The organism is Rathayibacter sp. PhB152 (genome assembly GCF_003751395.1).
GTDB classification, from domain to species: Bacteria; Actinomycetota; Actinomycetes; order Actinomycetales; family Microbacteriaceae; genus Rathayibacter; species Rathayibacter festucae.
The window spans coordinates 735,267-788,496 of record NZ_RJUT01000001.1; the positions used below are offsets into that span (position 1 = coordinate 735,267).

Genomic DNA, 53,230 nt, shown 5'->3' on the forward strand with positions numbered 1-53,230 from the left:
CGGCGGACGGCGACCGTCTCGTCGGTGAGGTAGCCGAAGCGGCGCCCGGCCAGGCTGATCAGCGTCGACTTGCCCGCGCCGGGGCGGCCGGTGAACGCGACGACCCGCCCGTCGGGGAGGGCCAGGGCGGACGCGTGGATGCTGAGCAGCCGCCCGCGGCAGGCGTCGACGGCGGCGACGGTCAGCGCCGCGCCGAGGTGCTCCGCGAGCGCCTCCTCGGTCGGCTGGGCGATGACGCCCGCGACGCCCTCGGGCTCGGTCAGGGAGACCCGGTGCGCGGAGCCCGGGCGTTCCGCGACGTCGGTCACGTCACTCCACGACTCCTGGAACCTCGCGATCAGGGCCTCGGGAACGGTGTCGTCGAAGCTCAGGCGCACGCCGAGACCGAAGGGCGCGATCGTCAGGTCCCGGATCATGCGGGGGTCCGATCCGCGCCGTGGTCGGCCTGCCGGAGGAGCCGCCAGGCCTCCGGAGCGGTGCGGACACCGCGGCGGAAGCGGCGCCACCAGCCCGCCACGGCGTCGCGGCGGCGCGGTCCGATGCTCGGGTCGGCGGCGCGCAGGGCGGAGCCGGAGGGGAAGAGGGCGCGGCGCAGGAGTGCCGGCCGGCGCGCGGCGGGGGCGGCGCGCAGGGCCTCCACCCAGCCGGCCGCGGCGTGCCGCGAGAGCGCGCCGAGCCGCCAGGCGCGCAGCTGATCCGCCGGGACCTCGCCCGCCCGGGCCGGGACGCCGAGCGCGTGCAGGAACGGCGCGGCGGTCGGCACGGCGCCGAGCGACTCCGCCGCGTCGCGGAGCGGGGCGTGCAGGGCGGGGCGCGCGGCGACCGCGTCGACGAGGAGCTCGTAGTCGGAGGGCCCGGTCCGCCGCGGATCGGTGATCTGCCAGGCGTCGCGGAGCGAGTGCAGCGCCAGGATCAGGGCCATGTCGGCCACGCCGACCGTCGCCACCGGACGGCCCGCGATCTCGACCGTGCGCCGGCGGCTCCAGAGGCTCTCGAACGCCTCCGCCGCGGGTGCCAGGAACCCGGGCCAGCGCCAGTGCACGTCGATGTCGACCGGCCAGTCCGGGTGCCGGTAGCTGCGGGAGTGCTTCTGGGCGAGCGTCGGCGCGTCGGGCCAGGGGCGCTCGGTCCAGCCGTCGCCCGCGAGCAGCGCGACCAGCCGGGGCGCGTCCTCCGGCGGCACGAGCACGTCCACGTCGCCCGAGGCGCGGGGCGGTCGGAGCCCGTCCGCGTCGGCGATCGGGCCCTTGAGCGCCAGCGCGCGCAGCCCGGCCGTCTCGGCCCGCCGGTGCACGAACGCCGTCAGCAGCGGGACCGCCTCCTCGGCGAAGAGAACGGTCACGAGCTCCATCCGGCCAGTATCCCAGTCGCCCTCCTCGCGCGCCCGGTCGTCCTACCGTGGGGAGCAGTCGGGCCCGGAGTGGTCGCGGATCGAGCGGGGAGTGGCGGATGACGGAGGCTCGCGGGCGCGCCGACGGGGGGCTGTGGAGCGAGGGGGTGGTCCTCGCCACCAACAACGGCGACATCGGCGGCGGCGAGGTGATGCTGCTGAGCATCGCCGCGGCCCTCGAGGAGCTGGGCGTCGCGGTGACCGTCGTCGGGCCGTCGGAGCCGGGCCGCCTCGTCGCCGCGGCCCGCGCGGCCGGCCACCCGGTCGTCGAGCTCGAGGCCTCGGGCCGGCGCGCGTGGATGCGCGCTCTGCGGCGCTGGGACGCGTCGTCCCGCCGGGGCGTGCTCTGGTGCAACGGGCTGGTGCCGGCGGCGGCGACGGCCGGGCGTCCGCGACGGCTCGTGCACCTGCACCAGCGCCCGTCCGGCCTGCAGCGCGCGCTCGTGCCGCTCGCCCGGGCGGGGGCGCTGGCGACGCTGGTGCCGTCCCGCTACCTGGCGGACCTCGTCCGCGGCGCCACCGTGCTGCCGAACTGGTGCGCGCCCGTCCTGCCGACGGCGCGGCACGAGCGCGGGGACGGCCCGGTCGTGCTCGGCTTCCTCGGTCGACCCTCCGTCGCCAAGGGCGTCCGGGTGCTCGCGGCGGCGCTCGCGCGGCTCGACGCGGCCGAGCCCGGGGCGTACCGGCTGCTCCTGGCCGGCGAGCCGCGCTTCGTCTCGGAGCGGGAGCGCCGCGAGGTCGAGTCGGCTCTCGTCCCCGTCGCCGCGCTGGTGGAGAGGCCGGGCTGGCTGGCCCCGGCGGACTTCTTCGCCCGGGTCGATCTCGTCGTGGTGCCCTCGATCGAGCCGGAGTCCTTCGGACTGGTCGCGGCGGAGGCGATGTCCGCGCGGACACCGGTGCTGGTGAGCGACGCCGGAGCTCTTCCCGAGGTCGTCGGTCCGTCGATCAGCGCCATCTCTCCGGCGGATGACGCCGATGCTCTGGCCGCCGCTATCGCCATTGCCGTCGCCGCCTCGACGAGAGGAGAGGGAGAGGGCGAGACGGGGGAGAAGTGGCGGAGATGGAGAGATCACTTCTCGCCCGCCGCGGGAGCGGATCGAATGGCACTGCTTCTGGGATCTCTCGAGGAGAAGGAGTCGGAACGATGAGTCCTGGGATATCCGCTGAAGACGCATTCACGGAGGATCGGGATATCCGGCCGCTCCGGATCCTCGGGCTCTTCCTCAAGCATTCGACGATCCTCGCCCGACCCGGCGAGCCCTTTCTGCGCGGACGTCTCCCCTATCGCGCGGATCTCCTCCGGGACGAGAGCACCCGGCTCCTCGCGAGAGGCCACGCGGTGCATCCCGCTCACGTGAAGCTCCGCGACGTGCTGGAGCACCGCACCGGCCTGGCGCTCGACACCCAGCTGCGCTCGCTGCGGGCCGTCGCCTCGGCCGACGTGGTGCTCGCCGTGCTGGAGCCGGAGGCCGAGTTCCCCGCGCTGCTGCGCCGCGCCGGGATCCCGCCGTACGCGCGGACGCCGCTCGTCGCGCTCTCCTGCTGGTGGGCGGAGGAGCTGCTGACCGGCGCTCCCGAGCGCCGCCGCCGGGTGCTCCGGGCGCTCGAGGGCGTCGACCGGATCCTCGTGCTCAGCGCGAACCAGCGCGAGGTCTTCGCCCGGCACGGGGTGGACGAGCGGAAGGTGGTCCCCGTCGGCTTCGGGGTCGACGCCGACTACTACACGCCCGGTCCGGGGCGGCCGAAGCGCTTCGAGGTGCTCGCCGCCGGGGTCGACCGCGGGCGCGACTTCGGCACGCTCGTCGCCGCGGCCGCGCTGCTGCCGCACCGGCGCTTCGACGTGTTCACCACGCCGCAGCGGCTCGCGGGCGGGTCGCTACCGGCGAACGTCGTGCTGCACGCCCCGGTGCCCGTCGCTGAGCACCGCGAGAACCTGCGCGACGCCGAGCTCGTGGTCGTGCCCACCCACGAGCTGGCGTACCCGACCGGGCAGAGCGTGCTGCTCGAGGCCGCCGGCTGCGGAACCGCCGCAGCGGTCACGAGGAGCGCCGCGATGGCGGGCTACCTCGAGGACGGCGTCACGGCGTTCGGCCTGCCGATGCACGATCCGGCGGGGGTCGCGGCGGCCGTCGAGGCGGCGCTCGGCGATCCCGCCGGCCGCGCCGCGGTCGCGCGGGCGGGGCGCGCCCGGGTGCTCGCCGACGCGAACGCCGTGCGGATGTGGGCCGACGTCCGGGAGGTGCTCCGCGAGGTGGCGGGGCGCTAGCTGCGGGGGCGCTCGGTCAGCGGGAGCTCGGTCCCGGGGAGCGCCGTCCCGGGGAATCCGGCTCCGGGGAGCGCGTCCGCGGCCGCCTCGGGCCGCCGCTCGGCCAGCAGCGCCAGCCCGGCGCCGACGACGACGAACGACATCGGCGCGAAGAACACCTCGCCGAGCTGCGTCGCGCAGAGCAGCACCACGACGGTCGCCGCGCCGACCGCGTGCCGCGCGAACGTCTCGGGGCGCCGCGGCAGCAGCCCGAACCCCGCCACCGCGTAGATCGCGAGGACCCCGACGAGCAGCACGACGCCGCCCTCGGCGAGCAGCGCGAGGTAGGAGTTGTGGAAGAACCAGGCGATGCCGTCGACGTCGGCCGTCGCCGTCCCGAGGCCGCCGCCGCTCCACGGCGCGAGCGCGACGCGGTCGAAGGAGGCCTGCAGGATCCTCTCGCGGAGCGCGTCGGAACCGGCCCGCTCGACGCCGTAGACCCCCGCGGTGGACAGGTTCGCCTCGGCCCAGACGAAGAGCGCCGCGATGCCGACGCCGGTGAGCGCCCGGAAGGCGAGGCCCAGCCGCGGGGTCACCACGAGCCAGAGGATCCCGCAGGCGTAGGCGGCCATAGAGGTGCGCGAGTCGGTGGCGACGACGGCGAGGCCCGCGGCGGCGAGCACCGCGCTCCGGAGCCACCGGCGCTGGAGGGTCGCCGCGAGGAGCAGGGCGGCGACACCGTAGTAGAGCCCGGCGACGTTCTTGTCCTGCAGATAGCCGGTGAGGGCGCCCTGGTAGGCGTCCGGGGCGACGCCGGCGGCGAAGAGCGCGGCGTTCAGGGTCAGGGCCACGCCGATGCCCTTGATCGCGGAGGCGACGTCGATCCGGCCGCTGGCGAGGAAGGCGGCCATCAGCATCAGCAGGCCGATGTTGCCCGCTCTCCGCTCGAGATCGAGTCCGTTCACCGCCGAGATCGCGACGGCGAAGCCGAGGAGGCCGAGGCAGAGGAAGGGATACCAGGCGACGGCCCGGAGAGAGCGGGGAGGGCGGCGGAAGAGGCTGATCAGAAGAAGTCCGATAACCGCGGTCTGGGCGGCCGGAAAGGATCCCGGAAGGAAAGGAACGGCGAGTCGACAGATGATCAGGCCCATCAGTGCCGCGTCGATGATCCGCGCCGAGTGTGCTATCGGGAACACCGCTGCGAGATCCGGGCGCTGCCGGACCCGGAGGCCGATTCCGCCCCCGGAGAGGTCCGCACTGTCCACGTCGTGGGTCATGCCGGAATCCTCGCAGAACATCTCCTCGGGCGGAGGAATTCCTTTGCGCGGGAGAGGGCGCATCAGGCTAGCCTGACGCGAAAAGGCCAGCATCGTCGAGTAGCCCTGCTCGGAGAGAACCGCTGCTCTGATCGGAAGAAAGGCGCACAGTGACTGTCGTCGATTTCATCGCCTTCATCCGGCGGAACTGGAAGATCCTCGTCGTCGCCGTTCTCGTCGGCGTGAGCGCGATGGCCGCCTTCTCCGCGGTGACGCCGAAGGTCTACGACTCCAGCTCGGCCGGCTTCGTCATCGCGGCCACCGACGGCAGCTCGGCCGATGCGATCAGCGGAGCGCAGACCGCGGTCACGCGAGCGAACGCCTACCTGCCGCTCATCTCCAGCAGCGCGGTCTACGAGCGGATCGAGTCCGATCCCGAGGCGAACCCCGGTGGCGAGCCGCTGAACGGCCGGCTGACCGCGGCCGTCGCCCCGGGCAGCACCCTGATCGAGGTGACCGCCTCGGCGGCGACTCCCGAGAACGCCGCGGCGCTCGCCAACGGCGCCCTGGCCGCGCTCGCCGACGTGATCGCCGACATCGAGACGCAGTCGACCGCCGACCGCACCCCGCAGATCACGGTGGTGCCGCTCGAGAACGCGGAGCCGGCCGCCGCGCCGACGAGCCCGGACTGGCTGCGCAACCTGCTGCTCGGCGCCGCGGGCGGTCTCGTGCTGGGCTTCGTCCTCGCGATCCTCCGCCGCGCCCTCGACATCCGGGTGCGGACCGTCGACGACCTCACGCAGCTCTTCGGCGTCGGCGTGCTCGGGCGCATCCCGAAGATGGGCAAGGGCCGGGGCGGGCGCCGCGGCGACGCCCGGGCGGTCGACGGGATCACCGCCGAGGCCTTCCGCGCGCTCCGCACCGGGCTGCGCTTCTCCAGCGTCGACGACGAGACCCGCAGCGTCGTGATCACCAGTGCGAACCAGGCCGAGGGCAAGTCGACGATCGCGTCCGGCCTCGCCCGGGTGATGGCCGACTCCGGGCAGCGCACCCTGCTGATCGACGCCGACCTGCGCCGTCCGACCGTCGCGAAGCTGCTCGGGATCGACGGCGCCGTCGGCCTCAGCGAGGTGCTCAGCCACCAGATCCCGGTCGAGGACGCGATCCGCCCGACCGCCACCGAGGGCCTGTTCGCTCTGCCCGCGGGGCACATCCCGCCGAACCCGTCCGAGATGCTCGGCTCCTCGGCGATGCGCGCGCTGATCGAGCGGCTCGCGGAGGACTACTTCGTCATCATCGACGCGCCGCCGATCCTGCCGGTCACCGACGCGTCGATCGTCGCGACCGTCGTGGACGGCGTCGTCTTCGTCGTCGCCTCCAACCGCACCCGCCGCCCCGAGGTCACCGCCGCCCGGCGGATCGTCCAGCAGGTGCGCGGCCGCGTGCTCGGGACCGTGCTGAACATGGTCTCGGCGCAGGACGGCGACGCGGGCTACTCGTACTACTACGACCGCAAGAACCCGTACTACGCGGAGCCGGACGGCGGACGCTCGCGGGGCCGGTCCACCGGCCGCCGGGCCGCCGCGGAGGAGCCCGCCCGCTCCCTCCCGGCGGTCCGGCCCGCGGAGCCGGCGCGCGCGGTGGAGCCCGAGCGCACGCGCGCCGCCGAGCGCACGCGCGCCGTGGAGCCCGAGCGCGCCGCCGAGCCCGAGCGCACGCGCGCCGCCGAGCCCGAGCGCGCCGTGGAGCCCGCGCGCTCCCTGGAGCACGTCGTGCGTGCCGCGCCGAAGGCGGAGGTCCCGTCGTCGTTCCGGCGGCCGGCTCGATGAGCTCCCGGCTGCTCTTCCTCTGCCACGCGAACGTGGCCCGCTCGCCGTCGGCCGAGCGACTCGCGGCCGAGCTGCTCGCCGGCTCCGACAGCTGGCAGGTCTCGAGTGCCGGGACGCACGCCCCGGTCGGCCGCGGCCTCGACCCCGACCTGGGCGACGCGCTCCGCGCCCGCGGCCTCTCCGTCGCCTCGCACCGAGCGCGCCAGGCCGACGGCCGCCTGCTGCAGGACGCCGATCTGGTGCTGGCCTTCGAGTCGCAGCAGCGCGAGTGGGTCGCCCAGCACTTCGCCTCGGCGGCGCGGCGCACCGCGACGATCCGCCGTGCGGCCCGGCTGGCGCAGGCGGCCCCCGGAGCGGATCTGCGCGAGCTGATCGCGCGCGACACCGCTCCGTACGGCGCCGAGGACGACTTCGCCGATCCGCACGGGCGCGGCGCCGCCGTCGCGGCGAGCGCGGTGGACGAGATCGACGCGCTCCTGCGCACCATCCTGCCGGCCCTGGGCGCGCTGCCCGCGGACTGGGATCCGCCGCGCCCGGCGGTGCTGCCGACCCGCCGCTCCCTGCGCCGCGCGCGCGAGAGCCGGGCGGTCGCGTCGTGAGCGAGCGGGAGCGGCCGGGGCCCGGCGTCAGCGTCGTCGTGCCGCACTACGGCGATCCGGCTCCCGCCCTCGCCCTGCTCGGGCAGCTGCGCCGCCAGGTCGGCGCCCCGGAGCACGAGATCGTCGTCGTCGACGACGCCTCGCCGGTGCCGTTCCCCGCGGGCGAGGGCTTCGCGCTCGTCCGCCGCGCGCGCAACGGCGGCTTCGGCGCCGCCGTGAACAGCGGAGCGGCCGAGGCGGCGCACCCGCTGCTGCTGGTGCTGAACAGCGATCTCGAGATCGGCGAGACCTTCCTCCGCGACCTCGTCGCCGCGGGCACCCCCTGGCTGCCGGCGGTCGTCGCCCCGGCGCTCCGCGACGGCGCCGGGCAGCCGCAGTGGGTCGGCCGGCGCTTCCCGCGGCTCCGCCACTACGTGGTGGAGTGGCTCACCCCGCTGGCGCGCTGGCGGCCGCAGCTGCGCGCGGCGGTCGGTCTCGACACCCGCTGCGTCGAGGGCGCCGTGCTGCCGGTCGACTGGGTGGTCGGCGCGGCGATGCTGCTCCCGACGGCCGAGTTCCGGGCGATCGGCGGCTTCGACGAGTCGTTCCACATGAACTGCGAGGAGGTCGACCTGCAGCGGCGGCTGCGGGCGCGCGGTGTGCCGTCGGTGTACACCGGGGACGTCGTCGCGGTGCACACCGGCGGCGGCTCCTCCGATCCCGCCCGCCGGCTGGTCTGGCTGGTCGCCGCCCGGCTGCGCTACGCGCGGAAGTGGCGCTCGCACCCCGGTCTGCTGGCGGCGTCGCTGCGCGCGGCGTCGGTGGTCAACCTCGCCGCCAACGCCCTGCGCGTTCTCGCGGGGCGCGGCGTCCGGCCCTTCGCCGTCCTCCGCGGCGAGCTGCGCCTGATCGCCGCGGCCGAGAGGGCGGCGGCATGAGCCGGCCCGTGCTGGTCGTCAGCCCCGTGTTCCATGACTACTGGCGCGCGATCGAGGCCGCGCTCGTCGAGCTCGGCGAGGACGTCGTCGTGCACCGCTACGACGACACGGCGGGCGTGGTCCGGCTGCGCGACGCGGTGGCGCACCGCTTCCCGCGGTCCCGGCTGCGCCGGTGGTCGCGGCGCTCCGAGACCGAGCGGGCGATCCGGGCGCTGCGGGAGACGTCGCCGCGCGCGGTGCTCGTGGTGAAGGGCGACTCGCTCGGCGACGAGTGGTGGGCCGCGCTGGCCGGCGGCGGCGCACCCGTCGTGCTCTGGCTCTACGACGAGCTGGTCAACATGACCTTCGACCTCGAGCGGCTCCGCGCGCTCGCCTCCGCCCGGGTCTCGATCGCCAGCTACTCGCCGCGCGACGTCGCGACGCTCCGCGCGGCCGGGATCGAGGCGACGCACGTCCCGGACGCCTTCGACTCGCTCCTGGCCTGGACGCCGCGCCCGTCCGCGGCGGTGACCTTCATCGGGGCGCGCTACCCCGAGCGCGAGCGGGTGCTGCGCGAGCTCGCCGCCGGCGGCGTCGACATCGAGGTCTTCGGCCGGCAGTGGTCGCGTCACCCGGGCGACGTCGTGCGCACCGGACGGCTGCGCGGAGCGGGTCTGCGCGCGCACGGCGACGTCTCGCGCGCGGCCTACTACGGCGCGATGGCCGGCTCGATCGCCACGCTCGCGATCCACGGGACCGGGCACGGCGGGCTGTCGATGCGGGCGTTCGAGGCGCCGGGCGTCGGCGCGCTCGCCCTGCTCGACCGGCCCGACATCGCCGACCACTACGAGGTGGACCGCGAGGTGCTGGTCTTCGACGGCCGCGAGCAGCTCGTCGAGCACGTCCGGCACGCGCAGGCCGACCCGGTCTGGGCGCACCGCGTGCGCGACGCGGCGGCCGCTCGGACCCGGGCGGAGCACACCTTCGTGCACCGGATGCGGGCGGTGAGGGCGCTGTGGGGCTGAGGCACGCGACCGATCTCGAGGGCTGGCGCCGCTGGCAGCGCGGCCGCGACCCGCTGCGCGCGGCGCGGTCCCGCCTGCGCCCGTCGGCCCCGGCGCCGCTGGTGCTGCACCTGCGCGGCGCGGAGCCGTCGATCCTGCTCGCGGTCGAGGCGGCGACGGCCAGCGCGGTCGCGGCGACCGCCTCCTCGCTCGCGCACCTGGACGGGCTGCCCGTCGCCGTCCTGGCGCCGGGGGACGTGACCGCTCTGCTCCCCGGCGAGTGGACCGTCCGGCCCGTGCCCGACGGCTCGCCCGCGCCGGCCGAGCTGCGGGGGCTGCGCGCCGTCGTCGCGACCGGCCACTACCTCCGCTCCGGCGCGACCGCGCACCGCTGGGCCGGGCCGCTCGGCGCCCGCGTCCTCGTGGTGCAGCACGGACTCCTGACGCCCTTCGCCCCGCCGCTGCCTTCGGAGTCGACGCTGCTCGCCTTCTCGGCCGCGGACGCCGACTTCTGGCGCTCGGGGCGGACCGACGTCACGACCGCGGTCGTCGGCAGCCAGCTGCTCTGGTCGGCGGCGCAGCGCCCGCGCGCGGCCCTGAGCGAGGAGCGCCCGCTCTTCCTCGGCCAGCTGCACGGCGCCGAGCTCCCGCGCCGGATCGCCGCCGCCACCGCCGGCCGGTTCTGCCGCGACACCGGCGCCGACTACCGCCCGCATCCGGCCGAGGTCGACCGCCGCTCGCGCTGGCAGCACGCGGCCTGGCGCCGCAGCGGCATCCGCGTGCTCGCCGGCGGCGACCTGGCCGCGCAGCACCGGCCGATCGCGTCGGTGTTCTCGACCGGCGTGCTCGAGGCCGCGGCAGCGGGCACGCCCGCCTGGGTGACCTGCGTCGATCCGCCGGCCTGGGTGCGCGAGTTCTGGGGCCGCTACGGACTGTCCGTCTGGGGCGAGGGGCCGCCGACTCCGGCGCCGCTCGCGCCGGCGCTCGAACCCGCGGCCGCGGTCGCCGCCGCGGCGCTCGCGATCACCGAGGGAGGAGTGCGATGAGCATCCTGTGCGTCATCCCCGTGCGCGGCGGCTCGAAGGGCCTGCCGCGCAAGAACGCGCGCCTCGTCGCGGGGAAGCCGCTCGTGGTCTGGAGCATCGAGCAGGCGCTCGCCGCCGGTCTCGACGTGCTGGTCTCCACCGACGACGCCGAGCTGGCCGCGATCGCCGCGGACGCCGGGGCGGACGTGCCCTTCCTCCGCCCCGCCGAGCTCGCCCGCGACGAGACGGCGACCGAGCCGGTCGTGCTGCACGCGATCGCGCACCGCGTCGCCCTCGGGCACCGGCCGGACGCGGTGCTGCTGCTCCAGGCGACCTCGCCGATCCGCCTCCCCGGCACGATCGACCGCGCCGTCGAGCAGTTCGCGAGCACCGGAGTCGACTCGCTCGTCGGCGTCGTCGCGCAGACCCCGTTCCTCTGGCGCTCGCGGGGCGAGGAGAGCGCGCTCGCGCACTACGACGTCGCCGCGCGGCCGCGCCGGCAGGAGCTGACCGCGCCCGAGTTCTTCTACCGCGAGACCGGCTCGCTCTACCTCACCCGGACCGAGGTCTACGAGCAGGAGCGGAACCGCATCGGCGGCCGGGTCGGGCTGTTCGTGATGGACGAGGTCGAGGGCGGCGACATCGACGGCGAGCACGACCTCGTCGTCGCCGAGCACCTGCTCGCCGATCTGAGACGGCAGGGGCGCGCATGATCGTCGACCGCCACCTGGCGCCCTACATCGTCTTCGCCGAGGACCCGGTGCTGACCGCGCTGGCCAAGATCAACGCGAACAAGCAGCGCATCGTCTTCTGCGTCGACGGCCACGGCGTCCTGCGCGGCTCGCTGTCGGACGGCGACTTCCGCCGCTGGATCATCGCGAACCCGACCGCGTCGCTCGACGTCGCGGTCCTCGCTGTGGCGAACACGGCGGTGCTGACCGCGCCCGTGGACGACCCGGCCCAGGCCGCCGCCGCTCTGCTCGGGGCGGACGGGATCAGCCACGTGCCGCTCGTGGACGAGCGCGGCCACCTCGTCGCGATCGCGATCGAGGGCGGCGCGGCGCTGCAGATCGGCCGCCACCCGGTCGGCGAGGGGCATCCGGCCTTCGTGATCGCCGAGGTCGGCAACAACCACAACGGCTCGGTCGACCTCGCCAAGCGCCTCGTCGACCTCGCGCTCGAGGCCGGCGCCGACGCGGTCAAGTTCCAGCTGCGCGACCTCGACTCGCTCTACCGCCAGGGCGGCGGCGCCACGGCGGGGGAGGACCTGGGCGCGCAGTACACGATCGACCTGCTGCGCCGGTTCGCGCTGCCGGCCGAGGCGCTCTTCGAGGTGTTCGACCACGCGGGCGACGCCGGGATCGACGTCCTCTGCACCCCGTGGGACTCGCCGAGCGTGCAGGCCCTCGTCGACTACGGCGTCCCCGGGCTCAAGATCGCCTCGGCCGACCTCACCAACCACGACCTGCTCGCCGACGCCGGCGCTCGCGGCCTGCCGCTGCTGCTGAGCACCGGGATGTCGCGCGAGAGCGAGATCCTCGAGTCGGTGGCGCTGCTGCGCTCGCTGGGCACCTCCTACGCGCTGCTGCACACCCAGTCGACCTATCCCGCTCCCTACCGCGACCTCAACCTCGCCTATCTCGAGCGGCTCGCCGAGATCAGCGGCGGCGTCACCGGCTACTCCGGGCACGAGCGCGGCTGGCACGTGCCGGTCGCCGCCGTCGCCCGGGGCGCGCGGATCATCGAGAAGCACTTCACCGTGGACCGGGCGATGGAGGGCAACGACCACTCGGTGTCGCTGCTGCCGGACGAGTTCGGCCGGATGGTCGCCGAGATCCGCGACATCGAGTCGGCGCTGGGCTCGGCCGAGCCGCGCGGAGTCTCGACCGGGGAGTCGATGAACCGGGTCTCGCTCGCGAAGTCGCTCGTCGCCGCGCGGGAGCTGCGCAGCGGCGAGGTGGTGCGCGCGGCGGACGTGGCGGTGCGCAGCCCCGGGCGCGGCCTGCAGCCCAACGAGCTCCCGCGGCTGCTCGGCCGCACGCTGCACCGCGACGTCGCCGCGGGCGGCTTCTTCTTCGACGGCGATCTGCGCGCGAGCACCCCGGCCGGCCGGCCGTTCCGGTTCCGGCGGCCCTGGGGGCTGCCGGTCCGCTACCACGACCACGCCGAGCTGCTCGGAGCGTCGAACCCCGGCTTCCTCGAGTTCCACTTCTCCTACCGCGACCTCGAGATCGACGTCGACGACGTCTTCACCGCGCGTCAGGAGCGGGGCTTCACCACCCACCTGCCGGACCTCTTCTCCGGCGACTTCCTGGTCGATCTCGCCTCCTTCGACCGCGACGTCTGGGAGCGCTCGATCGCCGAGGTGCAGCGGACGATCGGGGTGACCCGGTCGCTCTCGCGCTGGTTCCGGCAGGACGAGGACCCGATGATGGTCGTCACGATGGGCGGTTTCACCCGCCACGCCCACGTGGACCCCTCCCGCCGCCCGGCGATGTACGCGCGTGTCGCCGAGGCGCTCGACCGGATCGACGCGGGCGGCGTGCGCCTGCTGGCGCAGACCCTGCCGCCCTACCCCTGGCTGATGGGCGGCCAGCAGTTCCACAACCTCTTCGTCGATCCGGAGGACACCGCCGCGTTCGCCCGCGAGACCGGCACGGCCCTCTGCCTGGACGCCTCGCACACCAAGCTCGCCACCACCTTCCTCGGCACGTCGTTCTCGGCGGCGGTCGAGCTGCTCGCGCCGCTCAGCGCGCACCTGCACCTCGTCGACGCCACCGGGATCGACGGCGAGGGCGTGCAGATCGGCGAGGGCGAGATCGACTGGCCGGTGTTCGCCGCGGCGCTCGACGCGCTGGCGCCGGGGGTGCCGTTCATCCCCGAGATCTGGCAGGGCCACGTCGACAGCGGCGAGGGCTTCTGGACGGCCCTCGAGCGGCTGGAGGAGTGGCTGTGAGCGCGGTCGGGAGCGGGGGCGACGCCGTGCGCGGGGCGGCCCCGATCGCCCTCTGGCTGGTGCCCGTGGCCGACGACGGCGGAGTCGCCCGGCACGTCGTCGACGTCGCGCGGCAGGGGATCCCCGGCCACCGCGTCGTCGTGCTCTGCCCCGAGGGCGCCCTAGCGCGTCGGCTGCGCGCCCAGGGCTCGGCGGTGACGACCGGCCGCTTCGGCACGGCCGCCGGCCTCGCCGCCTCCGTCCGCGCGCTCGCCGCCACGGCCGGGGCCCTGCGACCCGCGATCGTCCACTCGCACCTCGCCCACGCCGATCTCGTCAGCGCCGCGACTCCGCTGCCCCGCGGCGTCCGCCGGCTGACCACGGAGCACGGCATCGCCGGCCCCGACGCCGTCTACCACCGCTCGGGTGCGCAGGCCCGGACGATGGCGCTCGCCCACCGCGCCCGGCTACGCCGCTTCGACGGGGCGATCGCCGTCTCGCAGGCCACCCGGCACGCGATGAGGGAGAAGTGGCACGCGGTGCTGCCCGTCGCCGTCGTGCTGAACGGCGTGGACGCTCCCGCAGCGCACGCCGCCGGCGCCGCCGCCCGCCGCCCCCGCCCCGCCGGCGCGCTCCGCGTCGTCTCGCTCTCCCGCCTCGCGCCGGAGAAGCGGATCGACGCCCTGCTCGAGGCCTTCGCCGTCCTGCACGGCCGGGTGCCCGGCGCGACGCTGACCGTCGCGGGGGAGGGACCGCTCGACGGCGCCCTCCGCGCCCGGGCGAGCGCCCTCGGCCTCGGCGACGCGGTCGCCTTCCCCGGCTTCGTCGACTCCGCCCGGATGCTCGCCGAGGCGGACGTCGTGGCCCAGCTCTCGGTCTGGGAGAACTGCTCGTACACCCTCCTCGACGCGGTCGCCCGCGGCCTGGGCGTCGTCGCCACCGCGGTCGGCGGCAACCCGGAGATCCTCGACCGCCGCTCCCTCGTCGACGCGGACGATCCCGCGGCCGTGGCGGGGGCGCTCGAGCGGCAGGCGGAGGAGCCGGCCGCCGCTGCCGTGCCGCGCTCCGTCGCGCGGATGTGCGCCGACATCGCCGGGGTCTACGCCGACGTCCAGGCCCGGAGCGCGGCATGAGGGGCTCGATCCGGCAGGGACTCGGCACCCTGCTCGCCCTCGCCGGTGCAGCGTCGCCCGGCTGGCTCGTCGTCGCGGTGGCCGGCTCGATCGTGCTGGCCGTCCTCGACACCCTCGGGGTCGCCGCGATGGTGCCGCTGATGGCGCTGCTCACCGGCGCGGACACCGGTGCCGGCTCGGTGACGAGCACGATCGCGGGCCTGGTCGGCACCTCGGACGTCGCGACCCTCGTCCCGCTCGTCGCCGGCTTCGTCGCCGCCGTCTTCGTGCTGAAGAGCATCGGCACGATCGTCTTCCGCTGGTGGCTGCTCGGCCGCACCACCCGGATCGCGGCCGACGCGTCGACCGAGCTGCTGCGGCGCTACGTGCTCGCCCCCTTCGCCGTGCACCGCACGCGGCGGCTGTCGGAGGTGTACCGCAACATCAACGACTCGACCGCGCAGGCGTCGGGGGTGCTGCTCGGCGTGCTCGGCGTCGCCTCCGACCTGCTGGTGCTCGTCGCGCTGGTCGCGGTCCTCGTCGTCGCCTCGCCCGGGGCGACGCTGTTCGCGGCCGTCTTCTTCGCGCTGCTGCTCGGCGGCACGCAGCGACTGCTCCGCCGCCGGCAGGGGCGGATCGGCGAGGAGACCGCCGAGGCCTCGCTGCAGACCTGGCAGTTCCTCCTCCCGTCGCTCGACGGCTTCCGCGAGGCGCGGCTGTCCTCCAGCGCCTCGAGCCTCGTCGCCGGCTTCCAGGCCGCGAAGCGCCGCGGCGCCCAGGCGTCCCGGATGCTCTCGCTGGTCTCGGAGCTGCCGAAGTACCTCCTCGAGATCGGCTTCGTCGTCGCGATCATCGGCGTCTCCGGCATCCTCGTGGCGACCGGCTCGTCCGCCGAGGCGCTCTCGGTGCTGGGCGTGTTCGCCGCCGCGTCGCTCCGCGCCCTGCCCACCCTCAACCGGATCTCCGCCACCTTCGCGATCGTCCGCAGCGGCCAGGCGAGCCTGCGCATCGTCGACGACGCGGCCCGCGAGCTCGACGCGCACGGCTCGCACGACGAGACGCCCGGCCCCGGCGGCCGCTTCGCCGGCGACATCGAGCTCGAGCGGGTCGTCTACCGCTACCCCGACGCCTCCCGCGACGTGCTCCGCGGCGTGACCCTGCGCCTGGCGGAGAACGCCACCACGGCCTTCGTCGGCTCGAGCGGCGCGGGCAAGAGCACGCTCCTGGACCTCGTGCTCGGCCTGCTCGAGCCGACCGAGGGCCGCGTGCTCTGCGGCGGCCGGCCGATCCAGGAGGATCTCGCGGGCTGGTACGCGGGGCTCGGCGTCGTGCCCCAGGACGTCTTCCTGCTCGACGACTCCTTCGCGGCGAACATCGCCTTCGGGGTGCCCCGGGACGGCGTCGATCCCGAGCGGATCCGCGAGGTGGTCCGCATCGCCCAGCTCGAGGACTTCGTCGAGCAGCTGCCGCTCGGCCTCGACACCCGCGTCGGCGAGCGCGGGGTCCGGCTCTCGGGCGGGCAGCGGCAGCGGATCGGGCTGGCCCGCGCCCTCTACCGCCGGCCGTCGGTCCTCGTCCTCGACGAGGCGACCTCGGCGCTGGACAACCGGACCGAGCACGAGATCTCGACGGCCATCGCCGGCCTGCACGGCAGCATGACGGTGCTGATCGTCGCGCACCGCCTCTCGACCGTGCGCGGCGCCGACCGGCTGCTCTTCCTCGAGGACGGGCGGATCGAGGGCGAGGGCACCTTCGAGGAGGTGCGCGCCGCGCATCCCGGCTTCGCGCAGCTCGTGGCGCTGGGCGAGCTCTCGTGAGGCCGCGGCTGGGCGATCTGCGAGCGGCGGTCCTCGAGCCGCTCCGCCGGCGGGGCGCGACGGTGCTGATCCCGCAGGAGGCCTTCGGCGTCGGCAACCTCCTCTACTTCTGGCTGCAGGCCGCCGCACGCCGCGAGCGCGGCGAGCCGACGGTGGTGCGCAGCACGGCGCGGTCGGCGGAGTGGGCGGAGCTGCTCCCGCGCGTCGGCGAGCTGGTCGTCGCTCCCGCGGACGTCTCCTTCCTCCAGCCGCGCGAGGCCGGCGGCACGCACCAGCGCTTCGGAGTCGACTTCGGGGCCGACCAGCTGGACGCCTTCCTCGACTCGCACCTGCTCGCCGGCCCGTTCGCGGAGCTCGTCGCGGCGGCGCGGCCGTCGGCCGACCTGACGATCAACATCCGGCGGGGCGACTACTACAGCGTCCCGGAGTTCCGCGGCCGCTATTCCTTCGACGTCGTCGAGTACGTGCGCGCGGCCCTGGCGCGGGCGCGGGAATCGGCCGAGGTGCGCAGCGTGCTCCTCGTCTCGGACGACCTCGACTGGTGCCGGCTCAAGCTCGGGCCGCTCCTGACCGGAGTCGACGTGCGCTGCCCCGAGCCCGGCACCTCCGTGCCGCACCAGCTCGCCCTGCTGGCGGCCTCGCGCCGCCTCGTGCTGACGAACTCGACGTTCTCCTACTGGGGCGGGTACCTCGGCCGGCACCGCCACGGCGACGCCGAGGTGATCGCGCCCTGGTTCCACAGCCGGGCCTGGAACGGCGGAGCGGCGACCCAGCTCGACCCGCGCTGGAGCGTGATCCGCGACCTCCCCGGCGGCTGGGACGCCTGACCCCCCTCCCTCCCTCCGCGAGATGCCACTTGTGCACGCTTTCGTCGGCGTGTCGCGTGCACAAGTGGCATCTCGCGGGAGGGAGTCAGCCGACGTGACCCTCGTCGTCGACCGGGGCGCGCGCCGTCAGCCGCTTCAGCCGCATCGCGGGGCGCTCGATCAGCAGCCAGCTGGCCCAGGCGAACGGCAGCGTCGCCGCGATCGAGAGCAGCACGTACGCCACGAGGGGCACGTCCGCGTCGACCAGCGCGAGCGCGAGCAGCTGCTGCACCGGGAACGCGTAGATGTACATCCCGTACGAGACGTCGTGGGTCGCCCCGAGGCGCCGCAGGGGGAGGCGCGCGCCGAGGGCCAGCATCAGGTAGGCGAGCGGCAGCCCCGCCAGCACCCGGTACAGCCCCGACGCCACCACCAGCGCGAAGAGGGCGACCGCGAGGAGTGCGAGGGGCAGGGTGAGCGGGATGCGGTCGCGGAAGAGGTGCACGATCGCGCCGGCCAGGAAGTACGCGACGAGCGTGACCGTCTGGTTGAGGGCCGCGGGGAAGGGCACGAGATCGGTGGCCAGCACGCCGGCGACCAGGGTCAGCCCCGCGAAGCCGACGACCACCAGCGGCGCGACCCACCGCCGCGGCACCACCGAGATCAGCACCCCGATCACGAGGTAGCTGACGAACTCGAAGAAGAGGCTCCACAGTGAGCCGTTCCAGGCCCCCGGGTACGGCACCGAGCCGAGCATCCCGTCGATCCCGTACTCGCGGATGTAGAGCGCGAGGTTCCCGAGCACGAACCGCGCACCGCCCGCCGCGCTCCACGGACCGGCGCCGAGCAGCAGCGACGCGAGCGGCGCGATCGCGAACCCGACGACGAGCAGCGAGACGAGGAAGGCGGGGTAGATGCGCAGGAACCGCCGCCAGAGGTAGTCGCCGAGCGAGCGCGAGCGGAGCCGGCTCGCGGTGATCAGGTAGCCGGAGGTGACGAAGAAGCCGCCCACCGCCCAGTCGCCCAGATCCGAGTGGCCCGGCCCGGAGCCGCCGCTGCCGCCGGCGCCCGGCGCGTCACCGTAGCCGCCCAGCGGGAACGAGTGCGACACGATCACGAGGACCGCGAGCCCCAGCCGCAGTGCGTTGATGCTGTTGCTGCGCGGATCGAGCGCGGCCCCGATGCTCACCCGCCGGGTGCTCACCGCGGCCGGGGGCGCCTGCTCCTGCCGCGTCATGCGCACAGCCTGGCGCCCGCCGCCCGCCCCGTCGACCGTCCCCCCGCACCCTGTCGCGAACGGGCGGACCCCCCTCCGCGAGATGCCACTTGTGCGCGCGACACGCCGTGAGAAGCGTGCACAAGTGGCATCTCGCGGGGGAGGAGGCGGGGGAGGGGGTCAGAGCAGGGCGTCCGTCAGGTGGTCCGGGGTGCCGAAGCGGTGGGCGGTGATCGAGACGGCCTGCTCGCGGAGGAACGGGAGCAGCTCCAGGCGGCCGGACTCGGTGGCCTCGTTCGCGTAGACGGCGAGGTCGGGGCGTCCGCCGGTGACGGCGGTCACGGAGGAGGCGTCGGCGCCCAGCAGGCGCACCCGGCCGGCGCCGTGCTCGCGGACCCGCGCCGCGAAGGCGGCCTCGTCCTCGACGGCGACAGCGGAGGCTCCCGACGCGATGGCGGAGACGAGCTGCGGCGGCAGCTCCGTCGCGCTCGAGACCGCCACCCGGGTGCCCGCGGTCGCCGCGGCGACGACGACCTGCGCGAGCGAGCCGACCGGCTCGCCGTCCGCGAGGCGGATCAGCACCGGGGCGTCGTACGGCAGGTGCCGGAACACGTTGCGCTCGGCGGCCAGCCCGGTGATGTCGCGGGCGGCACCCGCGGCCAGAGCCTGCGCCGCACTGCGGGCCGTCCGCTCGACGGCGTCCGCCTCCGCGGCGGGCAGCTCGGCGCGGGCGGCGGCCACGAGCCTGCCGACGCGCGGGTCCTCGACCGCGGCGGTGGCCGTGGACGGCGCGGTGGTCCACGACCCCAGCCCGAGCAGGTAGTCCGGCCCGCCGGCCTTGGTGCCCGGTCCGACCGCCGACTTCTTCCAGCCGCCGAACGGCTGGCGCTCGACGATCGCGCCGGTGATGCCGCGGTTGACGTAGAGGTTGCCGGCCTGGATCCCCTCCAGCCAGGTGCCGATCTCGGCCGGGTCGAGCGCGTGCAGCCCCGAGGTGAGGCCGTAGTCCACCTCGTTGACGAGCGCGATCGCGTCCTCGAGCGTCGCCGCGGTCATGATTCCGAGGATCGGGCCGAAGTACTCGGTGCGGTGGTACTCGGAGCCGCGGCGCACGCCGTCGCGGACGCCCGGGCTCCACAGCATCCCGCTGTCGTCCAGCGCGCGCGGCTGCAGCAGCCAGCGCTCGCCCTCGCCGAGCGTCGTCAGCCCGCGCAGCAGCTTGCCCGCGGCGGGCTCGATCACCGGCCCCATCCGGGTCGCCGGGTCGGTCGGCAGGCCGACGGTGAGCGAGTCGACCGCGTCGAGCAGCTGCGCGCGGAAGCGCTGGGAGCGCGCGACCGAGCCGACCAGCACGACGAGCGACGCGGCCGAGCACTTCTGGCCGGCGTGGCCGAAGGCGCTCGCGACGACGTCCTTCACGGCGAGATCGAGGTCGGCGGAGGGCGTGACGATGATCGCGTTCTTGCCACTGGTCTCGGCGAGCAGCGGAAGGTCGTGCCGGAAGGAGCGGAACAGCTCGGCGGTCTCGTACGCGCCGGTGAGGATCACCCGGTCGACGGAGGCGTGCGCGACGAGGTCCGCGCCGAGCTCCTCCTCGGGCAGGCGGAGCAGCAGCAGCGCCTCGCGGGGCACACCCGCGGCCCAGAGCGCCTCGGCCAGCACGGCGCCGCAGCGCGCGGTCGGCCCGGCGGGCTTCAGCACCGCGGCCGAGCCGGCGGCCAGCGCGGCGAGCGCACCGCCCGCGGGGATCGCGACCGGGAAGTTCCACGGCGGAGCGACGAGCGTCAGCTGCGCGGGGTGGAAGACCGCGCCGTCGACCGAGTCCAGCTCGCGGGCCCGCTCGGCGTAGTAGTGCGCGAAGTCGATCGCCTCGGAGACCTCGGGGTCGCCCTGGTCGATCGTCTTGCCGGCCTCGGCGGCCATCACCTCGAGCAGCTCGCCGCGGCGCGCCTCGAGCTCGTCACCGGCGCGGTGCAGGATGCGCGCCCGCTCGTCGGCGGGCAGGGCGCCCCACGCGGAGCCGGCGGCGCGGGTCGCGGCGAGGGCCGCCTCCAGCTCCTCGCGGGTGGCGATGGTCGCGGCCTCGATCGCGTCGACACCGGCACGGGAGGCGGGCACGCGGGCGAGGATCTCCTCGGCCCAGGCGCGGTTCGCGGCGACGGACGGGTCGGTGTCCGGAGTGCTGCGGAAGTCGCCGAAGCCGGGGCGGCCCGACGCGGCGAAGCGGTCGGCGACCCGGTGCGCGGGCGGCACCGCGCCGTCGAGCGCGGCGACCGAGGCACGGAAGCGGGCCTCCTCGCGGGCGAACAGCGCGGGCTGCGCCTCGAGCTCGAACACGGCCGACATGAAGTTGTCGCTCGACGCGCCCTCCTCGAGCCGGCGGATCAGGTAGGCGATCGCGACGTCGAACTCGGCGGGCGAGACGACCGGCGTGTAGAGCAGCAGCGAGCCGACCGTGCGGCGCACCGCCTCCGCCTGGCCCTGCGCCATCCCGAGCAGCATCTCGTACTCGATCCCCTCGCGGACACCGCGCTCGCCGGCCAGCAGCCAGGAGTACGCGACGTCGAAGAGGTTGTGGCCGGCGACGCCGACCCGCACGTTCCGGATCCGGTCCGGGTGCAGCGCGTAGTCGATCACGCGCTTGTAGTGGGTGTCCGAGTCCTGCTTCGTCGACCAGGTCGCCAGCGGCCAGCCGTGCACCGACGCCTCGACCTGCTCCATCGGCAGGTTCGCGCCCTTGACCAGGCGCACCTTGATGCCTGCGCCGCCGCGGGACCGGCGCGCGGCGCTCCACTCCTGCAGCCGGATCATCGCGGAGAGCGCGTCGGGCAGGTAGGCCTGCAGCACGATGCCCGCCTCGAGGCCGAGGAACTCGGGCCGGTCGAGCAGGCGGGTGAAGACCGCGATGGTGAGGTCGAGGTCCTTGTACTCCTCCATGTCGAGGTTCACGAACTTCTGCGGCGTCGCGGCGGCCGCGCGGGTGAAGAGCGGGGCGAGCTCCTCGACGATGTCGTCGACCGCGGCGTCGAACGCCCACGGGTTGTGCGGGGCGACGGTGGAGGAGACCTTGATCGAGACGTAGTCGACGTCGTCGCGCGCGAGCAGCCGGTGGGTGCCCTCGAGGCGGCGCTGCGCCTCCTTGCGGCCGAGGACCGCCTCGCCGAGCAGGTTCATGTTGAGCCGGACGCCGTCGCGGCGGATCTTCGCGATCGCCGGGCCGAGGCGCGAGTCGGTCGCGTCGATGATCAGGTGGCCGACCATCTGCCGCAGCACCCGGCGCGCGATCGGCACGACGACGTCCGGGAGCAGCGGGGCCACCGCGCCGCCGAGGGCGACCGCACCGCGCATCGGGGCGGGCAGGAAGCGCGGGACGCCGCCGGCGATGGAGCGCAGCGCCGCGGCGGCGACCTTCGTGTCCTCGGGGCGGACGACGCCGTCGACGAAGCCGACCGTGAAGTCGAGGCCGGTCGGATCCTTCAGCACGCCGGCGAGCTGGGCGCCGGAGGCGTCGACCGGGATGTCGGCGGCGTCGCGCAGCCACTGGCGCACCAGTGCGACGCTCGCGTCGACGAGGCCGGCGTCGACGCTGTCCGGGGCGGGGCCGGAGTGACCGGCGGAACCGGCGTGACCGGCGGCGTCGTCGGAGGAGGGACCGGTGGAGCGGGCAGGCGCGGCGAGATCCGTCATGACGTCAGTATCCGACCGGGGTACCGTTGAGCAGAAGCGACCGTTCCTTACCGGTACCGGTAACTCCTCCTTACTGATCAGCTCTGCCGAATCGAGGTCGCCCGTGCTCGACGTCCGCCGCCTGGTGCTGCTGCGCGAGGTCGCCATCCGGGGAACCCTGGCCGCCGCCGCGGAGGCCCTCGCCTACAGTCCCTCCGCGGTCTCGCAGCAGCTGACCGTGCTCGAGCGCGAGACCGGCGTCGAACTGCTGCGCAAGGTCGGGCGGCGGGTGCAGCTCACCCCGCAGGCCGAGATCCTGGTCGCGGCGGCCGGCGAGGTGCTGGCGCTGCTCGAGCGGGCGGAGGCGGCGCTCGCCGCGTCGGGGGAGTCGGTCACCGGGCGGGTCCGGGTCGCGGTCTTCCAGTCCGCGGCGCTCGCGCTGATGCCGGGCGCGCTGCGCTCGATCGCCGAGCGGGCGCCCGAGGTGCGGGTCGAGATGGTGCAGCGCGAGCCGGAGGGAGCGCTGCACGAGACGTCCTGGGCGCGCGAGTTCGACCTGGTCGTCGCCGAGCAGTACCCGGGCCACTCGGTGTCCTGGCTGCCGGGCCTGGTGCGCAGCGACCTCACGACCGATGCGATCCGGCTCGCGGTCCGCCACGACTCCGCGGTTCGCGACCTGCAGAGCGCGCGCGACGCCGCCTGGGTGATGGAGCCGCGCGGCACCGCGAGTCGGCACTTCGCCGAGCAGACCTGCCGGGTCGCCGGCTTCGAGCCCGACGTGCGCTTCGAGACCGCCGACCTCCAGGCGCAGATCCGCCTCGCCGCCTCGGGCAACGCGGTCGCGCTGATGCCCGACCTGGTCTGGGCCGGCGGCGAGCCCGACTGCCGCCTGCTCGAGCTGCCCGGCCGCCCGCGCCGCACCATCTTCACGGCGCAGCGCGAGGCCCAGCTCGCCTCGCCCGCCGTCCGCGTCTTCCGCGAGTGCCTCGCCGAGGTCGCCGCCCACTACGCCTGACCCGCGCGTCCCCCTCCCTCCCGCGAGATGCCACTTGTGCACGCCTTTCCCGGCGTGTCGCGTGCACAAGTGGCATCTCGCGGAGGTGCTCACCGGGGGGTGTGGCGCGGACGGGGGACTGCTCGCGGCGGAGGAGGTGCGCTTGGCTGGCCGCACAGCGCGATGACAGCGCTACCACTCCGCCGGATCGAGGCGCACTCCGCCTCATGATCGAAAGGACCGCCGTGTCCTCGTCCTCCACCCCCACGCCCGGACCGTCCCGCCGAACCGTGAGCGCAGCGGCGGTGTGGAGCGCTCCGGTCGCCGCCGCGGTGTTCGCGGCGCCTCTGGCCGCCGCCTCCACCGCCGCCCTCTGCGACAGCGCAGTCGCCTTCAGGCGGACCAGCAACACCGGCGGTGACACCGCGGTGCTCCTGGCGCCCAGCTCCTCCGGTGCGGTGTCCACCGTGCGGATCACCTCGGTGCTCGCTCCCGGCACCACGACGACGACGCAGGGTCAGAGCTTCAACCTGACTCAGAGCGGACTCGGATGGGGCGCGGTCACCGGGGAGACCGACCTCGAGAGCACCGAGGTGCAGTACTCGGGCACCGCGCCGAGAAGAGCGCTGGTCCTGAATCAGCGGCGCGAGGGTCCGGCCACGACCCTCCCCAGTCCGGGATCCGACTCGCAGACCCTGACCTTCCAGTTCTTCGATCCGCAGGGGCGGCTGTTCGATCCGGTCGACCTCCGGTTCGAGTTCTACGACTTCACCTCGCAGGACCGGCAGGCCTGGCAGCCGGATCACTGGGACGCGATGGGCTTCAGTGTCGCGCCGACGACGATCGTCCAGGACGGCCTCTTCGCGGGGACCGGTGCCGGCACGCTCGCCGACCCGTACCGTCGCGTCGAGGGAGACGTCTCGACCATCGCGTACTTCAAGAACGACGTCTTCGTCTTCGACGTCTTCCCCTCCGGGAGCACGCTCACCTACACCCAGCACGAGGGCAGACAGGGCTGGCACGGGGTCTTCCTCACCGACCTCCGGTTCCGCTCCGCCGTCTGCTGACCCTCCGCGAGATGCCACTTATGCACGCTTTCCTCGGCGTGTCGCGTGCACAAGTGGCATCTCGCGGGGAGCGATGGGAGCGTGCGAGGGTGGGGGCGTGAGTGCGGACGAGGCGCGGCTGGTCGAGACGACGGCGGCGGATGCGGTGGCGGGGCGGCTGTTCGCCGTGCAGGAGGCCGAGATCATGAGGCGCTACGGCGGCGACGACCCCGGGCCGCGGCCGCCCTCGGACGCACCGACGCTGCTGCTGCAGGTCGGGCCCGAGGTCGTCGGCTGCGTCGCGCTCGCCGCCGACGGGGAGATCGGCGAGATCAAGCGGATGTTCGTGGCCGGGTCGGCGCGCGGCCGCGGCTACAGCCGCCTCCTCCTCGCGGGAGTCGAGGAGCTGGCCGTCCGCCACGGCGTGACGCTGCTCCGCCTGGTCACCGGCATCGAGCAGCCCGAGGCGATGGCGCTCTACAGCAGCTCGGGCTACGACCCGATCCCCGGCTTCGGCTACTGGGGCGACGAGCCGGCGACCCGCTGCTACGCGAAGCGGCTCGGTCCCGCCGCGGTCATGGGCTGAGCCCGGGCCCTCAGAGCTTGGCGAGCTTCGCGCGGGCGATCAGGAAGGCGCCGTACATCACGAGGCCGGCGCCGATCGCGGTCAGCGCGATGGTGCCGTAGGGCGGGACGTCGAGGAAGCGCAGAGCGCCGTCGAGCCCGGTCGCCCGCCGGGCGTCGCCGGTGATCGCCGCGACGACGAAGAGACCGCCGGCGATGCCGAGGGCGATCCCCTTCGAGACGTAGCCGGCGGCGCCCAGGATCAGCACGGCCAGGCCGCGGCGCCCCGCCGGGATGCGCACCAGCTTGCGGAAGCCGCGCCGCACGCCGATGGCGAGGAAGCCGATCCCGCTGCCGAGGACGATGCCGCCGACGATCGTCAGGACGATCGACCCGGCCGGGCGGGCCAGCAGGTCGGTGCTGATCGCGCGAATGGTCGCGGAGGAGCTCGTCGACCCGCCGAGCGCGAACACCAGCGTCGTCCCGGCCAGCGCGAGCGAGGCGAAGCCCTTGCCCGACTCGACGATCCGCCGCCCCCAGCGCTTCGCGCGGCTCGGATCGCTCGAGCGGCTCTGGAAGGTGAACTGCCACAGACCGAGGGCGACGAGCGCGACCAGTGCCGCCCAGACGACGACGAGGCCGGGCGGCGACTCGGCCAGGCGCCCGATCGCGCCGGACGGATCCGCCTCCTGCGTCGTCTCGTCGCCGAACGCCACCCGCAGCGAGAGGCCGCCGATCAGCAGGTGCACGACGCCGTTGACGGCGAAGCCGAGGCGCGCGAGGCGCCGGAATCGCCGCGTCCGCACCCCCGAGCGCGGCGTCGGCACGCTCACTGTGGACACCGGACCACCCTCTCACGCGTCCAGCCGTGATCCGCGTCCACCCCTGTCCCGGGGAGCCCGGGCGGCGGTGGAATGGAGTCCGGCCCGCGCCGTCCGCGGGCACCTCGAGGAAGAAGGACCGCCATGACCACCTGGCTCATCACCGGCTGCTCCACCGGACTCGGCCGCGCGCTCGCGACCGCCGTCCTCGCCCACGGCGACCGCGTCGTCGTCACCGCGCGCGACGTCGACTCCGTCCGCGACCTCGCCGAGGCGCACCCCGACTCCGCGCTCGCCCTCGCGCTGGACGTCACCGACGACGCGCAGGTGGCCGCCGCCGTCGACGCCGCCGAGGAGCGCTTCGGCGGGATCGACGTTCTGGTCAACAACGCGGGCTACGGCTACCGCGCGGCCGTCGAGGAGGGCGAGGCGGAGGCGGTGCAGCAGCTCTTCGACACGCAGTTCTTCGGCACGGTGCGCACGATCAAGGCGGTGCTGCCCGGGATGCGCGAGCGCCGCTCCGGGGTGATCGTCAACCTCTCCTCGATCGGCGCCCGCATCTCGCCCGAGGGCTCCGGCTACTACGCGGCGGTCAAGGCCGCGATCGAGGCGCTGACCGAGTCGCTGCGCAAGGAGGTCGCGCCGCTGGGCATCCGCGCGTTCTCGGTCGAGCCGGGCGGATTCCGCACCGACTTCGCCGGCCGCTCGCTCACCCAGTCGTCGCAGCCGATCGCCGACTACGCCGAGACGGCGGGCAAGCGCCGCAAGGAGCACGACACCGTGCACGGCACCCAGAAGGGCGACCCGGCGAAGGCGGCGATCGCCCTGATCGAGGCCGTGGAGTCGGACGCGCCGCCGTCGATCCTGCTGCTGGGCAACGACGCCTCCGACGCCTTCCGCGCGGCGCTCGACGCCCTCCGCTCCGACGTGGACGCGTGGGAGCCGCTCAGCCGCAGCACGGACTTCGCCGACGGGGAGTGAGGGGCCGGGGCGGCGATGGGGCGGGGTCTCGTCGACACCTTCACGTTCCGCACCTTCCCGTCGGGGAGCACGCTCACCTCCAGCCGGTACGCAGGGCAGCCCCGGCGCAAGATCACCTCGTACGTCTGCGGAGAATCATGCTGATCGAGTAGCCCGCGGAGTGGGCGTATCGAGATCCGCCACCGTCGGAACGCGGGTCTGCAGACCCGCCCTGCTGGTGGTGGCGGGTCTCGATACGCCCCTGCGGGGCTACTCGACCAGCATGTGTGCGGGCGTCTCTTCTTCGTGGATCCCGCGCTCCGCCCCGGTCGGATCCATGCTGATCGAGTAGCCCGCGGAGCGGGCGTATCGAGATCCACCCCGGTCAGGACACCGGTCAGCCGATCATCCGCTCGCGCACGCCGGGTCTCGAGACTCCCGCCCCGGCCACCACCACGGCCGCGTGCCGGCCCGGCCCGAGGGCGCGCGGCTCCGCGCCCTCGAGGTCGAGCACCGCGGTGGCGCCCACTGGCACCTCGACCTCGACGCGCAGCTCGCCGTCGGCGAGGGTCCACGCGATGGAGGCGCGGCCGTAGGGCGTCAGGTGGGCGGCGCTCGCCGAGGTGAGCCCGCCGCCCGGGCGCGGCCGGAACGCGATCGAGCGGTAGCCCGGCTCGGCCGGCGCGAGACCCGCGACCACCCGGTGCAGCCAGTCGGCGACCGCGCCGAGCGCGTAGTGGTTGAACGAGGTCATCGTCCCCGGATTCACCGTGCCGTCGGGCAGCTGGCTGTCCCAGCGCTCCCAGATCGTCGTCGCGCCCTGGGTCACCGGGTACAGCCAGGACGGGCACTCGCGCTCGAGCAGAAGCGCGTAGGCGCGGTCGATCCCGCCCGTGCCCGAGAGGGCATCCGAGACGATCGGCGTGCCGACGAAGCCGGTCGAGATGCGGTTCCCGGCGGACGCGACCAGCTCGGCCAGGCGGGCCCCCGCGGCGGCGCGCAGCGACTCCGGCAGCAGCTCGAACTCGAGGGCGAGCGCGTACGCGGTCTGCGCGTCGCTGGCCATCCGGCCGTCCGGCTCGACGTAGCGATCGACGAAGGCGGCCCGGACCTCGGCGGCCAGCGCGAGGAAGCGCTCAGCGTCCTGCTCGCGGCCGAGCACGCGGGCGGTCTGCCCGAGCCGCCGAGCGGACTGCGCGAAGTAGGCCGTGGCGACCAGGTAGCGGTCGGTCTTCGCGTCCGCCGGGTCCTGGGGAGGAGCGTCCGGATCGAGCCAGTCGCCCAGCTGGAAGCCCTCGTCCCAGAGCCGCGACGGCCCGGCGAGCCGTTCGACGAGCTCGACCCAGGCCTTCGCGCTGTCGTACTGCACCGCCAGCACCCCCGCGTCGCCGAAGCGCTCGTACAGGGTCCAGGGCACGAGGACCGCGGCGTCGCCCCAGGCCGCGCCGGGGCGGATCGGCGTCCACATCGCGTGCGCGGGGATCACCGGGACGTACCAGGGCACCGTGCCGTCGGGCAGCTGCTCGGCCGCCACATCGCGGAGCCAGGACGAGAGCATCCCGGAGACGTCGAAGAGGAACGACGCGGTCGGCGCGAAGACCTGGATGTCGCCGGTCCAGCCGACTCGCTCGTCGCGCTGCGGGCAGTCGGTGGGGATGTCCACCATGTTGCCGCGCATGCTCCACAGCACGTTCTCGTGCAGCCGCTCGACCAGCGGGTCGGAGCAGGCGAACCAGCCGGTGCGCTCGAAGTCGGTGTGCAGGACCCGGGCGACGACGTCCCCCGCGGCCACCGCCGCCTCGAGGTCCCCCGGCCAGCCCTCGACCTCGACGAAGCGGAAGCCGTGGAAGGTGAATCGCGGCTCCCACTCCTCCTCGGCGCGGCCCGCCAGCGTGTAGACGTCCGTGGAGCGGGCGTCGCGCAGCGGCCGGGTGTAGAGCTCGCCCTCCTGCATGATCTCGGCGGTGCGGAGGGTGACGGTCGCCCCGCGCGGCCCGCTCAGCCGGATCCGCATCCGCCCGACGAGGTTCTGCCCCAGGTCGAGCACGCTCCGGCCGCTCGGGGTGCGCAGCACGGCGACGGGGCGCACCTCCTCGGTGCAGCGCACCGGCGGGCCCTGCGGAGCGACGAGGGTCGCCGGATCGCGCTCCGCCACCGCGACCGGCGTCCAGCCGGCGTCGTCGAAGCCGGGGGAGGACCAGCCGTCCCGCTCCTCGCGTGCGTCGTGCACCTCGCCGTCGTAGTTGCCGGAGAAGAGGATCGGGCCGGGCGCGGCCCGCCAGGACGGGTCGGTCGCGACGGTCTCGCGCCGGCCGTCGGCGTAGACGATCTCCAGCTGCGCGATCAGCGAGAGGTCGGTGCCGTAGAGGTTCCGGAAGCCGCCGCGCCAGCCCAGCCGGCCGCGGTACCAGCCGTCGCCGAGCCAGGAGCCGAGCGCGTTCTCGCCGGGGACGAGGGCGTCGGTGACGTCGTGGGTGGCGTAGCGGAGGCGGTCGGCATAGGCCGTCCAGCCGGGCGCGAGGGTGTCGTCGCCGACGCGGGCGCCGTTGAGCTCGACCTCGTACAGGCCGTGCGCGCTGAGGTAGAGGCGCGCGGAGGCGACCTCGCCGTCGACCGTGAAGGAGCGGCGCACCAGCGGCGGACGCCGGTCGGACTCCGGGTCCTCCGGCCAGGCGGCGCCGACGGGCACCGCGCTCCAGTCCTGCGGCTCGAGCAGGCCGGCCTCGACGGCCGTCGGACGGCTCCAGGGGGCGTCGTCCTCGCCGCGGCCGAAGACGCGCACCCGGACCTCGACCCGCTCCCGGCTCGTCAGCGGAGCGAACGGCCACGGCACGAGGACCGACTCGGCGGAGCCGACGCGTCGGCGCTGCACGTCGCCGGCGGCGTCGACGCGCTCGAGCTCGTACGACTCCTGGCGCCAGTCGTCGCCGGCGAGGCTCGTCCAGGAGAGGCGGGGTCGGCGCTCGCCGATGCCGAGCGCTGCACGGTGGTGCTCGATGCGGGGGGAGGAGGGGATGGCCACCGGGGTGCCTCGTTCCTGCTGGGCGAGCACTCCTCTGCGTGAGCGTCTCGACTCTGACACGTTTCAATCGAGCGTCAGCATAGCCCCGGAAATGCTGTTTGACACGTTTCAAAATGCGAGTCATCATGGGGGCAGCTGCTGGGCGGGCCCGGCGCACCACGACGACGTGGACCGGAGCGATCCGGCCAGGAGGAGGAGAGCCGCGATGACGCCAGCACCCCCAGGACCGGCACCCCGGACACCGGCACCCCGGGTGGCCCTCGTGGGCACCCTCGACACCAAGGGCGCCGAGTACGCCTGGACGGCCGCCCGTCTGCGCGACCTCGGCGTCGAGGTGGTGCTCGTCGATGTGGGCGTCGGCGCGCACTCCGGAGCGGCCGCCGCTCCCGACGTCACCGCCGCCGAGACGGCCCGCGCCGCGGGCGCCGAGCTCGAGGAGCTGCGCTCGCGCGGCGACCGCGGAGCCGCGATGACCGCGATGGGAGAGGGCGCCGCCGTGGTCCTCGAGCGCCTCCGGAGCGACGGCGGTCTCGACGGCGTCCTGGCCCTCGCCGGCAGCGGCGGCTCGTCCATCGCCGCCCGGGCCGTGCGCGACCTGCCCATCGGGCTGCCGAAGATGCTCGTCTCGACGATGGCGTCGGGCGACGTCGCCCCTTACGTCGGCGCGAGCGACGTGACGATGACCTACAGCGTCGTCGACATCGCCGGCATCAACAGCCTCTCCCGCGAGGTCCTCGACAACGCCGCCGGCGGCATCGCGGGGATGGCCGCCGCGCACGCCGCCCGGCGCGAGCAGCCCGCGGAGGAGTCCGGCCGTCCGCTCGTCGCGGCCACCATGTTCGGAGTGACGACCGCCGCCGTCGACGTCGCCCGCGCCCGCCTCGACGAGCTCGGCTACGAGGTCCTCGTCTTCCACGCCACCGGCTCCGGCGGCCGGGCCGTCGAGGCCCTGGCCCGCTCGGGGCACCTCGCGGGGGTGCTCGACCTCACCACCACCGAGCTCGCGGACGAGCTGGTCGGCGGCGTGCTCACGGCCGGCCCCGACCGGCTCGAGGCGGCCGGGCGCGCAGGCGTCCCGCAGGTCGTCAGCCTCGGAGCGCTGGACATGGTCAACTTCGGCCCGCGGGACGGCGTCCCGGAGCGCTTCGCGCAGCGGCGGTTCTTCGTGCACAACCCGACGGTGACGCTGATGCGCACCACCGCCGACGAGAGCACCGAGCTGGGCGGCCTGATCGGCCGGAAGCTCGCCGCGGCCGAGGGGCCGACCGTGCTGGCCGTGCCGAGGGGCGGGCTCTCGGCGATCGGGGTGCCGGGCGCCGTCTTCGCCGACGCCGAGGCCGATGCCGCGCTGGTCGACGCGGTGCTCGCCGCAGTGGCCGGCTCCGCGGTCGAGGTCCTCGACTCCCCGCTCGACGTGAACGATCCGGAGTTCGCCCGCGCCGCCGCGGACGCGCTCGACCGGCTGATCCGCCACGCCGCGGATCCCGCCGCCGACCACTCCGCGGCCCACGCCGCCGACCAGGACAGGAGCTGACATGGACCGCGCGACCGCACTCGCCCGCCTCCGCCGCACGATCGCCGCGGGGCGACCCGTCATCGGCGCGGGGGCCGGCACCGGCATCTCGGCGAAGGCCGCCGAGGCCGGCGGAGCCGACCTGCTGATCATCTACAACTCCGGCCGCTTCCGGATGGCGGGCCGCGGCTCGCTCTCGGGGCTGCTGCCCTACGGCGACGCCAATCAGATCGTCGTCGAGATGAGCCGCGAGGTGCTGCCGATCATCCGCGACACCCCGGTCCTCGCCGGGGTCTGCGGCACCGATCCCTTCCGGAGGATGGAGGTCTTCCTCGACGAGCTGGCGCGGCTCGGCTTCACGGGGGTGCAGAACTTCCCGACGGTCGGGCTCTTCGACGGCGTCTTCCGGCAGAACCTCGAGGAGACCGGCATGGGCTTCGACCTCGAGGTCGAGATGATCCGGCTCGCCGCCGAGCGCGACCTGCTCACCGCGCCGTACGTCTTCGACGTCGCGTCGACCGTGGCGATGACGGAGGCCGGCGCCGACGTCCTCGTCCCGCACATGGGCCTCACCACCAGCGGCAGCATCGGCGCGCAGACGGCGCTCTCGCTCGAGGAGTCGGCCGCGCGCGTGCAGGAGCTGCGCGACGCGGCGGTCGCCGTGAATCCGGACGTCATCGTGCTCTGCCACGGCGGGCCGATCGCCGAGCCCGCCGACGCCGCGTACGTCCTCCAGCACACGACGGGGGTCGCCGGCTTCTTCGGCGCCTCCTCCGTCGAGCGCCTGCCGACCGAGCGGGCGATCCGCCAGCAGCTCGTCGACTTCACCAGCATCCCGCTCACCTCGAAGGAGACCCCGTGACCACGACACCTCCCGCCACCCCGTCCGCGCAGGCCACCCCGTCCGCGCCGTCCGTCCCGTCCGCGCAGTCCGGCCGCCGCCCCGACGACGTGCCCACCCGCGTCTTCGACTGGGGCACCATCAAGTGGCTCGTCACCCCGCACCTCGACGGACCCGTCGGCCTGACCACCGGCGAGGTGATCATCTACCCCGGTCAGGGCCACGATCCGCACAGCCATCCCGGTGAGGAGGAGGTCATCTACGTCGTCTCGGGCGAGGGCGAGCAGACCGTCGGCGACGGCCCGGCGTTCGCGATCCGCGAGGGCGACGCCCTGCACATCCCGCGCGACACGGTGCACTCCACCTACAACACCACCTGGCGGCCGCTGCGTCTGCTCGTCGTGTACACGCCCGGAGGCGCCGAGACCGGCCTCGACGAGCTGCCCGGCGCGCGGATCCTCGAGCCCGGCACCGCGCCGCGCTGGGCGCAGGCCTGATGCCGGTCTACGAGCCCGGCACCTGGCTGCACCCCGGCGACCGGCCGGAGTGGTGCGCCGTCGGCACCCTCGGCCGCTTCGCCGTGCCGCTGGAGGGCGGGCGGTTCGACCGGCACCACCACGACGACCACGAGGTGTGGTTCTTCGCGGAGGGGAAGGGCCGGATCCTCGTCGACGGCGCCGAGCGCTACGTCCAGGCCGGCGACATCGTGCTCACCCGGGCGGGCGACGTGCACGACATCGTCGCGGTCTACGAGCCGCTCCGCGGGTTCTTCACCGAGACCGGCCTGCCGGCGGGCGGGCGCACCGGGCACCTGCACGCCGACGAGTCGGACGCCGCCGGGCACGAGGTCCCGGCCCTCCCGCTGCCCGCGGACTTCCCCGTACGCTGACGCCCGACCCCGCCCCACTCCGCTCGACCCCCGCCCGACCCCGCGAGAGGACCCCATGCGCATCGCCGTCACCGGCTGCTCCGGCACGCTCGGCACCGCGACCCTGGAGCAGCTGCTCGCCGACGGCCACGAGCCGATCGGCCTCGACCTGACGCCGCCGACGGTCGCGGTGCCCTTCACCCGCGTCGACTTCACCGACTACGGCCAGGCGCTCGACGCCGTGCTCGGCATCACCGCGCGGCACAGCGGAGTCGACGCGATCGTCCACCTCGCGGCGATCCCGGTGAACGGCCTGGTCCCGGACGCGACGACCTTCCACGCCAACATGACCGTCTCCTTCAACCTGTTCCATTCCGCGCTGCGGGCCGGAGTGACGCGGATCGTGCACGCCTCCAGCATCACCGCGATGGGCTTCCCCTTCGCCGAGCCGCCCGCCTCCCTCCCGCTCACGGAGGAGGACGGCGACCGCGCGAACAGCACCTACGGCCTGGTCAAGGTCCTCGAGGAGGCGATGGCCCGGCAGCTCGTCCGCTGGGACCGGGACTGCTCGATCACCGCGCTGCGCTTCACCAACATCACCCGGGCCGGCGAGTACTCCCGCTTCGTCGAGCGCGCCGGCGACCCGGCCTACCGCCGCGAACTGCTGTGGAGCTACGTCGACGCCCGCGACGGCGCGAGCGCGATCGCGCGCGCCCTGGAGGTCGGCGAGCCCGGCTTCGCCGTCTACGACATCGCCGCCTCCGACACCGGCCTGACGATCCCCTCGGCCGAGCTGGTCGCCGGAGCCTTCCCCGACGTACCGCTGACCCGCCCCCTCGAGGGCTTCGAGACGGTCGTCTCGATCGACCGCGCCCGCGAGGCCCTCGGCTGGGAGCCCGCGCACCTCTGGCGCGCCGAGGCGGAGCTCGAGCGCCGCGCCTGAGCGTCACCCGCCTCAGCGGACACGGCCCTGTCGGATCAGCGCGAAGCGAGCGATCGGATCCCTCGCTCGCCCGACATCAGGGTCGGCTCGCGCGGACGGGCACCTCGGGGAGTTCGATCGGGGCGACGGCCGTCATCCCGCTGGCGTACGCGCGGGCCGTCTCCTCCCACTCGCGCTGCGCCCGGAGCAGGAGGTCGAACGTGCCGAGCTCGCCGGCGCCGTAGACGAGCTTCTCGATCTCCGCCGCGTACGCCGTGAGCTCGCCCTGGTCGAACTCGCTCGTCCAGGCGAACAGGTCCGTGAGGCCCGCGGCGACGTCGCCGCGACGGCGGCCGATGGCGCGCAGCAACCGGCTCGAGAGCGCGATGCCGTCCTTCAGGGCGGCGAGATCGCGACCACGGAGGATGACGAGGTCGTCGCCGTCGCGACGGGTGATCCGGACCCGGCCCTCGTCGATGTGTGCGAGGACGTCCTTCGGCGTGCGGAGGAGTTCGGTGAAGGTCGCGGTGCTCATCGGGAGAGTCTGCTTCAGATGATCAGCTGATATCAGCCGGCGCGGAAGGTCAGCTCCAGAGACGCGTCCTCGAGTGGGACGCGGTAGCGCTCCGGGAGCGCCGGGCCGCAGGAGGCGCTGCCGACGCCCTGCTGGCGGACGTCGAGGTTGAGCACGACGTGGCCGGAGTCGCGCAGCTCGTGGGGATGCGCGGCGACGGCGAGGGCCTCGCTCGTCCAGCGGCGGGCGGAGAAGTCGAAGCCGTCTCCGGTGACGACGAGCGGCGGCAGTCCCGGACCGCCGAGCGAGAGGCGCCGGGTGCCGACGTGGTTGCCGTTCTCCTGCGGCACGACGTACGCCGTCTGCAGGGCGTCGATGCTCGCGGCGAAGCGGCCGAAGCGGACGGCGTCGAGGGTGTCGGCGTAGGACTCGCCGGGGCCGCGGCCGAGCCAGTCGGCGTCCGCGTAGCCGCGCGGGAGCGTCAGGCGGAGGCCGAGGCGCGGCGGGGTCACCGAGTGGTGGCCGTGCGGAGTGTCCTGCCAGGCGCCGGTGAACGCGAACTGCGCGGCGAGGTGCAGCGCGCCCTCCTCCGCCGTCCAGACCAGGCGGCTGAGCACGGCGAGCGTCTGGGTCGCCGGTCCGCTCCGGGTGGTCACGGTGACGGAGTGCTCGTCGCGCTCGACCGAGACGGTGCGGTGCAGGACGCGGTCGAGGCCGACGGCCGACCAGCTCGCGGCGAGCGCGTTCAGCGTCCCCTGCCCGCGGTCGTTCTCGGTCGGCGCGCGCCAGAGGTCGACGAGGGGCCCGTCGACGGGCACGCCGCCGAGGGAGAGGAGCCGCCCGGTGCGCGGGTCGAGCAGGGCGTCGCCGAGGCGCAGCACGCCGTCCTCGTCGGCGACCCGTGCTGAGCGGCGGCGGACGGCGGGGGTCGGCGCGTCGAGCCGCTGCCCCCAGGCCACCTCGTGGCCGACGGGCGCCCAGGGCGCCGCCTCGGCCAGCTCGGCCGAGACGGTGAGGACACCCGCGACCGGTGCCGTGAACGGCACGACGACGCTCCCGCGCGCCGGCACGGCGGGGACGTCGAGCAGGCCCTCCGCGAGCAGCGCCCCGTCGTCCTCGACCCGCCAGCGCCAGCGCAGCGCCGCGGTGTCGACGACGTCCTGCCGGCTGCGGATCGCGATCGCCCCCTCCGCCACGTCGATCACCACGGGTGCGATCGCCCGCGCGAGCGACGCGAGGCCGGGCGAGGGCGTGCGGTCGGGGAAGAGCAGCCCGTCGATGCAGTAGCTGCCGCCGTTCGGCTGGAAGTCGATGTCGCCGCCGTGCCGGAAGTGCTCCGACCCGTCGGCGGCGGTCGCGCGGAAGCCGTGGTCGATCCACTCCCAGACGAAGCCGCCGGCCATCCGCTCGGACGACTCGAGGATCCGCTGGTACTCGTCGAGCGAGCCCGGGCCGTTGCCCATCGCGTGCCCGTACTCGCAGAGCACGAAGGGCAGGCGCCGGCGGCGCGCGTCGTCCGGCGAGCCGGCCACCACGCCCTCGGGGGTCGGCTCCCGCCGCTCGGCGATCGCCTCGAGCTCCTCCAGCGCGGGGTACATCGCCGAGGAGAAGTCGGAGTTGCGGAAGCTCGGATCGCGCTCGTAGTGGATCGGCCGGCTCGGATCGAGCCGGCGCACGACCCGCTCGAGCACGTCGAACGACTCGCCGACCATGCTCTCGTTCGCGAGCGACCAGATGACGATGCTCGGGTGGCTGCGGTCGCGCGCGACCATCCGGGTGATGCGGTCGACGAGGGCCTCGCGCCACTGCGGCTCGGTCGGCGGGTTGCCCTGCCAGCCCGCGTAGATGAAGCCGTGCGTCTCGATGTCGCACTCCTCCAGCACCCAGAGCCCGAGCTCGTCGCAGAGGCGGAGGAAGGCGGGGTGCGGCGGATAGTGCGAGGTGCGCACCGCCGTGACGTTCGCCCGCTTCATCAGCTCGATGTCCCGGCGCATGGTCGCCTCGTCGAGGGCGCGGCCGCGATCGGGGTCGTGCTCGTGCCGGTTCACGCCGCGCAGGCGGACGGGGGAGCCGTTGACGGTGAAGACGCCGTCGCGGATCCGCACCGTGCGGAAGCCGACGGCGAGCTCGATCCGCTCGCCGGCGACCTCGAGCGTGCCGTGGTACAGGCGCGGCGACTCGGCGCTCCACGGCTCGACCGGCAGCCGGACGCTCTCGCCCGCCGGGGCCTCGAGGCCGAGCTCGGGCAGCCGGACCACGCCGGGCAGCTCGCCGCCCGCCTCGTCCAGCGCGCGCACCAGCAGGGTGCCCGTGCCGTCCTCGTAGTCGGCGGTGACGAGCACGTCGTCGGCCGCGCCGTCCGGTCGCCAGAGCAGCTCGACCTCGCGGAAGATGCCGGGCAGCCACCACATGTCCTGGTCCTCGAGGTAGCTCCCCGCCGACCAGCGCTGCACGCGGACGGCGAGCAGGTTCTCGCCGCGCCGCAGCGGCCCGGTGACGTCGAACTCGAAGGGCAGCCGGCTGCCCGTCGACCAGCCGAGCGGCTCGCCGTTCAGCCAGGCGGCGCCGCAGGAGTCGACGCCCTGGAAGCGCAGCACGGTCCGGCCGCCCTCCGGCCAGCCGGCGGGGAGCTCGAAGCGCAGGCGGTGGTCGCCGGTCGGGTTCTCCTCCGGCAAATGCGGGGGATCGAGCGGGAAGGGGAACGCGGTGTTCGTGTAGAGCGGGTCGCCGTGGCCCTCGAGCACCCAGTGCGACGGGATGCGCAGCAGGTCCCAGTCCGCATCGTCGAGCAGCGGATCCGCGAACCCCGGCCCGGTCCCGTGCGCGGTCGGCGCGAGCCGGAAGCGCCAGTCCCCGTCGAGCCGCAGCCGCGGCGCGTCGCTGAGCACGTCCGCCCGCGGCCGCCGCCGCCCCTCACCCGGCCGGGGATCCTCCCAGTACGCCTCCTCCGCGAGATGCCACTTGTGCACGGCTTTCACGGCGTGTCGCCCGCACAAGTGGCATCTCGCGGGGAGGGGGAGGGGGCGCGCATCCGTCAGCCCTTCACGGAGCCGGCGGCGAGGCCCGCCATGATCTGCTTGTTGAGGAAGAGGTAGAGCACGAGCATCCCGAGGATGTTGATGCTGATCGAGGCGAACAGCGGTCCGTACTGCGTCGAGCCGTACTCGTCGCTGAAGTTCAGCAGCCCGACCTGCACCGTGGCCAGCTCGTCGTTCGTCGTGAAGGTCAGCGCGATCAGCAGGTCGTTCCAGACCGCGAAGAACTCGACCAGCGCGATCGTGATGATCGCGTTGCGCATCATCGGCACGCCGACCCGCCAGAAGGCGGTGATCATGCTCGCGCCGTCGATCGCGGCGGCCTCGAAGATCTCGCGGGGGATCGCGCGGAAGTAGGCCGTCATCAGGAACACCGTCAGCGGCAGCCCCATCACCGTGTAGGTGATGATCAGCGGCCAGAGCGAGTTCGTCAGCCCGGTGCGGAAGTACACCGTGAACAGCGGGACCAGGATCATCTGGCCGGGGATCATGATGCCCGCGATGAACAGGAGCAGCACCGTGTTGCGGCCGCGCCAGACCAGGACCTCGAGCGCGAACGCGGCGGCGACGCCGAGCACGATCATCAGGGCGAGCGAGGGCACGGTGACGAGGACGCTGTTGCGCAGGTTCGTCGCCAGGTCGCCCTCCGTCAGCGCCGAGACGTAGTTCGAGAAGTCGAGGCTCTGCGGCAGCGCCCAGGTCGGATTGGCGAAGAACTCGTTCTGCGTCTTGAACGAGCCCATCACGATCCAGAAGATCGGATACGCCTCGACGACGACGAGGAGGCCGATCAGGACGCGCCCGATCCAGCGCCGCGTGCCGCGGCCGAGGCTGCGGACCCGGCGGTGCGGGCCGGCCGGCACCGAGGGGCGGGTGCGGGGTGCCGGGCGGGAGAGGGTTCCGGTGGACACCTCAGGCCTCCTTCGTGTTGTCGCGGCGCGACGAGCGGAAGATGAAGAGGGTGACGAGGAAGCACATGATCGTCAGCACCAGCGCGATCGTCGAGCCGTAGCCGTAGTCCGAGTAGCTGAAGACGGTGCGGTACATGTAGAGCGTCAGCGGTGTCGTCGAGCTGCCCGGTCCGCCGTTGTTCAGCGCGAGCAGGGTGTCGAAGACCTTGAGCGTGCTGTTGAAGCTGAAGATCACCGACGACAGCAGCACCGGCAGCGACAGCGGCAGCACGATCGAGGAGACCAGGCGCCAGCCGGTCGCCCCGTCGAGGCGGGCCGACTCGAGCGTCTCCTCCGGGATGTCGACGAGACCGGCGTAGAGCAGGATCGCGAAGAAGCCCATCGAGCGCCAGAGCTCCATGATCACGGCGACGGCGAAGGTGCCCTCGGCGGTCGCGAACCAGTCGATGCTGCCGAGACCGAGGAACCCGAGTCCCGCGTTGACCGGGCCCTCCTGACCGCCGACGGCGAACATGCTCTTGAAGAGCAGCGCGACGGCGACCGTGGGCAGCACGGTCGGGAAGAACACCACGGTGCGGACGAAGGAGGACGCGTTCTTCAGCACGAAGACGTAGAGCAGGGCGAGCGCGTAGCCGAGCACGACCTGCCCCGCAGTGATCACGAGGGAGTAGCGGACGGTGAACCAGAGCGCCTCGAGCGCCTGCGGATCCTGCAGGAAGCGCAGGAAGTTCTCGCCGCCGGAGAACTCGAAGCCGCTGAGCGGATTGCCGGTGAAGAAGGTGAGTCCGAGCGACCAGAGCACCGGGACGAGCTTGATGAGCGTGTAGACGGCGAGGGCCGGTCCGAGAAGGATCAGGATCGCCTTCTTGTCTCCGAGGACGCTGTTCACGGAAGCGCTGTCCTTTCGACGTGCGCGCAGGGCGTGCACGCGGGGGAGGGTGAGGAGAGAGGACGCGAGCCGGCGGCGGGAGGAGCCGCCGGCCCGCTCGGGATCACTGCGCCTGGTCGAGATCGGCCTGGAGGGCCGACATGTAGTCCTCGGCGCTCATGCCGCCCGAGACCAGCAGCGAGACGTTGGTCTGCGCGTCCGAGGTGGTCTTCGCGTCGAAGAGGGCCTCGAACCAGAGCACGGTCTCGTCCGCCTTGTTCACGTACTCCTGGACCGTGGTGGTCAGCGGCGGGACGTCGGTGACCTCCTCGTTCAGCGCGAAGCCCGAGATGACGCCCTGGTTCTGCAGCACGCTCGAGCCGTAGTTCTCGGCGATGCAGGTCAGCCAGTCGCCGACCCCGTCGTCGTAGGCCTTCGTCGAGGTCGCGGTCGCCGCTCCGGCGTTGGCGGGCCACTGGCTGCTGTCGCCCGCGCCGCCCGTGACGTTCGGGAACGGCAGGAAGCCGACGTTCTCCTCGCCGATCTGGTTCTGAGCGGGGTCGTTGAGATTCGCCAGGAACCAGGAGCCGTTGTAGGTCATCGCGGCCTCGCCGGTGAGGAACTGGGCGTTCGCGGTGTCGGTGTCGCGCGAGGTGACGCCCTCGCCGAACAGGCCCGCGCTGCCGAGATCGGCGACGGCCTGAGCGCCCTCGATGTACTCGGCGTCGGTGAGCTTCGCATCGCCGGACTGGATGTCCTTCATGGCGTCCGGGCCGATCGAGCGGAAGAGGTAGTTGCCGATCAGGCGGGTGAGCGGCCAGCCCTGGCTGCCGGCCTCGGTGAGCGGGACGACTCCGGCGGCCTTCAGCGTCTCGAGGGCGGCGACGAGCTCGTCCCAGGTCTGCGGCTCGGCGATGCCGTTCGCCGCCAGGATCTGCTTGTTGTACCAGATGCCCTCGACGTTGTACTGGAACGGCAGCGAGACCATGCCGCCGTAGACCGAGGTGATCGTCGAGCGGGCGGCGGGGAGGACGTCGTCCCAGACGCCGAGCTCGGTGAGCTTCTCCTCGTAGTCGACGATGAGGTCGTTCTTGCCGAGGTCGCCGTCGGGGCGGACCTGCGCAGTGCCGGCGACGAAGCTGGTGGGCAGCGCGTCCTGGCTCGCGAGCAGCGTGATCTTCTGCACCACGTCGGCCTGGGCGACCGTCTGGCTGTCGAGCGGCATCGCCTCGTTCTCGGCGGAGCAGGCGCCCTCACCGAGGGTGGCGAGCTCGTCGCGGATGATCGAGTTCTCGGCCGGGGTGAGGACCGAGAAGGAGCCGGCGGCGCCGGACTCGGACGAGCCGCCGCCGTCGCCCGAGGCGCAGCCGGTGAGCAGCAGCACGGCGGCTCCGGTACCGGCGACGAGCCCGGTGAGGGCCGAGCGGGAGCGACGTCCGCGGGATTCTGCAGAGCGGGACACATTTCCTCCTTGAAAGGTGCAACGGCGTTTCGAACGGACGATGCCGGGCGGGCATTGTTTGAAACGTTACAATTCAGGAGGCTACCGACGGGTGTGCGAGCTGTCAAGACTGTCTTGACACGTTTCAAAAGCTGCGGAACGATGAAGCCGTCGTCCGGGCGCTGGAGCCCGATGGCCGCTCGGCGGCGCACGACGAGGATCGGAGAGACATCGCATGGAACTCGACGGGCAGCGCGCCCTGGTCACCGGTGGCGCGGGAGCGCTCGGACGAGTCGTCTGCCGCGAGCTCGCCCGTGCGGGAGCCGACGTGGTCGTCGTCGATCTCGACGCGGCGGGAGCGGAGGAGGTCGCCCGGAGCGTGCGCGAGGAGGGCAGGGCCGCTCGCGCCGTCGCGGTCGACCTGACCGACTTCGACGCCGTGCAGCGCGCCCTCGGCGCCGTGATCGAGGAGGACGGCGCGATCGACGTGCTGGTCAACGGCGCCGGCGGCGGCGCGGTCTCGTTCTTCCACGAGATGACGGAGCAGACCTGGCGCACCCAGATGTCGCGGAACCTCGACACCGTCTTCGCGGTCACCCGCGCCGTGCTGCCGGCGATGCTCGAGCGGCGCTCCGGCCGGATCGTGAACATCGCCTCGGTCGCGGCCGTCGCCGGGGGGCGGCTCGTCCGCGGGGCGACCGCCTACGCCGCCGCCAAGGCCGGGGTCGTCGGCCTCACCAAGGCCCTCGCGATCGAGGTCGCCGACCAGGGCGTCACCGTCAACGCGCTCGCACCCGGCGCGCAGCGCACGCCCGGCCGGGACAACGACACCCCCGAGCGGCGCGCGGCGCTGCTCGACCAGATCCCGTCGCGGCTGCTCGGCGAGCCCGAGCACCTCGCCCGGACGATCGTGTTCCTCGCGTCGCCGGCGGCCGTCAACATCACCGGAGTGATCCTGCCGCTCGACGGCGGACACTCGATCTAGTGGATCCCGGAGACTCCGACATGACCCAGCCCACCCCCGACCCCGAGCGGCTCGCCCGCGGCCGGGCCGCCTTCGACGCCGTCTACGGCGAGGGCAAGGCCGACGGCCTGATCGCGCTGCAGCGCGGCCGCGCCCAGGACCTCGCCCGCTACGGCCTCGAGTTCAACTTCGGCGACGTCAACTCGCGCCCCGGCCTCACCCTGCGCGAGCGCGAGCTGATCACCCTCGGCGTCCTCACGGCGCTCGGCGGGGTGGACGCGCAGCTCCGAGGGCACACCCGTGCGGCCGTCAACACGGGGGCGACGGCGGAGGAGATCGTCGAGGCGGTCATCCACACGGTGCAGTACGTCGGCTTCCCCCGCGCGCTCAACGCGGTGAAGGTGGTGTCGGAGGCGCTGGAGGCGCACGGCGTCGCGCTGCCGGAACCGCTGCTGCCGGAGTCGCCGCCGGATTCGCCGCTCCGCGAGTAGGGAGCGGCGCGTGAGAGCATCGAAGCCCGTCCGACGCCCCGTCGCGGCGCCCGCCAGCACGAGGAGACAGCGATGACCAGGGTCGGCATCCGCGACGTCGCCGCTGCCGCCGGCGTCTCGATGGGGACGGTCTCGCACTTCCTCAACCACCCCGCGCGCGTCTCCGACACCAAGGCGAAGCGGATCCAGGAGGCGATCGAGGCGCTGGGCTTCGTGCGCAACAACGCGGGCCGTCAGCTCCGGCTGGGGCAGAGCTCCACCATCGCCTACATCGCTCCCGACGTGTCCAACCCCTTCTTCGCGATGATCGCGGAGGGCGCGGAGCGGCGTGCGGCCGAACTCGGGCTGTCGCTGTTCCTGGCGAACTCCGGCGGCGAGACCTCCCGCGAGGACGCCTACCTCGAGCTGTTCGAGGAGCACGGAGTGCGCGGGATGCTGGTCGCGTCGCACGGCTCGATCGAGGACCGCCTCGCCTCGGTGCGCTCGCGCGGGACGCCGACCGTGCTCGTCGGCCGGCACGCGGCCGCCGAGACCCAGCCGTCGGTGTCGATCGACGAGGTGCTCGGCGGGCGGCTCGCGGCCGAGCACCTGCTCGCGCTCGGCCGCCGCCGCCTGGCCTTCGTCGGCGGCCCGCTCTCGATCCAGCAGGTCGGCGAGCGCCTCTCGGGCGCCAGCCGCGCGGTCGCCGCGGTGCCCGGCGCGACCCTCGAGATGATCGACGTGCAGCACCGCGTGATCGCGGAGGGGCACGAGGTCGGCGAGGCGATCGCCGACCGGGAGCCCGCCGCGCGCCCCGACGCGATCTTCGCCGTCAACGACCTGCTGGCCATCGGCCTCGAGCAGGTCCTGATCGGCCGGGGGATCCGCGTGCCCGAGGACATCGCCCTCATCGGCTACGACGACATCGAGTACGCGGAGGCCTCGATCGTGCCGCTGAGCTCGATCCGGGCGCCGCAGGAGTCGTTCGGCGCGTCGGCGGTCGACCTGCTGCAGGAGGTGGTGTCCGCCGAGGGCGACGGCGTCGTCGACCGGCGCCGGGTCTTCGCGCCGGAGCTCGTCGAGCGCGCGTCCACGCGCGGTCGCTGACCCGCGGGGCCGGGCGCGCCCGTGCCCGCCGCCCAGGACAGGGCCCGACGTCCTCGGGGTGGGCGGGTCTCGATACGCCCCTGCGGGACTACTCGACCAGCATGCAGGCTCCCCTGCGGGGCTGCTCGACCAGCATGCCGATCGCCCTGCTCGCGGCTGCGAGCCGGCCGCCGGCGCTCGATCATGCTGATCGAGCAGCCCGCGGAGCGGGCGTATCGAGATCCTCGCGCGGGCAGCCCCGTGCGCACTCGTCGCGGCGCGGGCCCGTCGACCGCCGTGCTGATCGCCCTGCTCGAACCGACGTCCCGCGCCAGAAGTGAGGCAGTTTCGCCTTCTCAAGCCGACCGGCCTAAGCTGCCGTGTCGGTCAGCCGCTCCTCGCCGGTTCGTGCCCTCGCTGAACGGATCCGCCACCAGGTCCTCTCCCGGGTTTCCCGGAGCGGTGGGGGCGGCGCCGGACGCGTGTGGCGCGGACGGGGGGCGTGCGCCGGGCGGTGCGACTGCGATTCACTGAGGCTTCCTGCAGTGATGACAGCGTTACCACCGCGCACCTGTCTCGATTCTTGACGAGTCGCTCCAGCTCGTCCTCACCCACTCTCAGAACGGATCCGCCATGTCCACTCACCCCTCCGATTCCTCCGGTCCCTCGCGCCGCTCCGTGACCGCGGGCGCGATGTGGAGCATCCCCGTCGTCAGCGCGGCGGTCTCTGCTCCGCTGGCCGCGGCCTCGACGCTGCCCTGCACCAGCACGACGCTGTTCACGCAGTCGGTCGTGTCGGCGACGAACCCGCTGACCCTCTCCGCGACCTCGCCCACCGGCACGACGTCCACGATCCGCATCACCTCGGTCCTGGCGGCGGATACCACGACCACGCCCACGACCGACAGCAGGAACTTCAACCTGACCCAGAACGGCACGGTGTGGTTCGCCGGTGGAACCGACAGGCAGGCCTATGAGAATGCGGTGGACTACTTCGGGCCCGGCCTGCTCATCCTGAATCAGCGCCGCTCCGGGCCGGTCTCGACGGATGGCGCGATCACCACGGAGGTGCCGACGCCGGGATCGGACTCGCAGACGCTGATCTTCGAGTTCTTCGACGCGGACGGGAAGCCGTTCGACCCGACGGACGTCCAGCTCACCTTCCTGAACATCCTGTCGGACGCGACCAGCCTGGGGCTCTACTGGGCGCTGAAGTCCTGGTCGACCGTCGGCTTCAGCGTCGAGCCCACCTCGATCTCCTCGCGCGGCGGAAACGCGGGGGTCGGCGCCGGCACGATCGCCGATCCCTTCCGGCGCGCCACCGCCGGGGAGCGGGCTCTCCCGCGCACGCCGCGCTACGACACCTTCTCGTTCCGTTCCTTCCCGTCGGGCAGCTCGCTCGTCTACAGCCAGTTCGGCGGCTTCCAGGGCTGGCACAACAGCGCGATCACGGGACTCGGCTTCCGCTCCAGCGACTGCTGAGCGCTCGTTCCACGCCAGCGGGGAGGGGAACGCCGCACTCGGGTGACCGCTGCTCCTACGCTGCCGGGGTGCCCGGTCGGATTCCGGCCGCACTCCTGGTCTCACGGAACGGATCCCGCATGTCGCAGCACCGCCCCGACCCGTACGGCCCGACCCGGCGCAGCGTCGCCGCGAGCGCAGTGTGGGGCGTCCCCGTCGTCAGCGCGGCGGTGGCCGCCCCGCTCGCCGCCGCCTCGCCGGCCCGGTGCTTCAGCACGACGGTGTTCCCGCCGGCGAGCGTCGCGAGCAGCCCCACCGTGCTCACCGCGATCTCGCCGGGGGGAGCGGTGTCGACGGTGCGGATCACGTCCGTCCTCGCGCCGGGCACCACGACCGAGTCGCAGGGCCGGAGCTTCAATCTGACCGGGGAGGGCTCCGTGTGGATCGGGGAGGAGACCGGTCCGCCGCCGAGCGAGACGGTCGCGCGCGCCGGGAAGCCCGGCGCGTTCGGTCCCGGGACGCTCCTGCTGAACCAACGTCGAGCCGGGGTACTCACGCAGACCCCGTCGCCCGGGCCCGACTCGCAGACCCTGACCTTCCGCTTCTTCGGAGCGGACGGGCGGCCGTTCGACCCGCTCGACGTCCGGCTCACCTTCCAGAACATCACGTCGCTCTCGGACTCCTCCCTCCCCTGGGTGGCGGGCTGGTGGACCACCGTCGGCTTCAGCCTCGCGCCCACCTCGATCTCCGCCCAGGGCTCCGACCCGGGAGTCGGCACGGGCACGGTCGCCGACCCGTTCCGGCGCAGCACCTCCTTCGAGCCCGTCCTCGTCAACGACCCCCGCTTCGACACCTTCGCGTTCGACGTCCTCCCCTCGGGGAGCACGCTGACGCTGAGCCAGCACGACGGTCAGCAGGGTTGGCACGCGACAGCGCTGACCGCGCTGCGCTTCCGCGCCCGCGACTGCTGAGCGCGACCGCCTGCGAGTGACTCCTCAGACGCCCCAGTTGACGAAAGGCGCGCGCAGGCTCGAGACGGTGACCTCGTCCTCCGCGATCGCTCCCACCGTGTTGGTCAGCTCGTAGCCCTCGAGGGTGCCGACGGGCGTCGTGTCGAAGAGGAAGGATCCGGGGGCGCCGTCGGTCGTGCTCTCCGGGTGCTCGGCCGCCAACTCTGCGGTGGCGTCGCCGACCGTGACTCCGCCCAGGGTGCTGATCGCGACATCGCCGACGGTCGCGGCCGTGGCCTCGAGGAGGAAGTCGGGCTCCGGGTAGGTGAGCTCCGGCCCGCCGGCGTCGTAGACGTCGGTGTCCCGGAGGACGAAGCCCGGCCAGATGTAGGCGCGGCTGCGGTAGCCCTCGTACGGGACGTCGTCGGACTCGGTCGGCTCGCTGCCGAACGCCTCGGTGAGCGCCGCGACCGCGCCGGTGCCGTCGCGGTAGGCCCAGCTGCCCAGCTGTGCGCCGGTGGCGTCCACCAGGGAGAACGAGGTCGGCCCGATCAGCAGGCTCGCGGCGGCCGCGGGCGTCGCGGTCGGCGCGGGGGTCGAGGTGGGGGCGGGCGTCGCGGTGACGGTCGCGGTGGCGGTGGCGGTCACCGTCGCGGCCGGCTGGGCGACGGGCTCGTCGGAGGAGACGCAGCCGCTCAGGATCGTCCCGACGCCGAGGGCGAGGGCGGTGCCGGCGACAGCGGTGCGCAGGAGCGAGCGGGACGGGACGGGCATGGCGGACCCCCGGAGAAGCGGACGACGGGGGTCGCGGATCGTCCCCCCACCGCCCATCCTCCCGCGCGGGAGCCGGCGACCGGGTAACGATCCGCTCTCCTGCGCCGGAGCTAGCAGGCGACGGTGTCCGAGAGCGGCTGCGCGTCCGCGTCGACACGCTCGAACTCGACGCGCTGGATGCGGTTCACCGCGACCACGCTGTACTGCTCGGGCCCGCGCGCGACCGGCAGGAACTGCCGCGTCTCCAGGTCGTGGGCGAGCTTGTGGCGATCACCGTGGAACGTGCAGGCGTGCGCCCTCTGCTCGGGATCGTCGACCAGGTAGAGCACCAGCTGGAGAACGGGCATCGCTTCCCTTCGGGATGACGTGAACGGAGCCTGCGCCCAGCGTGCCAGGACCGGTCACACCCCTGCGCCCGTTCTCAGCGATCCGCGGACCCCCCTTCTGCGGGAACCGTCGGGCTCACCCGTCCGATCGCGCTGGCCGCACCCTCGCCGTTCCGGGCGGAGGAGCCCCTTGCGCGGTGCCGCGAGATGCCACTTGTGCACGCGACACGCCGACGAAAGCGTGCACAAGTGGCATCTCGCAGGGGAGCGAGGACGTCAGTCGAGGTCGAGGCTCCCGAAGTAGGCGGCGAGGAAGACGCCCATGGCGCCCGCGCCGACGATCGCGGCGCGCCTCGACCTGCGGCGCGGCAGGGCGGCCAGCCCGGCGACGAGATTCGCCGCGCTCCAGCCCGCGTTCACGAGCGGCGTCGACAGCCCGCGCCCCGGCGGCGTGGCGAACGGCGAGGGGAACCTCCGCCCCTGCAGCGCCGCGACGCCGTGCGGCACCGCGTTGACGAGCAGCACCCCGGCGAGGGCGCTCCTGGCGATCCGGCCTGCGCGATCGGTGCTGGTCACGACGACTCCTCCTTCTGACGGTCCCCGAAGCCTCCCCCGTCCTCCTCCGCGAGATGCCACTTGAGTACGCGACACGCCGTGGAAAGCGTGCACAAGTGGCATCTCGCGGGACAGCGTCAGGCCGGCGCGTGCACCAGCTCCGAGATGCGGCGCTTGCACGCGTTGAACTCGGGCGCCGTCACGTCGCGCTCGCCGGGCAGGTCGACCGTCACGATCTCGCTGATGTGCCCGGGCACGCCGTGCGAGGCGCCGCCCGTCATCACGACGACGCGGCCGGCGAGGTAGACCGCCTCCTCGATCGAGTGCGTCACGAACAGCACGGTCGTGCCCGTCTCGCGGTGGATCCGCTTGAGCTCCACCTGCAGATCGGAGCGGGTGAGCGCGTCGAGCGCGCCGAACGGCTCGTCCATCAGCAGCACCGACGGCTCGTTCGCCAGCACCCGCGCGATCGCGACGCGCTGCTGCATGCCGCCGGACAGCTCGCCCGGGAAGCGATCGGCGAAGCGGGTGAGCCCCACCGCCTCGATGAAGCGGTCGGTCACCTCGGCGGCCGCGGCCTTCGGCAGCTTCTTGCGCCGCGGACCGTACGCCACGTTCTCGCGCACGCTCAGCCACGGGAACAGCCCGTAGTCCTGGAAGACGACGCCGCGGTCCGGGCCGGGCGCCGAGACGGCCCGCCCGCCGACCTCGACGACGCCCTCGGTCGCCTCCTCGAAGCCGGCGAGGATGCGCAGCAGCGTCGACTTGCCGCAGCCGCTCGCGCCGACCACGGCGACGAACTCGCCCGAGCGGACGTCGAGCGAGACGTCGGCCATGGCGAGCACGCCGCCGCCGGCCGTGTCGTAGCGCTTCGTCAGATCGAGCACGTGGACGCCTGCGGTGCGGGCCGGGGCGGTTCCCGGAGCGACGGGGCCGGGGGCGGGGGCGGAGAGCGTCATCGGGTCCTCACTTGACGAGCGGCCGGCGGCCGAAGAGCACGCGGAACAGGAGCAGGAGCAGCCGGTCGGACGCGAAGCCCGCGATCGCGATGCAGATCATCCCGACCACGATCAGGTCGGTGCGCACCACGTCGCGCGCAAGGAAGATCGTCGAGCCGAGGCCCGTGCTCACGCCTGTCGTCTCGCTGAGCACCAGCACGACCCAGGCGAGGCCGAGGCCGATGCGCATGCCGTTCACGATGGCGGCGGCGGAGGCCGGCAGCACCACCCGGACGAGCACGCCCGCCCGCGAGGTGCCGAGCATCCGCGCCGCCTCGATCAGCCGCGGCGGCACCTGGCGCGCCCCGCTGATCGTGCCGAGCACGATCGGGAAGAACGCCGACAGCGTGATCAGGAAGATCGACGCCTGGTCGCCGTAGCCGATCAGCAGCGCGACCAGCGGCACCCAGGCCGTCGCCGGCACCGGGCGGAAGAGGTTGATGAACGGATCGAACAGCGAGTTGATCGCGTAGTAGCGGCCCATCAGCACCCCGAGCGGCACCGCGAGCACCGTCGCGAGCGCGAAGCCGCCGAAGACGCGGCCGGCGCTCGCCGCCAGGTCGGTCCAGAGCAGCCCGCTGAACGCGTCGTTCCGCAAGCCCGCGACGGCGTAGTCGATCAGCGAGACCAGCACGTCGCCCGGGTAGGGCAGGAACGCCATCCGGATGCCGAACGGCAGCTCCCACTCGCCCGCCCGCCCGAACTGCCAGAGCAGCAGGAACAGGATCGGGACGGGCAGGCCCAGCAGGAAGGTCGTCCAGCCGCTGCTCCCGGGGCGGCGCCGGCGCCGGACGGTCGACAGCCGCTCGGTGGCGGTCGCCGCCTCGGCAGGGCGGGTCGTGGTGGTCATCGGCCGACCGCTCAGGCCGCCGGCGCGAACGAGGTGTCGACGACGTCCTCGATCGCGGGCGCGGAGTCGATGAAGCCCAGCTCCTGCATCTGCGTCGCGAGCGCGCCGAGCTGGCCCTGGTACTCCTCGCTGAGGTCGGAGCGGAGCCAGAAGTTCTCCAGCGCCGACTCGAGCACCTCCTGGTCGCCGCCGAACTCGGCGATCATGTCGGGCAGCCACTCGTCGACGCTGTCGGCCATGTAGGCGGTCGTCGCGGCGTGCGTATCGACGACCTTCTGCACGACCTCCGGCTGCTCCTCGATCATCGCGCCGGTGGTGACCAGGCCGATGTTCACCCGGCCGATCGGCGTCGCGTACGGGTCGGCGATCTCGGTGCCGCCGGCCGCCTCCGCGATCGAGACGCCGATCTCCACGCCGAAGAACGCGTCGATCGAGCCGCTGGTGAACGCGGACGCCATCTCGGGCACCGGGATCGTGATCAGCTCGAGGTCGTCGTCGGTGAGCTCCGCCTGGTCGAGGTAGTAGCGCAGCGCGACCTCCTGGGCGCTGCCCTGGATGTAGCCGACCTTCTTGCCGGCCAGGTCCTCGACGGAGGAGATGCCCTCGCCGCCGAGGAAGCCCGAGCCGCCGTCCGCGGCGGACGCGACGATCTTCAGGTCCCGGTCCTGCGCGATCGAGGCGATCGTCGGGGTGACGCCCGAGATCGCGAAGTCGATCGTCCCGGCGACCAGCGCGTCGCTGAGCGCGGGCGTGGTGTCGAGGGTGATCACCTCGAACTCGACGCCCTCCTCGGCGAACTGCTCGTAGAGGAACGGCTGGTAGAAGTGCGGCTGGCCGCGGAGGGTGCCGACGGTGACGGTGACCGTGTCGCCGCCGTCTCCGGAGGCGGCGTCGCTCGCTCCGGAGCAGGCGACGAGCGAGAGGGTGGCGGCGAGCGCCGCGCCGAGGGCGAGGGCGCGGCGGGCGGTGCGGGTGGACGGCCGGGACAGGGGCATGCGGGCTCCATCGGGTGAGGGGTGTTCTCCCACTCAACCGCCCCCAGATGCTGTGCGATTTCTGAGAAGTTTCCGACGTGTAAATCCCTCGTTCCCCCTCGTGAGATGCCACTTGTGCACGCGACACGCCGACGAAAGCGTGCACAAGTGGCATCTCGCGGGAGGGGGGACGCCCGCCTACGCCGCGAGGAAGCGGTCCGCCGTGCGGAGCGCGAGCGCGACCGTCAGCAGCGCCGGGTTCGCGATGATCGCGCTCGGGAAGACCGAGTTGTCGCAGACGAACAGGTTCGGCACGTCGAAGCTGCGGCCGTCGCCGTCGACGACCGCGTCGCCCGGGTCGGTGCCCATCCGGCAGGTGCCGAGCGTGTGCGCCGTGCGCGCGATCACCCGGGTGCTGCGCGCCCCCGCCGCCTCGACGATCGCGGTCATCGTCCGGATCGCGTGCCGGTCGATCGCCTCCTCGTTCGAGCCCGGTGAGAAGGTGATCCGCGCCTTCGGCACCCCGTGCTCGTCGAGCTCGTCGGTCAGCACGAGCCGGTTGTCGTCCGAGGGCAGGCACTCCGCGTTGATGCCGACGCCGGCCATGAAGCGGTAGTCGTCGAGCGCCTGCATCAGCGACGGCCCCCACAGCCCGCCGCCGCGGACGAACGAGGTCGCCTGGGTGAGCGGCATCGTGCCGAGGCTCTGGATCAGGTACCCGCCGGCGAAGTCCGCGTCGGCCGGTCGCACGGTGTCCTCGGTGATCACGGAGGAGGGGTAGCCGCGATAGCCGCGCATCTCCTCGTCGAAGGTGCCCCAGACCTGGGTGGCGCCGTGCGCGAGGAAGTTGCGGCCGACCAGTCCGCTGCTGTTCGCGACGCCGGTGTGCAGGAGCAGCCGCGGCGTCTCCACGCCGCCCGCGCAGAGGAAGAGGGCGGAGCAGCGCTGCCGGTGCTCGACCCCGTCCGCGGTGTAGAGGACTGCGCTGACCTTCCCGGCCGCGTCGAGCTCGATCCCGTGCACGAAGGACTCCGCACGGATCTCCGCGCCGTCGCGCACCGCGAGCGGCAGGTAGGAGGTGTCCATGCTCCCCTTGGCGCCGGTGCGGCAGCCCTGGTGGCACTGGCCGCAGTTGCGGCAGGAGGCGCGCTCGCCGTGCGCCTCCTGGTCGCGGCCCGTGCTGAGGACGGCGGCGGGAGCGTCGGTGGCGCGGATCCCGAGGGCCGCGCAGCCGCGCAGCATCATGTCCGCCGAGGCGTTGCGGTCCACCGGCGCCTGCAGGTAGCGGCGCGAGGGGTCCCACGGGTAGTCGGCCGGCCCGGAGACGCCGATCGTCGCCTCCGCCCGTTCCAGGTAGGGCACGAGCTCGGCGTGCGTGACGGGCCAGTCGCGGCCGAGGCCCGACTCGGTCCGCAGCAGCAGGTCGCGCGGGTCGGGGCGCGGGGTGAAGGCGCCCCAGTGCAGGGTGGAGCCGCCCACGCCGCGGCCGCTGTTGTTCGGACCGAAGGCGGTGGGCGTGCTGCCGCCGCTGAGGCGCTCCTCCATCCAGTTGATCTCGGTCGCCTCGGTCTCGTCGGCGGTGAAGGTCAGCGGATCGAAGTGAGGTCCGGCTTCGAGCGCGACGACCCGGAGGCCTCGCGCGGCGAGGGTCGCGAGGATCGGCGCGCCACCCGCGCCGGTGCCGATCACGACGGCGTCGACGACCTCGTCGGGGGAGTAGCGGCGCATGCCGGTGATGTTCATCGGGGGTTCCTCGTGCTGGTCTGCGGGGTGCTGGGTTCGCCGGTGCCGGGCTCGCGGGTGCCGGGCTCCCAGGTGTCGTGCGCGTCGGCGCCGAGGGCGGTGAAGCCCAGGAGCGGGAGGACGTCGCCGCCGGTGGCGTAGCCGTCGAAGCCGATGCGCGCGAGGCTCGCGGGGTGCGCGAGCCACTGCCGGACCAGGTCGTTGCGGCAGTCCTCGAACCAGGCCTTCGCCTGCTCCGCGCTGAACGCGCCGAGCGGCTCGGTGCCGAGCGCCTCGAGTCGCGCGTCCTGCTCCTCGGGGGAGAGGCCGTCGACTCCGGCGAGCGCGTCGAGGCCGAGGCGGTAGGCCTCGGGGTCGCTCGGCAGGTCGGCGTTGCGCCAGCCGTCGCCGCGGCCGGCCGCGAGCTGGGCGTCGACGCGGGCGGCGAGGTCGATCCGGCCGGGGGCGGCGCTCTCGCCGCTGTCCTGCGGCACCACCCGGTCCGCGACAGCGCGCAGCGTCGTCAGCTGGGCAGGAGTGAGCGCCTTCGGCGCGTACGCCGGGTCGTCCGCGAGCAGGCGCTCGGCGAAGAGCGCGCGGATCCGGGAGGTGGTGCGGCTGGAGCGGATCGTCTCCGCGACGTCGGCGGGCACGGCCGGTCCGGTGCCGGCCTCGTCGGTCCAGAAGGCACGGATCGCCGCGGCGACCTCGACCGGCCGCTCGATCGGCAGCAGATGTCCGGCGCCGGGCAGCTCGAGGAGGCGGGCGCGCGGGTAGCTGCGGGCGTTGGTCGCGCGCTGGCCGTCGGCGCCGAGGTCGCCGTCCTCGCCGCCCGCGATCAGCAGCGCGGGCAGGGCGGAGAGCAGATCGGCGACGTCCGTGCGGTCCTCGCGGCTGCCGGTCTCCAGCCAGTCGCGCCAGGCGGCGGGGGAGGAGCGGAGCAGATCGGCGAGCGCCTGCCGGTCCTCGGCGGCGGGGAGGGCGCCGGCGATGTTCTGCTCGAGGAAGGTGCGCGCGTGCTCCGCGTCGAGGGGGCCGTCGGCGACCCAGCCGAGCATCTCGCTCCGCTTCTCCTCGGGCATCGGCTCGGGCGAGAGCGGCGAGCCGGCCAGCAGCACGACTCCGGCGAGCCCGAAGAGTCCGGAGCGGCCCGACAGCGTGCGCGCGGCCACCAGCGAGGCGACTTTGCCGCCCATGCTGTGCCCGACGAGCAGCCAGCGCGCGGCGCCGTGCTCGCGGATCGTGCGGATCACGGCGGTCGTCATCGCGTCGAGGGAGGTGTCGCCGGCGTCGCGCGCGTCGCCGTAGCCGGGCAGATCGATCGCCACGACGTCCGCCGCGTCGGCGAGCTCGCGGGCGAGCGGATCGAAGAGGCGGCCGCTGAGGCCGAGCCCGTGCAGGGCGAAGATCGTCGGCCGGCTCGCGGTCGTGGGCATGCAGGTCCTGTCGCATCGGGGAGGCGCCCGAGCGGCTGCGTCCGGCCTCCATGCGACCACAGCGCGGCAACCCGCGTTGCCACTTGCGGCAGGCCCGCGTTCGTGCCAGGCGCATGCTGTTCGAGTAGCCCGCGCAGCGGGCGGGACATGCTGATCGAGTAGCCCGCGCAGCGGGCGGGACATGCTGATCGAGTAGCCCGCGCAGCGGGCGTATCGAGATCGACCGGCGTCGGAAGGCGAGTCTGCAGACCCGCCCTGCTGAATGGGGCGGGTCTCGATACGCCCCTGCGGGGCTACTCGACCAGCATGACGGTGTGCGCGCAGAGGGCGCGCCTGCGAGGGGTCACCGGGTGCGTGCGGGGGCGTTCATGCTGATCGAGTAGCCGGCGCAGTCGGCGTATCGAGATCGACCGGCGTCAGAAGGTGAGTCTGCAGACCATCCCTTCTGAAAGGGGTGGGTCTCCTAGGAAAACATGGTGACCTCAGGCCGCGGCTCGTGGTGTGAGTTGGACGTCGTAGCCGAGGGATTTCAGCTGGTTGAGGGCCTT

At 73.9% G+C, this 53,230-nt stretch carries 46 protein-coding genes (1 of these 46 running past the window's edge); 26 read left to right on the forward strand and 20 right to left on the reverse strand.

Annotation, left to right across the window (positions count from 1 at the left end):
- On the reverse strand, positions 1-416 hold the start of the coding sequence (locus EDF36_RS03240) for a PqqD family protein (protein ID WP_123731863.1). Its footprint begins 697 nt before the window's first position; only the first 416 of its 1,113 coding nucleotides appear in the window; the start codon lies at positions 414-416; its stop codon lies beyond the left edge, outside the window.
- Complete coding sequence (locus EDF36_RS03245) at positions 413-1,351, reverse strand: nucleotidyltransferase family protein (RefSeq protein WP_123731864.1); 939 nt, start codon at positions 1,349-1,351, stop codon at positions 413-415. The genes EDF36_RS03240 and EDF36_RS03245 overlap by 4 nt, the downstream gene beginning before the upstream one ends.
- Before the next feature lie 98 nt (positions 1,352-1,449).
- Here EDF36_RS03245 and EDF36_RS03250 point away from each other — a divergent pair, with 98 nt between their 5' ends.
- Together EDF36_RS03250 and EDF36_RS03255 are read left to right on the forward strand one after the other, a co-directional pair.
- A complete protein-coding gene (locus EDF36_RS03250; protein WP_123731865.1) occupies positions 1,450-2,538 on the forward strand; it encodes a glycosyltransferase family 4 protein in 1,089 nt (362 codons plus the stop codon).
- 191 nt (positions 2,539-2,729) lie between these two features.
- The gene (locus EDF36_RS03255) at positions 2,730-3,656 is read left to right on the forward strand and encodes a glycosyltransferase (protein ID WP_123731866.1); all 927 of its coding nucleotides are present in this window, start codon (positions 2,730-2,732) and stop codon (positions 3,654-3,656) included.
- On the opposite strand, the gene EDF36_RS03260 is transcribed toward EDF36_RS03255, so the two are convergent.
- Entirely contained in the window at positions 3,653-4,912 is a 1,260-nt protein-coding gene (locus EDF36_RS03260; protein WP_148059958.1) for an O-antigen ligase family protein, read from the reverse strand. The genes EDF36_RS03255 and EDF36_RS03260 overlap by 4 nt on opposite strands.
- Before the next feature lie 149 nt (positions 4,913-5,061).
- Between EDF36_RS03260 and EDF36_RS03265 the strand changes: the two genes are divergently transcribed.
- The 10 genes from EDF36_RS03265 to EDF36_RS03310 are packed head-to-tail and all read left to right on the forward strand — an operon-like array spanning position 5,062 to position 16,935.
- A complete protein-coding gene (locus EDF36_RS03265; protein WP_123731868.1) occupies positions 5,062-6,720 on the forward strand; it encodes a polysaccharide biosynthesis tyrosine autokinase in 1,659 nt (552 codons plus the stop codon).
- The gene (locus EDF36_RS03270; protein ID WP_123731869.1) at positions 6,717-7,319 is read left to right on the forward strand and encodes a hypothetical protein; all 603 of its coding nucleotides are present in this window, start codon (positions 6,717-6,719) and stop codon (positions 7,317-7,319) included. Before EDF36_RS03265 ends, EDF36_RS03270 begins: the two co-directional genes overlap by 4 nt.
- Positions 7,316-8,236 (forward strand): glycosyltransferase family 2 protein, encoded by a 921-nt coding sequence (locus EDF36_RS03275; RefSeq protein WP_123731870.1) that lies wholly within the window; start codon positions 7,316-7,318, stop codon positions 8,234-8,236. The genes EDF36_RS03270 and EDF36_RS03275 overlap by 4 nt, the downstream gene beginning before the upstream one ends.
- Positions 8,233-9,240: a glycosyltransferase gene (locus tag EDF36_RS03280; RefSeq protein WP_123731871.1), complete on the forward strand. Its 1,008-nt coding sequence runs from the start codon at positions 8,233-8,235 to the stop codon at positions 9,238-9,240. Before EDF36_RS03275 ends, EDF36_RS03280 begins: the two co-directional genes overlap by 4 nt.
- Positions 9,231-10,265 (forward strand): hypothetical protein, encoded by a 1,035-nt coding sequence (locus EDF36_RS03285; RefSeq protein WP_123731872.1) that lies wholly within the window; start codon positions 9,231-9,233, stop codon positions 10,263-10,265. Before EDF36_RS03280 ends, EDF36_RS03285 begins: the two co-directional genes overlap by 10 nt.
- A complete protein-coding gene (locus EDF36_RS03290; RefSeq protein ID WP_123731873.1) occupies positions 10,262-10,957 on the forward strand; it encodes a cytidylyltransferase domain-containing protein in 696 nt (231 codons plus the stop codon). The genes EDF36_RS03285 and EDF36_RS03290 overlap by 4 nt, the downstream gene beginning before the upstream one ends.
- Positions 10,954-13,200, forward strand: coding sequence for an N-acetylneuraminate synthase family protein (locus EDF36_RS03295; protein ID WP_123731874.1), 2,247 nt, complete (start codon positions 10,954-10,956; stop codon positions 13,198-13,200). The genes EDF36_RS03290 and EDF36_RS03295 overlap by 4 nt, the downstream gene beginning before the upstream one ends.
- Complete coding sequence (locus tag EDF36_RS03300; protein WP_260300499.1) at positions 13,197-14,312, forward strand: glycosyltransferase family 4 protein; 1,116 nt, start codon at positions 13,197-13,199, stop codon at positions 14,310-14,312. Before EDF36_RS03295 ends, EDF36_RS03300 begins: the two co-directional genes overlap by 4 nt.
- Entirely contained in the window at positions 14,309-16,108 is a 1,800-nt protein-coding gene (locus EDF36_RS03305) for an ABC transporter ATP-binding protein (RefSeq protein WP_123731875.1), read from the forward strand. Before EDF36_RS03300 ends, EDF36_RS03305 begins: the two co-directional genes overlap by 4 nt.
- A complete protein-coding gene (locus tag EDF36_RS03310) occupies positions 16,105-16,935 on the forward strand; it encodes an alpha-1,2-fucosyltransferase (RefSeq protein WP_123731876.1) in 831 nt (276 codons plus the stop codon). The genes EDF36_RS03305 and EDF36_RS03310 overlap by 4 nt, the downstream gene beginning before the upstream one ends.
- An 85-nt stretch (positions 16,936-17,020) precedes the next feature.
- Here the strand turns inward: EDF36_RS03310 and EDF36_RS03315 are convergent, their stop codons facing one another.
- Positions 17,021-18,151, reverse strand: a complete 1,131-nt coding sequence (locus EDF36_RS03315) for an acyltransferase (protein ID WP_123731877.1) — start codon at positions 18,149-18,151, stop codon at positions 17,021-17,023.
- A gap of 159 nt (positions 18,152-18,310) precedes the next feature.
- Positions 18,311-21,817: a bifunctional proline dehydrogenase/L-glutamate gamma-semialdehyde dehydrogenase gene (locus tag EDF36_RS03320; protein WP_123731878.1), complete on the reverse strand. Its 3,507-nt coding sequence runs from the start codon at positions 21,815-21,817 to the stop codon at positions 18,311-18,313.
- 103 nt (positions 21,818-21,920) lie between these two features.
- Between EDF36_RS03320 and EDF36_RS03325 the strand changes: the two genes are divergently transcribed.
- From EDF36_RS03325 to EDF36_RS03335, 3 genes are all read left to right on the forward strand, one after another.
- The gene (locus EDF36_RS03325; RefSeq protein ID WP_123731879.1) at positions 21,921-22,811 is read left to right on the forward strand and encodes a LysR family transcriptional regulator; all 891 of its coding nucleotides are present in this window, start codon (positions 21,921-21,923) and stop codon (positions 22,809-22,811) included.
- A 224-nt stretch (positions 22,812-23,035) separates the two neighbouring features.
- Complete coding sequence (locus tag EDF36_RS03330; protein WP_148059959.1) at positions 23,036-23,857, forward strand: hypothetical protein; 822 nt, start codon at positions 23,036-23,038, stop codon at positions 23,855-23,857.
- A 97-nt stretch (positions 23,858-23,954) separates the two neighbouring features.
- Positions 23,955-24,422, forward strand: a complete 468-nt coding sequence (locus EDF36_RS03335) for a GNAT family N-acetyltransferase (protein WP_185020348.1) — start codon at positions 23,955-23,957, stop codon at positions 24,420-24,422.
- Positions 24,423-24,432: 10 nt separating this feature from the next.
- Here EDF36_RS03335 and EDF36_RS03340 read toward each other — a convergent pair whose 3' ends face one another.
- Positions 24,433-25,242 carry a DUF1206 domain-containing protein gene (locus tag EDF36_RS03340; RefSeq protein WP_123731882.1) on the reverse strand — a complete coding sequence of 270 codons (810 nt, stop codon included), beginning with the start codon at positions 25,240-25,242 and terminating at the stop codon, positions 24,433-24,435.
- A 123-nt stretch (positions 25,243-25,365) separates the two neighbouring features.
- Here EDF36_RS03340 and EDF36_RS03345 point away from each other — a divergent pair, with 123 nt between their 5' ends.
- Entirely contained in the window at positions 25,366-26,202 is an 837-nt protein-coding gene (locus tag EDF36_RS03345; RefSeq protein ID WP_123731883.1) for an oxidoreductase, read from the forward strand.
- 376 nt (positions 26,203-26,578) lie between these two features.
- On the opposite strand, the gene EDF36_RS03350 is transcribed toward EDF36_RS03345, so the two are convergent.
- On the reverse strand, positions 26,579-29,203 hold the full coding sequence (locus tag EDF36_RS03350) for an alpha-L-rhamnosidase (protein WP_123731884.1): 2,625 nt from the start codon (positions 29,201-29,203) through the stop codon (positions 26,579-26,581).
- A gap of 205 nt (positions 29,204-29,408) precedes the next feature.
- On the opposite strand from EDF36_RS03350, the gene EDF36_RS03355 reads away from it, so the two are divergent.
- From EDF36_RS03355 to EDF36_RS03375, 5 genes are read left to right on the forward strand one after another with little or no spacing between them, the layout of a single operon-like run.
- Positions 29,409-30,737: a Tm-1-like ATP-binding domain-containing protein gene (locus EDF36_RS03355; protein ID WP_123731885.1), complete on the forward strand. Its 1,329-nt coding sequence runs from the start codon at positions 29,409-29,411 to the stop codon at positions 30,735-30,737.
- Between the two features lies 1 nt (position 30,738).
- Positions 30,739-31,578, forward strand: coding sequence for a phosphoenolpyruvate hydrolase family protein (locus EDF36_RS03360; RefSeq protein ID WP_123701514.1), 840 nt, complete (start codon positions 30,739-30,741; stop codon positions 31,576-31,578).
- Positions 31,575-32,054 carry a cupin domain-containing protein gene (locus EDF36_RS03365; protein ID WP_123731886.1) on the forward strand — a complete coding sequence of 160 codons (480 nt, stop codon included), beginning with the start codon at positions 31,575-31,577 and terminating at the stop codon, positions 32,052-32,054. The genes EDF36_RS03360 and EDF36_RS03365 overlap by 4 nt, the downstream gene beginning before the upstream one ends.
- Entirely contained in the window at positions 32,054-32,446 is a 393-nt protein-coding gene (locus EDF36_RS03370) for an AraC family ligand binding domain-containing protein (protein ID WP_123444728.1), read from the forward strand. Before EDF36_RS03365 ends, EDF36_RS03370 begins: the two co-directional genes overlap by 1 nt.
- Positions 32,447-32,501: 55 nt before the next feature.
- Positions 32,502-33,368, forward strand: coding sequence for an NAD(P)-dependent oxidoreductase (locus EDF36_RS03375; protein WP_123731887.1), 867 nt, complete (start codon positions 32,502-32,504; stop codon positions 33,366-33,368).
- 76 nt (positions 33,369-33,444) lie between these two features.
- On the opposite strand, the gene EDF36_RS03380 is transcribed toward EDF36_RS03375, so the two are convergent.
- The 5 genes from EDF36_RS03380 to EDF36_RS03400 all read right to left on the reverse strand — a co-directional run bounded on the left by EDF36_RS03380 (position 33,445) and on the right by EDF36_RS03400 (position 40,137).
- A complete protein-coding gene (locus EDF36_RS03380; RefSeq protein WP_123731888.1) occupies positions 33,445-33,882 on the reverse strand; it encodes a hypothetical protein in 438 nt (145 codons plus the stop codon).
- Between the two features lie 32 nt (positions 33,883-33,914).
- Positions 33,915-36,830, reverse strand: a complete 2,916-nt coding sequence (locus EDF36_RS03385) for a glycoside hydrolase family 2 TIM barrel-domain containing protein (protein ID WP_123731889.1) — start codon at positions 36,828-36,830, stop codon at positions 33,915-33,917.
- 65 nt (positions 36,831-36,895) lie between these two features.
- On the reverse strand, positions 36,896-37,807 hold the full coding sequence (locus EDF36_RS03390) for a carbohydrate ABC transporter permease (protein WP_243581075.1): 912 nt from the start codon (positions 37,805-37,807) through the stop codon (positions 36,896-36,898).
- Position 37,808: 1 nt separating this feature from the next.
- Positions 37,809-38,696 (reverse strand): carbohydrate ABC transporter permease, encoded by an 888-nt coding sequence (locus tag EDF36_RS03395; RefSeq protein ID WP_123444732.1) that lies wholly within the window; start codon positions 38,694-38,696, stop codon positions 37,809-37,811.
- A 103-nt stretch (positions 38,697-38,799) separates the two neighbouring features.
- Complete coding sequence (locus EDF36_RS03400; protein WP_123731890.1) at positions 38,800-40,137, reverse strand: ABC transporter substrate-binding protein; 1,338 nt, start codon at positions 40,135-40,137, stop codon at positions 38,800-38,802.
- Positions 40,138-40,351: 214 nt separating this feature from the next.
- Here EDF36_RS03400 and EDF36_RS03405 point away from each other — a divergent pair, with 214 nt between their 5' ends.
- The 5 genes from EDF36_RS03405 (at position 40,352) to EDF36_RS03430 (ending at position 45,068) form a co-directional block, all read left to right on the forward strand.
- Positions 40,352-41,101, forward strand: a complete 750-nt coding sequence (locus tag EDF36_RS03405) for an SDR family NAD(P)-dependent oxidoreductase (RefSeq protein ID WP_123701526.1) — start codon at positions 40,352-40,354, stop codon at positions 41,099-41,101.
- Positions 41,102-41,121: 20 nt separating this feature from the next.
- Positions 41,122-41,571: a carboxymuconolactone decarboxylase family protein gene (locus EDF36_RS03410; RefSeq protein WP_123731948.1), complete on the forward strand. Its 450-nt coding sequence runs from the start codon at positions 41,122-41,124 to the stop codon at positions 41,569-41,571.
- 72 nt (positions 41,572-41,643) lie between these two features.
- Positions 41,644-42,657 carry a LacI family DNA-binding transcriptional regulator gene (locus EDF36_RS03415; protein WP_123731891.1) on the forward strand — a complete coding sequence of 338 codons (1,014 nt, stop codon included), beginning with the start codon at positions 41,644-41,646 and terminating at the stop codon, positions 42,655-42,657.
- 612 nt (positions 42,658-43,269) lie between these two features.
- Entirely contained in the window at positions 43,270-44,118 is an 849-nt protein-coding gene (locus tag EDF36_RS20850; protein WP_148059960.1) for a hypothetical protein, read from the forward strand.
- 119 nt (positions 44,119-44,237) lie between these two features.
- Positions 44,238-45,068: a hypothetical protein gene (locus tag EDF36_RS03430; RefSeq protein WP_123731894.1), complete on the forward strand. Its 831-nt coding sequence runs from the start codon at positions 44,238-44,240 to the stop codon at positions 45,066-45,068.
- Between the two features lie 24 nt (positions 45,069-45,092).
- Here EDF36_RS03430 and EDF36_RS03435 read toward each other — a convergent pair whose 3' ends face one another.
- From EDF36_RS03435 to EDF36_RS03470, 8 genes are all read right to left on the reverse strand, one after another.
- Complete coding sequence (locus EDF36_RS03435; protein ID WP_123731895.1) at positions 45,093-45,821, reverse strand: hypothetical protein; 729 nt, start codon at positions 45,819-45,821, stop codon at positions 45,093-45,095.
- A 110-nt stretch (positions 45,822-45,931) separates the two neighbouring features.
- Positions 45,932-46,168, reverse strand: coding sequence for a hypothetical protein (locus EDF36_RS03440; RefSeq protein ID WP_123444746.1), 237 nt, complete (start codon positions 46,166-46,168; stop codon positions 45,932-45,934).
- A 255-nt stretch (positions 46,169-46,423) separates the two neighbouring features.
- On the reverse strand, positions 46,424-46,723 hold the full coding sequence (locus tag EDF36_RS03445) for a hypothetical protein (protein ID WP_221180873.1): 300 nt from the start codon (positions 46,721-46,723) through the stop codon (positions 46,424-46,426).
- 116 nt (positions 46,724-46,839) lie between these two features.
- Entirely contained in the window at positions 46,840-47,661 is an 822-nt protein-coding gene (locus EDF36_RS03450) for an ABC transporter ATP-binding protein (RefSeq protein ID WP_123731896.1), read from the reverse strand.
- 7 nt (positions 47,662-47,668) lie between these two features.
- Complete coding sequence (locus EDF36_RS03455) at positions 47,669-48,550, reverse strand: ABC transporter permease (protein ID WP_123731897.1); 882 nt, start codon at positions 48,548-48,550, stop codon at positions 47,669-47,671.
- Between the two features lie 11 nt (positions 48,551-48,561).
- The gene (locus tag EDF36_RS03460; protein ID WP_123731898.1) at positions 48,562-49,545 is read right to left on the reverse strand and encodes an ABC transporter substrate-binding protein; all 984 of its coding nucleotides are present in this window, start codon (positions 49,543-49,545) and stop codon (positions 48,562-48,564) included.
- Between the two features lie 177 nt (positions 49,546-49,722).
- Positions 49,723-51,267, reverse strand: a complete 1,545-nt coding sequence (locus tag EDF36_RS03465) for a GMC family oxidoreductase (RefSeq protein WP_123731899.1) — start codon at positions 51,265-51,267, stop codon at positions 49,723-49,725.
- Positions 51,264-52,682: an alpha/beta hydrolase gene (locus EDF36_RS03470; RefSeq protein WP_185020349.1), complete on the reverse strand. Its 1,419-nt coding sequence runs from the start codon at positions 52,680-52,682 to the stop codon at positions 51,264-51,266. The genes EDF36_RS03465 and EDF36_RS03470 overlap by 4 nt, the downstream gene beginning before the upstream one ends.
- Between the last annotated feature and the right edge of the window lie 548 nt (positions 52,683-53,230).

Excerpts from the sequence above, each read along its gene's own strand:
- EDF36_RS03260 (WP_148059958.1), bottom strand. The coding sequence starts at position 4,912 with ATGACCCACGACGTGGACAGTGCGGACCTCTCCGGGGGCGGAATCGGC.
- EDF36_RS03470 (WP_185020349.1), bottom strand. The coding sequence starts at position 52,682 with ATGCCCACGACCGCGAGCCGGCCGACGATCTTCGCCCTGCACGGGCTC.
- EDF36_RS03380 (WP_123731888.1), bottom strand. The coding sequence starts at position 33,882 with ATGAGCACCGCGACCTTCACCGAACTCCTCCGCACGCCGAAGGACGTC.
- EDF36_RS03315 (WP_123731877.1), bottom strand. The coding sequence starts at position 18,151 with ATGACGCGGCAGGAGCAGGCGCCCCCGGCCGCGGTGAGCACCCGGCGG.
- EDF36_RS03415 (WP_123731891.1), top strand. The coding sequence starts at position 41,644 with ATGACCAGGGTCGGCATCCGCGACGTCGCCGCTGCCGCCGGCGTCTCG.
- EDF36_RS03460 (WP_123731898.1), bottom strand. The coding sequence starts at position 49,545 with ATGCCCCTGTCCCGGCCGTCCACCCGCACCGCCCGCCGCGCCCTCGCC.
- EDF36_RS03305 (WP_123731875.1), top strand. The coding sequence starts at position 14,309 with ATGAGGGGCTCGATCCGGCAGGGACTCGGCACCCTGCTCGCCCTCGCC.
- EDF36_RS03410 (WP_123731948.1), top strand. The coding sequence starts at position 41,122 with ATGACCCAGCCCACCCCCGACCCCGAGCGGCTCGCCCGCGGCCGGGCC.
- EDF36_RS03290 (WP_123731873.1), top strand. The coding sequence starts at position 10,262 with ATGAGCATCCTGTGCGTCATCCCCGTGCGCGGCGGCTCGAAGGGCCTG.
- EDF36_RS03360 (WP_123701514.1), top strand. The coding sequence starts at position 30,739 with ATGGACCGCGCGACCGCACTCGCCCGCCTCCGCCGCACGATCGCCGCG.
- EDF36_RS03280 (WP_123731871.1), top strand. The coding sequence starts at position 8,233 with ATGAGCCGGCCCGTGCTGGTCGTCAGCCCCGTGTTCCATGACTACTGG.
- EDF36_RS03345 (WP_123731883.1), top strand. The coding sequence starts at position 25,366 with ATGACCACCTGGCTCATCACCGGCTGCTCCACCGGACTCGGCCGCGCG.
- EDF36_RS03435 (WP_123731895.1), bottom strand. The coding sequence starts at position 45,821 with ATGCCCGTCCCGTCCCGCTCGCTCCTGCGCACCGCTGTCGCCGGCACC.
- EDF36_RS03450 (WP_123731896.1), bottom strand. The coding sequence starts at position 47,661 with ATGACGCTCTCCGCCCCCGCCCCCGGCCCCGTCGCTCCGGGAACCGCC.
- EDF36_RS03370 (WP_123444728.1), top strand. The coding sequence starts at position 32,054 with ATGCCGGTCTACGAGCCCGGCACCTGGCTGCACCCCGGCGACCGGCCG.
- EDF36_RS03440 (WP_123444746.1), bottom strand. The coding sequence starts at position 46,168 with ATGCCCGTTCTCCAGCTGGTGCTCTACCTGGTCGACGATCCCGAGCAG.
- EDF36_RS03430 (WP_123731894.1), top strand. The coding sequence starts at position 44,238 with ATGTCGCAGCACCGCCCCGACCCGTACGGCCCGACCCGGCGCAGCGTC.
- EDF36_RS03465 (WP_123731899.1), bottom strand. The coding sequence starts at position 51,267 with ATGAACATCACCGGCATGCGCCGCTACTCCCCCGACGAGGTCGTCGAC.
- EDF36_RS03295 (WP_123731874.1), top strand. The coding sequence starts at position 10,954 with ATGATCGTCGACCGCCACCTGGCGCCCTACATCGTCTTCGCCGAGGAC.
- EDF36_RS03375 (WP_123731887.1), top strand. The coding sequence starts at position 32,502 with ATGCGCATCGCCGTCACCGGCTGCTCCGGCACGCTCGGCACCGCGACC.
- EDF36_RS03250 (WP_123731865.1), top strand. The coding sequence starts at position 1,450 with ATGACGGAGGCTCGCGGGCGCGCCGACGGGGGGCTGTGGAGCGAGGGG.
- EDF36_RS03320 (WP_123731878.1), bottom strand. The coding sequence starts at position 21,817 with ATGACGGATCTCGCCGCGCCTGCCCGCTCCACCGGTCCCTCCTCCGAC.
- EDF36_RS03245 (WP_123731864.1), bottom strand. The coding sequence starts at position 1,351 with ATGGAGCTCGTGACCGTTCTCTTCGCCGAGGAGGCGGTCCCGCTGCTG.
- EDF36_RS03355 (WP_123731885.1), top strand. The coding sequence starts at position 29,409 with ATGACGCCAGCACCCCCAGGACCGGCACCCCGGACACCGGCACCCCGG.
- EDF36_RS03455 (WP_123731897.1), bottom strand. The coding sequence starts at position 48,550 with ATGACCACCACGACCCGCCCTGCCGAGGCGGCGACCGCCACCGAGCGG.
- EDF36_RS20850 (WP_148059960.1), top strand. The coding sequence starts at position 43,270 with ATGTCCACTCACCCCTCCGATTCCTCCGGTCCCTCGCGCCGCTCCGTG.
- EDF36_RS03270 (WP_123731869.1), top strand. The coding sequence starts at position 6,717 with ATGAGCTCCCGGCTGCTCTTCCTCTGCCACGCGAACGTGGCCCGCTCG.
- EDF36_RS03405 (WP_123701526.1), top strand. The coding sequence starts at position 40,352 with ATGGAACTCGACGGGCAGCGCGCCCTGGTCACCGGTGGCGCGGGAGCG.